The organism is Anaerohalosphaeraceae bacterium, assembly GCA_037479115.1.
In the GTDB taxonomy this organism is placed as follows: domain Bacteria; phylum Planctomycetota; class Phycisphaerae; order Sedimentisphaerales; family Anaerohalosphaeraceae; genus JAHDQI01.
Window position 1 is genome coordinate 1 of sequence record JBBFLK010000025.1, and the last position, 42940, is coordinate 42940.

The window sequence follows — 42940 nt, forward strand, 5'->3', positions numbered from 1 at the left end:
GCATCGCGCAAGTCTTGAATTTAGAAAATGCTAAAATTATTTTTTGGAAACGGCAAAGTTTTGAGAAAACTTTCAAGTTATCCAGATATTCACTATATAAACGAACTCCACTTGTCTGTATCTATGCGCTCTTTTCGGGCAGAAAATGTATCTTTATTTGTAAAACAACTCTTAGATCGGAAAAGTACAGACGCTCGGCGTACTTTGTCAACCCTTGACCGCTATCCTATCGTTCTGACAAGAGATCTCTCTGCTGCTAAGTCATGGCTTCGGCAAAAAGCCAGAGGTACCGAGCGATATGGAATGGTGGTTTCTTCCCAAGCAGAGCGTCTAAAACCCTATGCCATCGATGTTAAATCCCCCATGAATCCTATCCATTGGTTTCTGAATGACAAGGACGATGTCCGGTCTTCATACTATCTCGAAGACGTGGCTACTGAGTTTGATATCCAAGGATTAGAGCTTGATTGGACATGCGTAGCGTGGGATGCTGATTTTCGGTATTCCAATGATGGTTGGCAACATTGGGCTTTCAGTGGTAAACGTTGGAATCAAATAGTAAAACCTGAACGACGATTATACCAGCAAAACACGTACCGTGTTTTGCTAACTCGAGCGAGGCAAGGAATGGTTCTTTTTGTTCCAATGGGTTGTAAAAACGACCCGACGCGAAACCCACAGTTTTATGAAAATACTTATCGGTTCCTAAAAGAAGAAATTGGGATTCCTGAGATTTAGAAATTATGCGGCTAAGCTGTCAGAAACTCTTCCTTCTTTGTTTAATCGGATATTTCTTGAATAGTTTTTTGCTCTATTTTCCGATAGCTTTAAGAAAAACTCCCTTATTCGTAAAAGTGCACAGTTTTTTGATTCTACTATGCAATAAAAACACGCTTATGGAAAAAGGACTATCCGTTTATGAGAATCATCTATACCAATCGACAAGTTAATATTTTCCATCATTGGCATATACTCATTCCCCTCTTCGTCTCTTGATAGCCATATCTGATAATCGTCAAAAGACTTCTTTTCAAGTTCAGATAGAACTTTTTTAAAATAACCGACAGTCATAATTGACAAATTATCATATCTTTTCTTCATAATCATTTTCCTGAGTTTCCTTTTGCTTTTCAATGTTACTGATGACGTATTGGTAATAATTTTTATTAGCAATTGCTTCTTGAGGATCTGAACATTCTTCTATGCAATCTGCTGATTGACAATAACCAGTTTCGATATACTCAATAGTAGCCTCCCAAATGTGCAGACGTTCATAGAGACATTCAAGAATGTGCTCCACATCATCCCGCTTTAAATATAATTTGACAAAACACCGCATTTGTATCCCTTATGACATCTAATCCTGGCAATCTGACCTGAGAAATCAACGGACTATGAGTCACGGTGTGAAAATAAGAAGAAAGGAAAGAAATCTTTAACAGGGCTTAGAGGGATTTCCGCCTTCCTCCTTCACTCAAAACTTCGGAGGACAGGTCGCGGGAATAAGGGTGGATTTTGCCGGACTAATTATTTCAGCAGGGGAGGCATTTGGGTTTGAGGTCGGCGGCGGCGCTGCGATGGGCCAGGACGGCGGCGCGGAGTCCTGCGGCAACGGCGGCGAGGGTTTCCAGCTGCTCGTTCGGAATGGGATTGTCGGCGGCTCGCCAGAGCAGAACAAACCCGACGGCACATCCGAGCACCCCCAGCGGCACAGCCGACAGCGAAACCTGTTTGAGCACGCCGGGCGGGGCCTGCATCCCCAGCGACAGGAGCCGTTTGGCCGAACAGATGCGTCCGGCCAAGGCGACGGCCGTTGCGGTCTCAACGGGAAACCACTGCTGCAGCTCATCGCGTCCGACGGCGAAAGCCCCCTGCGGAGCGGCGGCAATGTGGATATCGAAGCCCCCCTTTTCAAGCAGAAACACGGCCACCCCCGCATCGGGAATGCGCGACCGGATGGACTGGGCGGCCTTGTCGAGCAGGGTCTCGAGCGTGCCGCAGCCGAGAAGCGTTTCGTAAAAACCAGCCGCAAAGGTCAGCCGGGCAAGTTTCTGGGCGAATTGGCCGTGGGCGGCCACCATATCCTGACAGAGGATTTCTATCTGCTGATTGAGTCGGCGCTGGCGGGAGCGAAGGGCTCGAATGACGGCCAGCGCACGCTGATTTCGACGTTGTGCCAAGCGAGTTCTCCTGCAAAACCTTCCACAATTTACCTATACCGTCATCGGCGATTCATCGGGCCGGCTTAAGCGGGAAAAACAGGAATACAAGAAGACAAGAATACAGGAATACAAGGGAGACAGGTAGTCAGGGGGCAGCAAATCAAACAGAAACGGCGGATTCCGATTGGAGATTTCGAGCTTGTGAAGGTACATTTAATAGAAAGGATTTTCCGATATTCAGATATTTCAGGGCGAGAATGTCTATGAAAGATGTGAAAAAGCGGATTGAAGAGCTTCGGGAGGAGATACGCCGGCACGACTACTTATATTATGTATTGAATCAACCGGAGATATCCGACCGTGAATATGACAAATTGTTTGCTGAATTGAAGAAACTGGAAAGCGAACATCCGGAATTGATTGTGCCGACCTCGCCGACCCAGCGGGTGTCGGAACAGCCGGTGGAGGGCTTCGAGCCGGTGCAGCATGCAATCCCGATGCTTAGTATCGACAATACATACAGCGAAGAGGAGCTGCGGGAGTTTGACCGGCGGGTAGCCAAGGGGCTGGAGGGAGCAGAGTATTCCTATACGGTGGAGCTGAAGATTGACGGGCTGGCTATCAGTTTGCGGTATGAAGAGGGGATACTCCGGCAGGCGGCCACACGCGGGGACGGACGGACGGGGGACGATGTGACGGCCAACGTGCGGACGATTCGGGCGATTCCGCTGGAGCTGAAGAATAAGGAGGCGGCGCCGGAGGTGCTGGAGGTGCGGGGGGAGGTGTATATGTCCAAAAAGGCGTTTGCGGAGCTCAACGAAGAGCGGATGGAGGCGGGCGAGCCGACCTTTGCCAACCCGCGGAATGCGGCGGCCGGCTCGCTGAAACTGCTGGATGCGCGGATTACGGCGACGCGAAAACTGGCGTTTTTTGCCTATTCGCTGGGACAGGTGAGCCGACCGCTGGCCAAGACGCATTATGAAGCAATGCAGAAGCTGCGGGATTTCGGCATTCCGGTTAATGAGCATATTCGGCACTGCCGGACGATTGAGGAGGTAATAGAGGTCTGTCAGGGCTGGGCGGGAAGGAAAGAGCGCCTGGCGTATCCGATTGACGGGATGGTGATTAAGGTCAACCGGTACGACCAGCAGGAGATTTTGGGCTACACGGGGCGGGCGCCGCGCTGGTGCATTTCGTATAAGTTTGCGCCGGAGCAGGCGGAGACAGTGGTGGAATCGATCGATGTGCAGGTCGGCAAAAGCGGGATTCTGACGCCGGTGGCGAATCTTCGGCCGGTGCCGCTGGCGGGCACGACGGTCAAGCGAGCCAGCTTACACAATTTTGAGCAGCTGGCCAAACTGGATGTACGGTGCGGCGATACGGTGGTGATTGAAAAGGCCGGCGAGATTATTCCGCAGGTCGTGGCGGTCAAACACCAGCAGCGAAATCTCTTCGAGAGCCGGCCGTTTGAGGTGCCCAAAACCTGTCCGGCGTGCAATCAGCCGGTGAAAAAAGACGAAAACGGGGTCTATATCCGGTGTGTCAATCCGCACTGTCCGGCCCAGATACGGGAGCGGCTGGAGCATTTTGCGGGCAAGGGGCAGATGGATATCGAGCATCTGGGGCCGGCACTGATTGACCAGCTGGTCAGCCGGGGGCTGGTGAAGACCTATGCGGATATCTATCGGCTTCGGCTGGACCAGCTGGCGTCGCTGGAGCGGATGGCGGCCAAGAGTGCTTCAAATGTGCTGGCGAGCATCGAGGAAAGCAAGCGTCGTCCCCTGTGGCGGCTGATTGCGGGGCTGGGGATTCGGAATATCGGCACCCAGTCGGCGCAGATTCTGGCCAACGAGTTCGGCTCGCTGGAGGCCCTGATGGAGGCGTCGGTGGAGCGTCTGCAGCAGATTGAACAGATCGGGCCGGTCGTGGCGCAGAGCGTTTATGACTATTTCCACAATCCGGAGAACGTCCGGGTGCTGCGGGAGCTGCTGGCGGCGGGTGTTTGTCCGACGGTTGAACAGGTCAAACAGTCCGATACGCTGGCGGGCAAGACGATTGTGGTGACCGGCACCCTCAAGCACTTTACCCGTCAGCAGATTGAGCAGACCATTCAGGCACACGGGGGCAAGCCGTCCTCTTCGGTGAGCAGGAAGACCTCGTTTGTGGTGGCAGGCGAGAACGCGGGCAGCAAACTGGACAAGGCCCGGCAGCTGGGGGTGGAGGTGATTGACGAGGAGGAGTTTTTGCGGCGGATTGGTCAGCGCCGGCAGCCGTAGAGGCCGCGGGAGCGAATATAGTCCAGCACGGACGCCGGCAGCAGGCCGGTGACATCCTGCCCCTGTGCCAGGCGGCGGCGAATTTCGGTGGCGCTGATGTCCAGGAGGGGGACGGGGACGATGTGGTCCTGGAGCCGGCGGATTTGTTCGGCCGTAAAATAGGGTTTGCAGGGGGTAAAATCGGGTTTTGGATAGCCCGCCCGGTACATTACCGCCAGTGTGCAGAGGGTCATCAGCCGGTCAATCCGGTGCCAGCGGGGCAGGTCTTTGACGGCATCGGCCCCAACCAGCCAAATCAGCGATGCAGAAGGCAGGCGGCGGCGGAATTCCTCCACGGTATCCACGGTAAAACTCGGTGCAGGCCGATGGTATTCGCAATCGCTCACCTGAAACTCTTTCCATCCTTCCAGGGCCAGCCGGAGCATGTTCAGGCGGTCCTGTTCGGAGGCGGCCGGCGGTTCGGACTTATGAGGGGAACGGCGGGCGGGAATGAAAATCACCTGCTCGGCACTCAGATGACGGCGGGCGGCTTCGGCGACCTGCAGATGGCCGCTGTGGACCGGGTCGAATGTCCCGCCGAAGAGTACAATCTTGTTTTGCATTGCCTCAAAACTCACAACAACCTGTGGAAACTTGCCGACAGCTGTATCTTATCGGAAGAAATTTTTTTCAAAAACAAAAAATTTTCCTAAATGAAACAAGCCGTTCTCTGTCAGAACCTATTCGAAAAGAGTCCCGAAGGAAATCGGTGGAAGAGTTTTTTCGAACTCTCTTGTCTACGGGCATGAAAGAGGGGTTTTGACGCATTTTAAGAAATGATTGTTTTTGACGAGAACGGCTGAATGCATACGGTTCATTGAAAGAACCAAGAGCCTTTTGTATGCCTTCGGAAGAGAAATGGACCGTCAAAACGCCGCATCTCTGATGAAAAAAATGAAGGAAGATTGAACTTTTTGTCGATAATTCTGTATAATCACCATCGATGAAATGCTCTTTGTCAAAGCCAAGACAGCAAAGAAAAAAGTACAGATAAACCCGAAAGGAGGTGACTGAAGAATGGCAAAGAAAGCCGCAAAGAAAGCCGCCAAGAAAACAGCCAAGAAGAAAGTCGCCAAGAAGAAAAAATAACACCCACACAACTGTGGCGCACAAAGAGGGTTTTGCAGGAACTGCAAAATCCTCTTTTGTTTTTCGGACAGACCCCCCTAAAATTATTTGGTAGTCCCTAAAGAAAAAGTTTTATAAGTATTTGTTAACAAATGATTTAATAAATGCTTCCGCCTTCGCTGGCATACTGGTGAATCACATCAGCCGCCTCCTGCCGCAGCAGGTCCAGATGAACGTTGATTCCCCTCTTCTCCAGACCCGCACACCAATCTGAAGGTTTGTGTCCTTCATCAAACCCGGCTCTGCGTGCGTCTTCCTCGCGGGCGGCACAGACCACATAAGAGATACCTGACCACGGAATCGCCCCCAGACACATCGCACAGGGCTGGCAGGAGGAATACAATTCATAGCGTCCGCCTGAAGGACAGGAAAGCCGGTGTTTGCCGACAGTCTTCTGGGCCAGAGAAAGGGCCGTAATTTCCGCATGGGCGATACTCAGACCGCAGGAAGCAACCAGATTGACGCCCGCGGAAATCAATCGTCCGCTGTTTTGTTCAAAGACAGCGGCGGCAAACGGTCCGCCGGTGCCGTGTTCGATGTTCATCCGGGACAGGCCGATGACCCATTTCATCTTTGCTTCGGCGGAGGGGAATGATGGCTGGAAGGACTGCAGAAGATCCTGCAGCCACACCGGCAGGCTGACGGAAAAGACTGTTTCCATTTCTCTTATCCTTTCTTACGGCTGGGCCGAAGCGGGCCTGTTTTTGCTTGCTTTTATCCCTTGGGATGATAGGTTTTTCTTTATCTGAAAAGGCTTTGGACGAAATCGCAAGACTTTTTTGAGTTTGGCAGCTGAATCATGACGATACAGGGACAATTCCGAACGGCCACCTGTCAGTTTCCGGTGTGTTCTGATATTGCAGCCAATGCGGAACACATCCGCTCGCTGATGAAGCAAGCCGCCCGGGAAGGGGCGGATGTTGTTCATTTTTCCGAGTGTGCCCTCAGCGGGTATGCGAGCGTGGATTTTGAGACGTTTGAGGGCTTCGACTGGGACCTGCTCCAAAAGGAGACCTTGACGATTGCGGCGCTGGCGTCAGAGCTGCGGATTTGGGTGGTTTTGGGGTCGAGTCATCGGCTTACGGCACCGCATAAACCGCACAATAGTCTTTATTTGATCAGTCCGGAAGGGAAGATTGCCGACCGCTATGACAAACGGTTCTGCACGGAATGGGATTTGAAACACTACACACCCGGCAATCACTTTGTCTATTTTAACATTCACGGGATAAAATGTTCTTTGCTAATTTGTTTTGACCTTCGGTTTCCGGAGCTGTATCGGGCGCTGTACAAAGAAGGGGTCAAGGTGATTTTTCAATCCTTTTATAATGCCCGCCAGCAGGGCCCGAGCATCCATTCCGAAATTATGCGTCAGACGATGCAGGCCAATGCGGCCGACAACGGATTCTGGGTGAGCATGTCCAACTCCTGCGGCTGGTACTGTCCGTATCCGTCCTGCTTTATCCAGCCCGATGGGCGAATTCTTGCTCAATGCCCGGAGCATCAGGAGGGGATGATTGTCAACACGGTGGATTTGAGTCAGACATTTTATGACCCGTCCGGGCCATTCCGGGATTTGGCAATTCAGGGGATTTTGACCAATGGTCCGGGAGAGATTGCCGATGAACGGTCTGGCAATCGAACCTGTTTATGAAGGGCTGCGGTGAAGCTGGCGGTATTTGTGGGGAAGCATTCCGGTGATTTCCAGAAATGCCCGCCGCATATTGGAGGTATAGTGAAAACCCGAGCGAAGGGCGACGGTTTCAATCGGCAGGTTGGTTTCGAGCAGGAGGGTCCGGGCCAGTTCGAAATGCGCTCGAATGATTTCTTCGTGGATAGACCGTCCCAGGGCCCGCTGGAATTTCATCTGGAGCGTGCGTTTGCTGATGCAGAGCTGCTCGGCGATTTCGTCAACCTGCATCGGGTGGGAGGCATGGCTTCGGATGTACCGCAGGGCCTTGATGAGTTCTTCATCCTCCAGGGCATAGATATCGGTGGAGCCGCGTTCCCGGACCCCGGCGGGCTGGATGCGAATCCACTGCCCTCGCATCTGTTCCTTGCCGCTGATAATGTCGTCCATCAGCCGAGCGGCCTCATAGCCGGCTGTTTTAAAATTGAAGGCGATGCTCGACAGCGGAGGGGTGCACAGATTGCAAATGGCCTGGTCATCATCCACCCCCAGCAGAGCGATTTCCTCTGGAATCCGCAGGCCCGCTTCGGCGGCGACAGTGCTCAGATGACAGGCCAGCACATCATTGCTCACCAGAACGGCAATGGGTTTAGGCAGACGCCTGAGCCAGTCTATCAGAGGCTGCTGTCCTTTCTGGAGGATGGTGTCAATCCACAGTTTCGCCGGCGGTACCGATTCCGTCCGTATTGGACGCGGGCTGCTTTGAAAGGTATGGAGCCGGCCGCCGTCCTGTTCGACATACCGCCGGAATGATTCCATTCTTTCGGTGGACCATCGGGCCTCGCTGATGCCGAAAAAGGCGAATTGACTGAATTTTTTGCTCTGGAAATATTCGTAGGCCGTCCGGGCGATCTGGTCGGGGTCTGCACTGATATAAGGAATCGAGAGCAAGTTTTGAAGGGTCGAAAATGCGATAATCGGCATCTTGATTTTCAGGATTTGCTGGGCCATCATCGAAGTTTGGATGTTGGCAAAGGCCCCCTTGCAGCCGCGTTCTTTCAGGAATTCGAGTGATTCCAGAGAAGAGTCCGCCCAAATGATTAAATCCCAATCGCCCTTGTCGCGGATATAATCGGTAATTCCCGACATAATGCCTTGAGTGTTGTGGGTGATGTGGCTGTAGGCAAAGGCGATTTTATTTTTTGGCTTCATTTTTGACGGCTGCGGCAAAAGAGTTTTGCGCAAAATAAATCCACAACAGACAAAAATACATCCGTGATTCCAAAAAGTCAATTAGAAATCAGACAAATGGCGACCAAGTGTATCTTAAAAACGGCTGCGGGCGTTTTCTCTCTTATCTTTATAAAATACAAGTCCTTGCGCAAAATCGTCTTTTTTTAAGCGCGAGATTGCCTTGTTCATCGGCTTTTGACAATCGAAAATAGCTGGTGTCGTAGATTTCTTTGATTGTAACCGATACCTTGCAGGAAAAGGGGATGCTATGATGAAAAAAGCTTTTACCCTGATTGAGCTGCTGGTTGTCATTGCGATTATTGCGCTGCTTTTGTCAATCCTGCTGCCGGGGCTGAAAACGGCTAAGGACATCTCCAAGCGGATGATTTGTGCCTCGCGCCTTCGTCAGGTGGGGATTGCGATGCGTTCTTACTCGCAGACCTACCCCTTCCTTCCGGATGCGGTGGACCGAAACGGCCGGCAGGAATCGGGGCACGGCTATGCGGTGTATCGAGGAGACAAGCCAGAGTGGATTCTGGACAACGGCAAGCCGATCCCGATTCGCTGGGCGAAACTGTATGAAAGCGGTTTTATGGAAGAACCGAAGATTTTTTACTGTCCGGGCAACCGCCTGGAACTGTATCAATATGAATCCTATTGCAACCCGGCTCCGTGGGGGACGCTTCCGCAGGAATTTAACGCCCGCAACGGCAGCAACCAATGGGTCCGCATCGGCTTTACCTATTTTCCCATCGCCCGCAATCCGGTGATGTCCACGACCATTTATGCGCCGGCGGAGTTTCCCAAGAAGTTTACAGACCTGCATCCGTCTCTGCCGTATGCGACGGATGTCTTGTGGGGTCGAAGGAATCTTAGTCATCAGCGTCTTCAGAATTCCGGTTCGGAGTTTAAGGCCTCCAACAATTATTCCGTCAATGCGCTCTATGCCGATGCTCATGTGAGCAACTGCAAGAATCCGGAGGTCTTCAAGCATGAGGTCTGGGACCGATTCGACAGCAGCCAGGTTAATTATAATGAATATTACTACATTATTTTTCGTCTGATTGGAGGCCTGTAGGTTTTCCCTGATTTTGGAGCTTTAGGAAGCGATAGGCATCACAGCGAGAAGGTCCGCGTATGATTCCGGTTGCCGTCATAGGTACAGAGGGGTATGCTTACAAACAGCTGGAGCGGATTTTCTTTTTAAATACCTGCTTTGAGGTGGTGGGGGTCTGCAGTGAGCCGAACCGGCGCGAGCAGGGCTACCGGATGTGCGTCGAGCGGGGGATAGAGATTTTCGATGATGTCCGGAGTCTGCTGGAGGCGGTCCGGCCGCGGGCAAAGGCGGTTTTTATTTTTACCGGAATTGACAGCCATTATCAGTATGCCCGGCAGTGTCTGGAGCAGGGGTTTGAGGTCTTTTTGGAAAAGCCGCCGGTTCCGACCATTCAGCAGATGGATGATTTGATTGCTTTGGAGGAACAGACCGGGCGTCGTGTGGCGGTGCTGTTTCAATATTTATACAGCGGAATCGTTCAGACGCTCAAGCGACGGATTGTCTCGGGTGAATTTGGACAGGTGCGGCGGGTTCGTTCCCTGGCGGCCTGGCAGCGGCCGGATGCCTATTTTCGGCGGAATCACTGGTGCGGCACGGTGCGGACCTCCTGCGGAGAATGGGTGCTGGACGGAACGCTGAACAATCCACAGGCCCATGTTTTGAGCAATTCGCTGTATCTGGCGGGTTCGCAGGCGGACCAGATGGCATATCCGCTGGTGGTGGAAGCCGAGCTGTACCGCGTGCATGAGATTGAGTCCGAGGACACCAGCAGCATGCGGATTGTGTGCGAAAACGGCTGCGTGCTGATTCATAATACCACGCTCTGTTCGGCCTCGGAAGTTCGCAGCGAAACGGTGGTAGAGTGTGAGCGGGCAACGATTACGTACCGCAATTTCAATCAGGCCCAGATTGTGTTTAAGGACGGCCGCCAGGCGGAGTTTCTGGAAGAGTCGGAAGACCCGCGGATGGAGATGCTTAAGGATGTGGCGTTCTGCTTTGAGACGGGCCGTCCTTATAAGGTGCCGCTGTCGCTGTGCCGTCCGTTTACGCTGTGTGTGAACGGGGCGTTTGATTCGAGCGGGGAGCCGGCGGATATCGACCCGGCTCACGTGGTCAAAAGCCGTCATAACGGGCTGCCGATTACGCTGATTAAGGATATTGTGCCGATTATGCAGCGGGCCCATTCGAGCTGCCAGCTGCTGTCCGAAATTCAGGTGCCCTGGGCCCGGCGGGGGCGTCCGATTGTGATGAAGGAATATTCAAGTTTTCCCGGTCAGCGGGTGTCGTGGGAAAGCTGACCCCGCCGGCCGCATCTGTCTGTACCTTGAATTTCTTCTCGGGCGGAGGGAGGGGGTGTTTTGTCTTTGCAGAGATTGGAAGAGTTTGAAGGATAGTTCGAAACCGGTTCTGCGGGCTGGCGGGGCAGGTTGGATTGCGGTAAACTGGGGTGCATCCGCTGCCTCCCGAGTCCGATTTGTGCCGGTTTGAAGGCGATGAAACAATGAGTTTTTATTCCAGTCAGCGTCTGTTCAGCGGGGCAGCGGTCCTCGGGGTTGTGTGTCTGCTGTGTGTCGGGATATGTGCAGCCGACGTCGGGGCAGCCCTGCACGAAGGTATTGTCTTTGGGCAGGCGGGGGGACAGCCGCTGCTTCTGGATGTCTGTGTGCCGCCGGGCCAGGGACCTTTTGGGATTGTTCTGTATGTGCACGGCGGGGGCTGGAGCAGCGGCGACAAAACTCAGGACCGAGATGAACTGCTGGAGGTCTTTACGAAGGCGGGGTGGGTGTGGGTGTCGGTGGAGTATCGGCTGGCGCCTGCACATCGGTGGCCGGCGTGTCTGGAGGATGTACAGACGGCTATTCGGTGGGTGAAACAGCATGCGGCGGACTACAAGGGCGACCCCAGCCGGATTGTGCTGGCCGGATACTCCGCCGGCGGGCATCTGGCCTGTTCGGCGGCCATTTGGGCAAAGGAAGACACGAGGGTGCAGGGGGTCATCGGCCTGGCGCCGCCGGTGGATATGGTGGCCGACAACCAGCGCCGCGGCGGCCTGAGCACCTCGATGCAGAACCTGCTGGGGCTGGGGCCGGAACTGAACGAAGCATCCGCAGCGGTTTTGAAAAAGATTTCTCCGATTTGGGATGTTCAGGCGGGACTGCCGCCGTTTCTGCTGGTTCACGGCACCCGCGACCAGAGTGTCCCCTATCAGCAGTCGCTGGATTTGAAGGCGGCGCTGGAGCGCTGCGGCGTGCCGTGTGAGCTGATCACCATAGAAGGCGCCGGGCATCGGCTGACGGAATGGGAGCGGTTTGAGCCGCACTGGAAGGGAAAAATAGCCGATTGGCTCCGGAGGACCTTTGGTCCTTCTTCCTCCGGTTCCGTCCGGCGGATTGTCGTCAGTGCGGATGGAAAAGGAGATTATGCCTCCGTTCAGGCGGCGATTGATTCGATTCCGTCGAACAATGCGGAGCCGGTTGAGATTCTGATTCGGCCGGGCGTGTATCGGGAACGGATTGTCATCCCGGAAGGCAAGCGGCTGATTCGAATGAAGGGGGAGGATGCCCGCACAACGATTCTGACCTATCATTTGTATGCGGCGATGCGGGATGACAGCGGCAAAGAAATCGGCACGTTTGCGACGCCTTCGGTGACGATTCGGGCGGACGATTTTACCGCGGAGGACCTGACTTTTGAGAATACGGCCGGACCGGTGGGGCAGGCGGTTGCGCTGGCGGTCTTCGGCGACCGATGCATCTTTCGGCGGTGTCGGTTTCTGGGCTGGCAGGATACGCTGCTGGACCATCGCGGGCGGCATTATTATGAGGACTGCTACATTGCGGGGCATTGCGATTTTATCTTCGGCAGCGGCACGGCGTTTTTTGAACGATGTCATATCCATTGTTTGGAGGCCAGCTATATCACGGCCGCCTCGACGCCGCCGGAGCAGAAATGGGGCTATGTCTTCTCGAACTGCCGCATTACGGGGGACCCGGCGGGGCGGGCCAAGACCTATCTGGGACGCCCGTGGCGGGATTATGCGAGTGTGGTCTTTCTGAATACGGAGATGGCGGATGTTATCCGTCCGGAGGGCTGGCACAACTGGAATCAGCCGGCACGGGAGAAGACGGCCCGATATGCAGAGTATAACAGCCGCGGCCCCGGGGCCAATCCGACGGTGCGGGTCCCGTGGTCCCGACAGCTGACAAAGGAAGAGGCCCAACAAATTACAGTGCCTTCGGTTCTGGGCGGTCAGGACGGATGGAATCCAAAGGCGGCGGGTGTGCTGGTTGTTTCCGGTGGAGATTCTCAGGGGCTGCGGCTGTGGTACACGCGGGCGGCTCAGGAATGGACGGAGGCCCTGCCGATTGGGAACGGGCGTCTGGGGGCAATGGTTTTCGGCGGGGCGGCTCAGGAGCGGCTTCAGTTCAATGAGGATACCCTTTGGAATGGGGAACCTCATTTCTATCATCACGAGGGGGCGGTTCAATATCTGCCGCAAATCCGGCAGCTGCTGGCGGAAGGCAAACAGAAAGAAGCCGAAGAGCTGGCGGCCCGGGAGTTCATGAGTGTGCCGCTGCGGCAGAAATCGTATCAGCCGTTTGGAGATTTGTTCCTTCGTTTTGAGGGACATCAGGAGGTTTCCGATTACCAGCGGCAGCTGGATTTGGAGTCCGGCGTTGTTCGGATACAGTATCGGCTCGGGGATGTGAAATTTGAACAAACCTATTTTGCCAGTTTTCCGGACCAGGTGATTGTCGGAAAGATTTCATCCGATCGGCCCTGGCAGGTTTCGTTTACGGCCTCTCTTCAAAGCCCGCATGAAGAGATTGCCGTCCGGCGAATCGATGACAGTCAGGTCGAGATGACCGGCCGGGTGAAAGACGGACAGCTGCGGTTTGCGGCACGGCTTCGCATCTGGACCGAAGCCGGAACGGTCAGGGTTCAGGAGGACGGGACAATTGCGGTGGAGCGGGCGGATGCGGCTTTTTTTGTGCTGACCGGCTTTACGAGTTTCAGGAACTTTCAGGATATCAGCGGCGACCCTTCGGCCAAGTGTGCCCAGACCCTGGAGAAAGTTGCCGGCAGAACGTATGCAGAACTTTTGACGACCCATCGAGCGGATTATCGGAATCTTTTCGGTCGGGTTCGTCTGGATTTGGGGCAGACGGCAGCGTCGGAACGGCCGACGGATGAGCGGCTCAAAGACCCGTCTGCCGACCCGGCCCTGGCAGCGCTGTATTTTCAGTACGGGCGGTATCTTCTGATTTCCAGCTCTCGTCCCTCAAGCCAGCCGGCCAATCTGCAGGGTCTGTGGAATGACCGGCTGAACCCGCCGTGGGGCAGCAAGTATACGGTGAATATCAACACGGAGATGAATTACTGGCCGGCCGAAGTCTGTAATCTGTCCGAGTGTCATCAGCCGCTGTTTGATTTGATTGCGGATTGTGCGGTCAGCGGGCGCAAAACCGCTCAGGCCCATTACGGGGCCCGCGGATGGGTGCTGCACCACAACACGGATTTGTGGCGGGGAACGGCGCCTATCAATGCCGCCGACCACGGAATCTGGGTGACGGGCGGGGCGTGGCTGTGTCATCATTTGTGGGAACATTATTTGTTTACCCAGGATGAGCGGTTTCTGGAGAAGCGGGCCTATCCGCTGATGAAAGAGGCCTGTCTGTTTTTTGTCGATTTTCTGACGGAGGACCCGAAAACGGGCTGGCTGATCAGCACGCCGTCCAATTCTCCGGAACACGGAGGGCTTGTGGCCGGCCCGACGATGGACCATCAGATTATCCGCTCGCTGTTTGAAGCGACGATTCAGGCGGCCCGAATCTTAAAGAAAGATGAGGAGTTTGCTGCTCAATTAACGCAATTGAAAGGCAAAATTGCTCCCAATCAGATTGGCCAATACGGTCAGCTTCAGGAGTGGCTGGAGGATAAAGACAAGCCCGAGGATACCCACCGGCATTGTTCGCATTTGTGGGGTGTTTACCCCGGCCGGGATATTACCCCGCAGCAGCCCGAACTGTTTCAGGCAGCGCGGGTATCTCTTCAGGGACGGGGAGACGGGGGGACCGGCTGGGCGAAGGCCTGGAAGATGAATCTGTGGGCGCGGTTTGGAGACGGCCGGCGGGCGCATCGGCTTTTGCTTGATTCCCTGAAAGCCAATACCTATGCGAACCTGTTCAGTGCGCATCCGCCGTTTCAGATTGACGGCAACTTCGGCGGCACAGCGGCGATTGCCGAGATGCTGCTTCAGAGCCATCTGGACCGAATTGACCTGCTGCCGGCCCTGCCGAGCGCCTGGCCGAGCGGTTCCGTTTCGGGCCTGCGGGCACGCGGCGGCTATGAGGTTGATATCGAATGGGAAAATGGCCGGCTCAAACAGGCTCGGATTCGCCCCTCCAGGGCGGGGGTTTGCCGAGTCAGGACGTCGGTGCCTGTGGAAATTGTCTCGGGCTTTCAGCGGGTTGAATTTCGCAAGCCCCGGGAGGAGATTGCGGAATTTGAGGTGCAGCCGGCACGCATTTATACCCTGACTGCCGGCGGGGATTAAACCAGAAAATCGAAAAAATGTTTCTTATCGAAAGGATTTATGCGATGAAGCGGAATCTGCGTTGGACCTGGGAACGGTTTCTTTTCACGATTTTGGCGGTCTGCTGGGTTTGCGGCTGTCCGGCCCGGGCCCTGACAGAGGAGGAGGGCTGGCAAAGTGTGCCGGAAATTCTGGCCCGCATTCAGCCGCCGACCTTTCCCGAACGGGATTTTCTGATTACGGATTACGGGGCGGTCGGCGACGGAAAAACGGTTTGTACGGAGGCCTTCCGCAAGGCGATAGCGGCCTGTCATCAGGCCGGAGGCGGCCGCGTTGTTGTGCCGCAGGGGACCTTTCTGACCGGGCCGATTCATCTCAAAAGCGGGGTTAATCTGCATCTGAAAGAAGGGGCGGTTGTCCGGTTCTCCAACAATCCGGCGGATTACCTTCCGGTGGTGTTTACCCGGTTTGAGGGTACGGAGTGTATGAATTATTCGCCCCTGATTTATGCCTTCGAGCAGGAAAATATAGCGATTACCGGCAGCGGGGTTCTGGACGGCAGCGCCGATGAAAAGAACTGGTGGCCTTGGAAGACGACGCAGAAGGCGGATGTGCAGAAACTGGTCAAACAGGGAGAACAGGGAGTTCCCGTGGCCGAGCGGGTGTACGGCGAGGGGCATTATCTGCGTCCGAATATGATTCAGCCGTATCGCTGCAAAAATATTCTGATTGAAGGGGTCACGATTCGCAACAGTCCGATGTGGCATATTCATCCGGTGCTCAGTCAGAATATCACCGTGCGGAATGTGAAGGTCATCGGGCACGGTCCGAACAACGATGGCTGCAATCCGGAATCCTGCCGGGATGTGCTGATTGAGGGCTGTTATTTTGACACCGGCGACGACTGCATTGCGATTAAATCCGGCCGCAACAATGACGGCCGCCGTGTGAATGTGCCGTCGGAAAACATCATTGTCCGCAACTGCACCATGAAAGACGGACACGGCGGAGTGGTGCTGGGCAGCGAGATTTCCGGCAGCGTTCGGAACGTCTTTGTCGAGGAATGTCTGATGGACAGCCCCAATCTGGACCGCGGCCTTCGCTTCAAAACCAATTCCGTGCGCGGCGGGGTGATTGAGCGGATTTTCATGCGGAATGTGGAGATCAGACAGGTTCGGGAGGCGGCGCTGAAGATTGACTTTTATTATGAAGAGGGAGACAGCGGGCCGTTCAAGCCGATTGTCCGCGATATTTTTATGACCAACGTGGTCTGCCGCAAGAGCAAGTACCCCTGGCACATCCGCGGCTATCCGCACAGTCCGATTCAAAATGTGGTGCTCAGGGGCTGTGTGTTTGAGAACATGGAAAAAGAGGGTGTGGCGGAGGCGGTCGAGTCGTTTCTGGTTCTGCCCAAGGACAATCCGACGGCCTCGGTGCTGCGGTGGTCGGAACGGATGATTCGCTCGGAGATGGAGCGGAATCCGCAGTCCTGGATGATTGATTTTTCGCCCAAACCGCGGTGGAAGTACCCGAACGGGCTGATGATGAAGGCCATCTGGACGGCGGGGATTCTCTATGACAAGCCGGAGTATCTGGAGTACGTCAAGAGTTATTACGATACGCTGATTACCGAGGACGGGCAGATTCTGACTTATGATGCGGCCACCTACAATATCGACAACATCAACCCCGGCAAAACGCTGATTGATTTGTATTTGAAATATCCGCAGGCCAAATACCGCAAGGCGATTGAGGCTCTGCGGGAGCAGATGCGAACGCACCCCCGGACTTCGGAGGGCGGCTTCTGGCATAAGAAGATATACCCGCACCAGATGTGGCTGGACGGGCTGTATATGGGGGCGGCGTTTCTGGCTCAGTATGCGGCGGCCTTTGAGGAAAAGCCGCTGTTTGATGATGTGGCGCTGCAGTTTATTCTGATGGAAAAGCACTCGCGGGATGCGGCGACGGGGCTTCTGTATCACGGCTGGGATGAATCCCGCACGCAGAAGTGGGCGGACCCGGCGACCGGCCGGTCGCCGCATTTCTGGGGCCGGGCGATGGGCTGGTACGCCATGGCCCTGATTGATACCCTGGACTACTTCCCGCCGGACCATCCGCAGCAGAAGGAACTGGTCGGCATCCTGAACCGGCTGATGGAAGCGCTGATTAAGGTTCAGGACCCCAAGACCGGAGTCTGGTATCAGATTGTTAATCTGCCGAATGAAAAGGGCAATTATCTGGAGTCGTCCTGCTCGGCGATGTTTGTCTATACGATGCTCAAGGGAATTCGCAGGGGATATTTGCCTTCGAGCATGACGGCGGCCGCCGAAAAGGGGTATGCCGGCATTCTGAAAGAGTTTGTGGAGATTGATGCCAACGGACAGGTTCATTACACCAAGGGCTGTTCGGTGGCGGGGCTGGGGGGCAATCCGTATCGGGACGGCTCGTTTGCGTATTACATCAGCGAACCGATTCGAAACAATGACCCCAAGGCCGTCGGGCCGTTTATTCTGGCTTCCCTCGAGATGGAAATAAAAGCAGGTCTGATTGCTCCCAAATAAACAGAACGGGTTTTCTATGGACATGTTCGGATTCCCGGACGGTTTGCGGTTCCGCCGAATCGCACTGGTTCTGGTTTTGCTGGCGGCCGGCGCCGCCCGGAAAACATCCGGGGCGGCGTACAATCCGCCCGAACGGATTCTGACCGAACGTCCGACGATGGAGGGCCGCACAGCCCGGCCGCTTCGATACCATCCGGAGGGCCGCGATTTTGTGATGGAAAACGGCCTGGAGTTTTTCAATCGTCCTTTGTACGGCGGCAATACGGCTTTTCGGGCGGATGCGGGGGACAAGCCGGAGATTTCGCTGTATCTGCCCGGCCATGGGGGAAATGTCCGATTTGGAATCCGCACAAAAGACGGCACTCGCTGTCTGAATGAGGCCCGGCGAATTGTCAGCCGATACCGGGCCGGTTCCATGGTCTATGAAATCGAAGACCCGCTGCTGCCAAACGGTTCTCTGGTTTTGACCGTGCTGGCCCTTTATGAAAAGGAAGGGATTTTGGTCAAGGCGGAATTGCAGGCGGAAGCGGAACCCTGCGAATGGCTGGCGGCTGCCGGCGGAGCAAGCGGTAGGCGCGGGCGACGCGGCGGGGATATCGGCTGTGAAACGGAGCCGGTGTCGGAATTTTTCCGGTTTCGTCCGGAGTTCTGCAAAGGGAATACTTTTTCGATTCAGGAGAACATGTTTGTTCTGGATAGCCGGCTCGGTAGGCTGGCTGGGTTTTTCCCGTCTGGAGCCAAAGTTCAGACGGCGGACGGCCGGCGATGGGACAAGCTGGAGGAATTAGCGGCCTCCGAAGGCGGGGCCTCTGAGACGCCTGTAGTTTTTGCGGCGGTTCCCCTTCAGAAGGATAAACCTGCCTATTTCCTGTTCTATCGACTTGGGTCCGATGAGCAGGCGGAGTTTGACGGAAATTTTGAATCGCTCTTTGAGCGAACCGAGCAGCACCGAAGGCGGATTGCCGGTCAGGTGCTGGCGGATACGCCGGATTCCTTTCTGAATGCGGCGGTAGCGGCCCTTTGCGCGGCCGCGGACGGCATTTGGGATGAGCCGCAGGGCACGGTGATGCACGGTGCGGCGGCCTGGCGGACGGCTCTGGCGGGCTGGCGGGGGGCCTATGCCAACGATGCCCTCGGCTGGCACGACCGGGCCAGGCGGTATCTGCGATACTGGGCCCAGAGGCAGAATCTTCAGGAGGCAGCGGCGGAACCCGGACCTGACCCGGCCTCCCATTTGTCCCGCAGTCATCCGGCCAAACAGAGCCGCGGCGACATCGGCGGCCGGCACTACGATATGAATCTGGTTTATGTGGACGCCCTGTTTCGGCATCTGATGTGGACGGGGGATTGGGCGCTGGCGGAGGAACTCTGGCCGGTGCTCGAGCGGCATTTTGAGTGGGAGCGTCGGCTGTTTCGCCGACCGTTCGGGCCGGAGCGTCTTCCGCTCTATGAGGCCTATGCGGCCATCTGGGCCAGCGATGATTTGCAGTACAGCGGCGGAGGGGTCACGCACGCCTCCGCTTACAACTATTATCACAATCAGCTGGCGGCGCAGCTGGCCCGACGGCTGGGCAAGTCTCCCCGACCTTATGAACGGGAGGCCGAACAGATTCTCAAGGCCATGCGGAAGTATTTGTGGCTGCCGGAGGACGGCTGGTATGCCGAATGGAAGGACTGGCTGGGCCTTCAGCAGACGCACCCGAGCGCGGCGCTGTGGACGTTTTACCATACGATAGACTGCGGGGCGGCGGACCCAATGCAGGCCTGGCAGATGAGCCGTTTTGTAGATACGCAAATTGCGCATATTCCCATCCACGGCCCCCAGATTCCCGAAGGCCTCTACTATACGCTGCCCACGACAAACTGGATGCCTTATACCTGGTCCACCAACAATGTGGTGATGGCGGAAACGGCGCATACCGCCCTGGCCTACTGGCAGCTCGGAAGGCCGGAGAAGGCCTTTTCCCTGCTGAAGGGGTGCATCCTCGACAGTATGTATATGGGGCTCTGTCCCGGCAATCTGGGAATGACAACCTATTTTGATATGGCCCGGGGGGAAGCGCAGAGGGATTTCGGCGATGCCGTGGGGATTGTCAGCCGGGCGGTTATCGAGGGTCTGTTCGGCATTCGTCCGGATGCGCTCCAGGGACGGCTGGTTATTTGTCCGGGGTTTCCGGCAGAGTGGGAATGGGCCCGGCTGCGGCATCCGGATATCGTATTTGCCTATCAGCGAAAGGATTTAGTCGAGACCTTCAGCATCCGTCCGCTGTTTTCCCGTCCGCTCAATCTGATTCTGCGAATACCAGCCCGAGGCACAGATGTGGAACGGGTCTCCGTAAACGGCCGCTCGGCCTTCTGGAGGGTTCTGGATGGGTCTGTGGGGACGGCGAGAATAGAAATTACTCCGCGTTTGGCGGATGCGTATGAGGTGCAGGTTGTTTGGAAGGGACCGGCACCGGCGCGGGCACAGACGGCTCCCGTTGCTGCGCAGGGGGAGGAATGGACGGCGAAAATTGACTCGGCGAGATTTCAAAAGGTTTTCGACCCGCAGGGGGCCCTGGACAAAATCCGGGTTCGGGGAGCATTTCTGGAGGGTCGAACGGCCGGAAAAGAAGGCCATCGGACGGTTTTTGCGGAAGTGCAGCACGGCCGTATGAAGTGGCTGGAACCGCTTGCTTTTGAAGTGCGGCCGCCTGTGGAGATTATTCCTTCCGTCAGTCAGGAGCCCAAGAGCATTCGGTTTCGAATTCGGAACAATACGGGCTATGTTTTCAGTGAGGCAGCGGTAACAGTGGGCACCTGGCACAGGGAGCAGCCGCTTTGGGTGCCGGCTTACGGGCTGTCGGAGGAGATTGTCCTGTCCGGTGAGGAAGTGCCGCTGATGCCGGGGTCAAATCGGGTTTGCGGGAAGTTTTCCGAGGGCCGTCGGGCCGAAGGCCTGGTGGTCAATTGGAAAATACCGCTTCGGCCGAAGGAGCGGATGGAGCCGGTGGTGTTGAAGGCGTTTTTCAATGACCGGCTCAGCCGCATTTTCCAGAATGAGTATCTCCGTCCGCGTTCCCCGTTCTGTTCGCTGTCGATTCCCAAACAGGGCATCGGCAGCTGGTGTGATTTTGCCAAAACCTTTGAGGTGGACGACAGCGGTCTGCGGCGCTGCGTGCAGGAGCAGGGCGGATTCTATCGACTGCCCCAGGGCATCGTGTTTGAATGGCCCGCCGACCCGCAGGACAAGAATATCATTTTTGTTTCCCGATGGGAGAATTACCCGAATGAAATCACGATTCCTTTATCCGGACAGGCAAAACATCTGTATCTGGTGATGGCTGGTTCCACGAACTCGATGCAGAGCCGCATCGACAACGGGGAGGTGCTTGTGACCTACGCAGACGGCAGGCAGGAACGGCTGGCCCTGCACAATCCGACAACCTGGTGGCCGATTGACCAGGATTATTTTCTGGATGACTACGGTTTTCGCAGACCCGAGCCGATTCCGCCTCGTGTGTATCTCCGAAGCGGACAAACGGCCGTTTATGATGCGGCGGAATTCAAAGGCAAAGGCGGGACGGTTCCCGGCGGAGCCGCGACGGTTTTGGATATCCCGCTGGAGCCGGCCAAACCCCTTCAATCTTTGACTGTGCGGGCTTTGGCGAATGAGGTGATTATCGGGTTGATGGCCGCGGTGCTGGTATACTGAACTCGGAAAGGAGTACATATGTTTAAAAGACAGGATGGTTTGAATCTTCTGGTTCTTTTGAGTCTGATTTTGGGTTCGAGCGTCTCTGCGGCCTGGCCGCCGGGGCTGCCGGTCTCTGAAATGCCGTTTTCCATGACGCCGCCGACAGAGCCGCAGATTCCGGACAGGCGGTTTGTGATTACGGATTATGGCGCGGTCGGAGACGGACAGACGATGAACACAGAGGCCTTTGCCCGTACGATAGAGGCCTGTGCCAAAGCCGGCGGCGGACGAGTTGTGGTTCCGGCGGGGCTGTGGCTGACGGGGCCGATTCGTCTGGTCAGCCGGATGGACCTGCATCTGGAGAAGGGAGCGGTAATCCTCTTCAGCCCGAATATGGAGGATTATCCGCTGATGGAGCGGTTTTTTGAAGGCCGCCAGGAAGTCCGTCGGATGTCGCCTTTGACGGGGGACAACCTCGAACACATTGCCATTACCGGCTCGGGAATTCTGGACGGTTCGGGACAGGCCTGGCGTCCGGTCAAAAAAGAGAAGATGACGGAACGGCAGTGGCGGAATCTTCTGGCCTCCGGCGGGGCGGTGGAGCCGTCAGGGACAATCTGGTGGCCCTCTGAAAAGGCCATGAAAGGCCCTCAAACCGTTGCGGAACTGAAGAAACGGAATGCTCCGGTAGAGGACTATGCGGCGGCGGGAGAGTTTCTCCGTCCGGTACTGGTGTCGCTGGTGAATTGTCGGACCGTGCTCCTGGATGGGCCGACGTTTCAGAATTCGCCGGCCTGGAATATTCATCCGCTGCTTTGTGAAAATATGATTATCCGCAATATCCAGGTCCGCAATCCCTGGTGGAGCCAGAACGGAGACGGCCTGGATTTGGAATCCTGCCGCAATGTTCTGGTTTATAACTGTACGTTTGATGTCGGGGATGATGCGATTTGTATGAAGTCCGGCCGCGATGAATACGGACGGCGCCGCGGGAAACCCACGGAAAACGTGGTGATTTCCGACTGTATCGTCTATCACGGACACGGCGGGTTCGTCATCGGCAGCGAGATGTCCGGCGGCGTGCGGAATATTTGGGTGCGCAATTGCAGTTTTCTGGGGACGGACGTGGGGCTTCGTTTCAAGAGCACCCGCGGTCGCGGCGGAATTGTAGAAAATATCTATATTCAGGATATTTTTATGTCCAATATCGCCACGGATGCGATTCAGTTTAATCTGTTCTATTCCGGAACAGCCCCTTCTCCGGAACAAAGTCTGGACCTGCCTGCGGCACCGGTGACGGAGGAGACCCCTCAGTTCAGAAAGATTTCAATGCAGAATATCGTTTGCCGCGGCGCTCGGCGGGCCGTCTATATGCAGGGACTTCCGGAGATGCCGGTCCAGGATATCCGGATGAAGCATGTGGTGATTTCTGCCCGGATGGGCGGGATTTTTTTGGATACAGAACGGCTGCATTTGTCGGACGTATCCATTCGTCCGGAACAAGGGGCTGATTTGGGGTTTTATAACAGCCGGCAGATTGTTCTTGAGCGGCCGACTTTTTCCGGTACAAAAGACGGTTTTCTAATCCTGGCCGGCTCGAAAACGAAGGATATCCGAATCCTCGGGGCCGAGCGTGCGGTATTTTCGGAGCAAATTCGGTATCAGTCCGGCTGTGATGCAAAGGTTCTTTCATGGGAATAAACCGGTCCGAAAACGGCGGGAACCGAAAGGATGAGCAGATGAAGTATCGGACAACGGTATGGGTGATGCTGATGATGGGGACGGCCCTTTCGCAGGCGGCGGAGTGGCCGACACTGCGTTTGAGCCGCTATTTAAACAGAGAGGCCGCCTGGTACAGCAGTCCGGAGGCCTTGACGCTGGCGGACAATATCCTCACCTGGCAGGATGATTACGGCGGCTGGCCGAAAAATGTCAATACGGCTTCCAAACCGTATGACGGGAACCGCAAGGACCTCCATGGCACCTTTGACAACGGAGCAACCATTGGAGAACTGCGGTTTCTGGCCCGCGTGTATAAGGCCTCCGGGCAGGAGCGGTATCTGCAGGCCTTTCAGAAGGGCTTTGAGATGATTCTCAAGGCCCAGTACCCCACGGGCGGCTGGCCGCAGCAGTATCCCCCGCCGGCCAAAACCTATCATCGCCACATCACCTTTAACGACAATGCGATGGTCCGGATTTTGGTCTTTCTGAAAGATGTCAGCCAATCGGAAGACTATTCGTTTCTGAAGGAGGAACAGCGACAGGCGGCTCGGTCGGCCTTTGAGCGCGGGATCGGCTGCATTCTCAAGTGCCAAATCCGGGTCAACGGGGAACTGACCGGCTGGTGTGCTCAGCACGATGAAAAGGATTTAAGCCCGCGGGCGGCCCGAAGTTATGAACTGGTTTCGCTCAGCGGAGGCGAAAGTGCAGAGATTCTGCGTCTGCTGATGCGGCAGGAGGACCCCTCGCCGGTTATGGTCCGGGCCATTGTCAGCGGGGTACGCTGGTTTGAGCGGTCAAAGATTGAGGGGCTTCGGCTCAAGTGGATTAACGGCAGGCGCATGGCGGTGCCGGACCCGGAGGCCCCCGCTTTGTGGGCTCGGTTTTATGAGATTGACACAAATCGGCCGTTTTTCTGCGACCGCGACGGGGTTCGAAAATACGATTACAATGAACTGGACCCTGAACGCGCCGAGGGATACGCCTGGCTTGGAGACTGGGGCAAAGACGTTTTTCGCGAATTTGAAAAATGGAAGGAAAAATGGAAAGACCGGCTGGCAGCCGTCGAGAGGATTCGGATTGTCCTGACAGGGGATTCCACGGTTTGTGAGTTCCAGCCGACGGATTGGAGACGCGGATGGGGGCAGTATCTGGGCGAATACTTTTCGGATAAGGTAGAGATTGCCAACCATGCACGGAGCGGGCGAAGCACCAAAACCTTTTTGAATGAAGGGCTTTGGGAAAAGGCCCTGGAAGAGAAACCCCTGTTTATCCTGATGCAGTTTGGGCATAACGACAATCATGCCCCGGAAAAGCCCGAATCGACAGCGGCGGATAAGGAATACACGGATAATCTGCGGTATTTTGTGGAGCGGGCCAGGGCAATTGGGGCGACGCCGATTCTGATTACACCGATGCACCGCCGCAAGTTTACCCCGGACGGCAGGATGAATGACACGCTCAAGCCGTATGCGGATGCAATGAAGAAGGTGGCGGAGGAAAAGAAAGCGGCCCTGGTGGATTTGCATACGGCCAGCGGACAGCTGTTTGAACGGCTTGGAGAGACGGAAGCCGCCAAGATGTCCGATGACCCGCAGGACCGAACGCACTTCAACGAACAGGGGGCCCGAAAAATGGCGGAGCTGATTATGCAGCAGCTGCCTCAAGCGGAGCCGTCAATAAAGCCCTATTTGAAACAAAAAAACGAACAGTAAATCAAGGAAACTGTTGCTTTTTTCTCTGAAAAAAACCATAATGACTTTGGTTAGGGGGAAGAAATCAGTTGGGGTTGGTAATCAGGGAAAGGGTTAAACTATGGGCCCCAAACGAAAAGCCGCACCTGCCTTTACACTCATTGAACTGCTTGTTGTCATTGCCATTATCGGTCTGCTGCTTTCCGTTCTGATTCCGGCTCTCAAGCGTGCCACGGCCTATGCCCGAAAAATCAGCTGTCAGTCCAATTATAAGCAGCTCGGGGTGGCGATGGGCATTTATGAGCACCAGACCGGCTATAATTTCCGAAAGGTGAAAACCGCCCGGGGGTTGTCCGCAGCGGAACTTTCCAAGACCTGGTTTTGGGAAAACGGGACTTCGGATTATGCTCACGAATGGCAGCCGTTTGCCGTCCGGTTCATTATGAATGCCGGTGTTTTGCCGGACCGTCAGGTCTTTTTCTGTCCCGGTTATACAAATTTAGATTATAAAAAGAATTATCCGAGAGACGCCTCCTCGCTGGTCCCACAAGAGACCGTGGAGTTGGAGCGGCGGTGGCTGGCCGCAACGGGTCCGATGCCGATGTTCTGGAGTACGCATATCTGGATATGGAAGAAAGAAATTCGGGAGGATGTCCGCTCTGTCAACAACCTCTCTTCCGGGGCCATGATGGTAGATATGACCAACGGGGCCTGGGAGTTTGCGAAAGCCAGAGACCCTGACCGGCTCGGCCGGGTGATGAACACCGTCGGGATTCGCCGCCTATATCAGCACGCCAATGTTTTGTTGGAAGACATGAGTGTGAAAAATCCAACGGATGATGATGCCAAGCTCGTTCAGTGGCTCTGGAACTCGGACAGATGGGCAGGGACGGGCTATTGAAAACTTTTGCATTAAAAGACCTATTTTCTCTGGTTTTTGTTTTTTTTGATTTTTTGCGCGAAATTCACTTTTTTTTGTCACAAGATTGCCTTGTCCGGAATATCCCCTAAAGGGAGAATAGCAAAATAGGAAAAAAGGGAACTTCTGGATAAGGACTCTGGATTATGAAGAAAAGACCCGCCTTTACATTAATTGAGTTATTGGTTGTAATTGCCATTATTGGGCTTCTTTTATCTATTGTCATCCCCAGTTTAAAGAAAGCCACTGAATATGCCCGCAAGATTGTCTGCCGGTCCAACATGCGGCAGATTGGTTTGGTCTTCAGCAATTACGAGTCTGAAACTCGCTATAACTTCCGAAATTTCAAGAGTTATAACTCGATTCCCGCCTCCGAGCGGACGAAGCACTGGTTTTGGGTAGGCGGGACGGCAGATTTGGCCCATGAGTTGCGACCCAGGGCGATTGGATTTGTGATGAAGGCCGGTCTGCTTCCGGACAGCAAAATCCTGTTTTGCCCGGGGGTAAAGAACGTATCGAGTGATACCAATTATTTGTTAAGCGATGTGACAGCCGGAAACCCCATTCCCCGGAACACCGATGATATTTATCGGGAACTCGGAGACTCACTGGACGATTCCCGCAGGCCGCTGTTCTGGAGTACGTATGCCTGGATCTGGAAAAAAGAGATTCGCAGCGGAGATACCTCAGTCATGCAGGTAAACAACGGCTCCAGCGGCGCGATGATGGTGGATATGACCAACGGTCTGTGGAAGTATGCGGAGCAAACCGACCCGACCCGTCTGGGAGTTTTGATGCGGAGTCGAAATGTTCAGCGGGCCTTTTCGCACGGCAATGTGCTGATGCAGGATTATAGTGTGGCCAATCCGAGCGACCGGGATGAGCAGCTCAATCGGTGGCTGTGGGGGGCGCCGTATTGGGCGGGCAACCCGAGTTTCGATTACAAGTAAACGGTTTTGCAGCAGCCAAACTGGGGGACAATAAGTTGGAAAACAAGAGAAGTTCCGATCTTTTGTTCTTTTAATCCCCTTTATATCCTTCAACTTTTAGGAGGTCTTTTATGATGAAAAGCAAATGGGTATTGGTTTTGACGACATGTCTGGGCTTGTGGGTTTTGGCCCAGGCGGCATCCGCCGAAGTAACAGACCCGAATATCATCACGAGCGTGGTGCGGTACAATTGTATTGAGGGTACCAGCTGCGACACCGACCCTGTTGTGGTCAAGGCCGGGCTGGTGAACGGAGCCCTGACTCACGTGGACCGTTCGTTTGTTTTCCGGGATGCCAATGATTTAGCCGGGATTGATTTTGTACGGACGGCGGTGGATGACAAAGCGAACGCGTCTCTGCAGATGGATGTGACGGTCAGCAAGGCAGGCACCCTCTTTCTGCTGATTGACAACCGCGTCGGCGACGGCAACGGGGCGAACCCTCCAACCATTGGGTCGGTGATGAACTGGGTCCTGACGAACGGCTTTGTGCAGACCGGCTATACGGTCGGCGTGTTCAACCCGTCGGATTCCTCGACGGTTTATATGACCGCATATGCCAAGGAAATTGCCGGACCGGGCACGATTTCACTGTATGAGCAGAACGACGGCGCCACCCGGATTACCTATCTGATTGCTGCGATTCCGGCGGGCTGGAACCTGCCGCCGTCGGTAATGGGGGTGCCTTCGACGGCCAGTGTGTTCCCGGGGGATGCCCTGGTGATTACCCCTACGATTGTCGATTACGGGCAGAATACCAACACAACGGTTCTGTGGGAAAAGGTCTCCGGCGGCGATGTGGTGTTCTCTCCGAATCCCACGTCTGCAAATGTGTCGGTTACGTTCCCGAGCGGACTGGGCGATTATGTTCTTCGGCTGACTGTAACGGACGGCGAAGGCAAGCAGACTGTCAAGACCGTACAGGTTGCCGTGACCATTCCGACCTTTGCGCTGCAGGCGGCCGACCACTGCATGGTCTGCAATGATGCTCAGATTGGACCGAACAGCACACGCCGCACGACGATTTCGGATATCCGCAACTATCAGGATGCCTCAACGACACGCCGGCGAATTGCCTACTACCGTTATAATATCGGTTCTCTGAAAGAGCCGGGCAAGGGGTTTGCCAACTGCTATCTGACATTGAATGTGGACAAAGGCACCTCGGGAAAACGTTGTTATGTGTATGCTCTCCGGGAAGAAGTAGATGATATTACACTCAACGGCGGTACATGGAACACCATGCCCGGTGTGGTCAACACCCCGCCGCCTCCGGTGGGCACCGAGATTACCCTCTCCACCCTGGACTGGGCGGATATTACGCCGCTGGTGTATTCCTTCCTGCGTCCGGCGACACTGGCCACCTGGGTTTCGTTCCCGCCTTCAGCGGCGCTGGACGAAGTGCTCAACTCGGATACGGACGGAAGCATCGTGCTGATGTTTGTCAGCCATGACCCCCAGAACGCCGATTTTGAAATTTGCTCTCCCAGTCACAGCCGCACGGAACCGGTCACAGGGCTCAAAGGCATTATTCTCCGCGGCGAGATTCGTCCACTGACCTGGGCGACCAAGCCGCAGCCGATGAACAACACCAGCCAGAGTACGCGGCTGGCTCAGCTGAGCTGGACCAACCCGGCTCCCAGCCAGGAAGGCGCCGTCATCACCTGCGATGTGTTCTTTGGCGCCACCGAGCCGAATCTGCTGGCTCCGGACTATGGGCTGACCACGCTGGCGACCGGCATCAGCGGCAATTCCGTAGCGATTCCTTCGGGGATGCTTCAGGTCAACACGACCTATTACTGGGTGGTGGATGTCCATGACAGCATTGCCGGAACGACGCGAGGGTATGTCTGGACGTTCAATACGAATAATATGATTCCTCTGGTGGAGTTGGAGAAGCCGTCCCAGTATATTTGGCTGGGCAACGCAGGCGATCCGGCCACGGCAACGGCGGTCATCAACGCCACGGTGACGGATGACGGTTTCCCGCAGCCGTACACGCTTCTTTGGGAGCAGCTGAGCGGACCGGTGACGGTGCCGATTGTTCCCAATAATGTCGAAGACATTACACTGGTTCTGCCGCAGACGGGAACGTATGTGTTCAGACTGTCGGCGGACGACGGCAGTGTTGTCGGCTCGGCCATCACGCAGATTTATGTCGGCACCTCCCCGTGCAATGCGGCTCAGGCCAAGCCGACCTATGTGCGGATTCCGGCGGATATCAACAACGACTGCTTTGTGGATATGGCCGACCTGGCGGAGTTTGTCTCCCGCTGGCTGGAATGCAACGTGAGTATGGAGGCACCCTGCCGATAAACGTGTGAACGAAGCAGGGAGTATTCTGTGAGCAGATGGGCGGCCGGAAAGAAAAGTCAGTCTTTCCGGCCGCTTTTTTCTATGAAGGATTGTATTTGAAGAGAAGGGATTGTCTTATGAATCGATGGGGGATTGTCTGGATAGGTCTTTTGATTTTCGCAGGGATAATGTCGGGTGCACCCTCCAATCCGCAGCCGGCGGTCGGGGAGTCGGTTGACCCGGATATGCTGCTTCTGCAGTGGACGCCGGATGCGGACGCGGTGCGCAGTGAGATTTATTTGGGGACCAGTGCGGCGGCGGTTGCAGCGGCGCAAAAGCCGTCCGGCGACGTGGACGGCAGCGGTACTGTGGATATTCTGGACCTGGTTTATGTGGCCGCCCAGTGGCTGGATAACCCGTCCTCACCCTGCCCGGACCTGGATTACAGCGGATGGGTGGATTTGGCGGATGCGGCGGAAATCAGCCGGCGATGGATGAGTGAGCCGGAGGTACTGTATTTGGGAGCCGCCGCCGGAAATTCGTTTGAGCCCGGTCAGCTGATTCCGAATAAGACCTATTACTGGCGGGTGGATACCGTCCGATGCGGCGGAATTGAGAAAGGACCGGTCTGGAGTTTTAAGACCAAACGTCCGGCCTTTCCCGGGGCGGAAGGATTCGGCAAATGGGCCTCCGGCGGACGGGGCGGCAGCGTTTATCACGTAACCAATCTGAACGACAGCGGACCGGGGTCTTTCCGCGATGCCGTCAGTGCTCCCAATCGAACGGTTGTATTTGATGTCGGCGGCGTCATTCGAATCATAGACCGCATTGTCGTCAGCAAAGACATTACGATTGCCGGCCAGACCGCGCCGGGCGAAGGGGTTGTCATCTACGGCAACGGCTTGTCTTATACGGATGCCAACCGCACCATTACCCGGCATATGCGATACCGAATGGGCAAGGTCGGCACCAGCGGCAAGGACGCGGTGACCATCGCCGACGGGACGAATATGATTTTTGACCATTGTTCGATTTCCTGGGGGCGGGATGAGACCTTTTCCATCAGCGGCGGCACGGGCGAGGACCCGGGCTTTGTGACCATTCAGAACTGCATCATTGCTCAGGGGCTTCAGAACCACTCCTGCGGCGGGCTGATTCAGAACTTTAACGGCGTCAGTCTGTTTCGGAACCTGTATATTGACAACAATACGAGGAATCCGAAGGTCAAAGGCATCAACGAGTTTATCAATAATGTGGTGTATAACTGGGGGGTGGCCGCTTATATTTTGGGGGATTCGGAGGCCGACTCGTATGCGAATGTGATTCGAAACTATTTTATCAGCGGGCCGAATACCAGCTCGGCGGCCTTTACGAGGGGCAATCTGAATTTTCACATTTATGCCCTGAACAACTGGCACGATTCCAACCGCAACGGGGTGCTCGACGGGGCGATTCTGGAGCAGGCGGCCTACGGGACCGTGGACTGGCAGACGGTTCCGTATAATTATCCGGGCGTCAGGACAATGCTGGGGGCACCGGCGGCCTACAAAGTAGTCGCCTCACGGGCCGGGGCGTTTTTCCCCATTCGCGACCGAATCGACACCCGCCTGATTAAAGAACTGCGGTCCCTGGGAACCAGCGGACAGCTGATTTCGGATGAAAATGCCGCTCCAATGTACGGGGTTGGGATTCTCGACAGCGGCATCTGTCCGACGGATACGGACCAGGATGGAATGCCGGATTACTGGGAACTGTCGATCGCGGGGCTGAACCCGTATGGGGCCGACCACAACGGCGATGCGGACGGAAACGGCTATACGAACCTGGAGGATTATCTGAACTTTCTGGCGGTTCCGCATGCGCACGTGCAGAAAAACCGGCCTCGGGATATCAATCTGCGGCGGTTTACCTCCGGATTTGATACCGGAGCGGTCTATACCGTTTTCGATGCGCAAAACGGTACCGTGCAGCTTTTGTCCGACGGCAGCACGGCCCGGTTTACGCCGAATCCGAACTATATCGGTCCGGCCTGTTTCCGCTATACGGTCAACGACGGACAAGTCTATACGGATACAGTGCTGCTGCTGGTTTCGGAATACGGCGGGCATCCGCTGCCGCCGAAGCATCCGTCCGGTCTGGTGCAGGGCTTGAATTACAAGTACTATACCGGCACCTTTGAGTATCTGCCGGATTTTGCCTTGCTGACGCCCGCCCAGCAGGGAACCATTGCCAATTTTGACATCAGCGGCGCGCCGGCTCCGGATTCTTTTGCCTATGTTTTTGAAGGATTTATTGAGATCCCGGCGGACGGGCTGTACACGTTTTATCTGAATTCGGATGACGGCAGCAAGCTGTATATTGACGGCGGAATTGTGGTCAGCAATGACGGGGTTCACGGAACACAGGAAGCCGAAGGCAGCGCAGCCCTGCTGGCGGGAATGCATGCCATTCGCGTCACGTACTTTGAAAAGGATGGAAACCAGCGTCTGGAAGTGCGCTGGGCCGGGCCGGGCTTCAGCAAACAGCTGATTTCCAACAGCGTTCTGTATCGGGGGCTGCTCGATACGGTTCCGCCGGCGGCTCCGACGGGCGTGTGGGCGGCGGCATCCAATGCCCAGGTTGTGCTTCAGTGGAAAAACAACACGGAAGCCGACCTGGCAGGCTATAATGTTTATCGAACGACGGTCTCCGGCGGCGGCTATGTTCGGCAGAATGACACGCTTCTTCATGCACCGATTTTTCTCGATTCGTCCGTCTCCAACGGCACGCTTTACCATTATGCTGTTACCGCCGTGGATGAGTCGTTTAATGAATCCCAGCGAAGTTATGAAGTGTCCGCCCGTCCGGCGGATTCGAATGACATCTGTCTGCTGATTCAGGAGCTGACGGCCGGCTTCTGTCTGGTGGAGGGGACGGTTGACAATAACAATGCCGGGTTCACCGGATACGGTTTTGCCAACGGGACCAATGCCGTGGGCAAGGGAATCAACTGGAGCGTGTCTGTCGGACAGCCGGGGACTTATCAGATGGTCTGGCGGTTTGCTAACGGCACGACCTCCAATCGGCCGGCCAATCTGATGATTAACGGCGCCGTTGCTGTTTCGGGGATTGCCTTCGGCCCCACCGGCAGCTGGACAACCTGGAGCGAGGTGTCCTGCAGTGTTGTGCTGGGGGCGGGGACACATCTGGTTCGGCTGGACCCGACCACAAGCAACGGGCTGGCCAATATTGATTATCTGATGATAACAGGTCCGGATGTTGTTCCGGCGGCCTGTCAGTAAGCCGTCAGTCGGCAATCAGCCGGATTAATCCCCAGAAGAAGATGAGGATTCCGATGGTCACGGCGGTGCTGGCCAGAAAGCCGAGTGTGTCCGTGCGGGTCCATTTGCAGAACTCCCAGCTGGAGCGGGGGAACAGCTTCAGATGGTCAAAACGGGACGGGTCCGCATAGCTTTTTTGGACTTCTTCGGCGTCCTTCTGCGGGTCCGGATGGACCGGCGTTTTCAGCCGGGCGTAAAACCGGTCAATGGTTGCCTGAAGACCTTTGTCTCGGGTGAACAGACTGATGGGAATCAGAAAGACAAACGGCAGAATGGAAGCGATCAGATAGCGAATCGTCAGGAGGGCCGAAGGGGTCAAAGAAGCCAGGTCGATGCCGAGGAGATGGGCGATAATCAGTTCGGTATGCAGCCGTCCGATGCCTTCGTAAGGGGAGTCGGGGTCATCGGGGTCCATTCGGGCGATGTTGTCGTAAAAGATGCTCACCGGCAGGATTCGAACCGGTTTTCGAATGAGCTGGCCGACTTCCTCCGCCAGGCCCTCCTCAACATCCGTCTGGCAGGCGTGAACCGAACGAACCACGGTCTGTTCACGGGTCTGCTGCGACAGCCAGGGCGAATGACGGACGGATTCAAAACAGGGAAGCAGATGCGGAAGAACGGCCAGAATAATCGAGCAGGCAATCACCTCGACATAGACAGCCGTACGCGTCAGACGCTTCCAGAACAGCAGCAGCAGGACGGGGGCGCCGAAGATGATGTTCAGCGAAGGCAGGGCCTTGACCAGATGGATGATGCTGAACGTGGTTACGGATACATAAATGCTCAAAAGCAGAAAGCCGATAATGGCCAGGCGGGAGACATTAATATAGTGGCGGGGACTTTTGCCGGGAACGAAGGGCTTGTAGAGATGCCGAACGAAAAGGGCGGACAGATAGACGCAGACGGCATCCAGTGTGGACATGTTGGCGCCGAGGATGCCGGCCACCATCAGCCCTCGCAGTCCGGGACCGAGCAGCTGGCGGCTGAGGATTCCCCAGGCCGTATCCGGGTCCGAAACCATATCGGCGCAGAGGGCGTAGGCAAACAGGCCGCAAAGCGCCCAGATAATCGTCAGAATCCGTTTGGTGTAGGCCCCGCCGATATTGGCGATTCGGGCGGTCAGCTCGTCGCGTGCAGAGCCGTTGAGGGCCATATTACCCTGATGGCCTGTGATGCCGATGATGGTGACCACAACCAGGGCGGCAATCGAATTCCAGGCGAATTCATCGCCGCCCGAACCAAACACAAACAGCATATGATCCGGAATTCGCCGGGTAAATTCCCCCCAGCCGCCCAGAGCAACCAGGGCCAGCGGAATCAGAAGGAAGGAAAACAAAAGGATAAGAAACCCCTGCAGGATATCGGTTACGGCCGCCGCCCGAAAGCCCCCCATCGTTACATAGAAGCCGATAAACACCGTGTAAATCAGATAAAACCAGAACGGATGTGTGTAGGAAACAAATGCGCTGATTTGTCCTTTTTTATACAGGGCGTCAAGCCGTTCGTATTCGGCGGCCTCCTGCGGAGTCAGGATGGCGGTTTTCCGGAGCTTGATAAGCTGTCTGTACCGCTCATACAGCTGGATGCTTTCTGCCTCCGCCGGCGTGTATTTTTCCGGGGGTTTGATGGTCATGGCCTGAAACGTCCGCAGCGAGGCCTTGTAGCCGATTCCCATAATCAGGATGCTCAGCCAGATGCCGACGAGCGCGTAAATCGTCGGCAGGATTTTGCTCTGAAAGCGTTCTTCGAACAGTTCGGCCATCGTAACCAGGCGGACGCGCCGGAACCAGCCGGCCATGAACCAATAATACGGACCCGTGAAGATGCCGATGAGCATCAGCCATACGCCGCCCAGCCCTTTCTCAAAGGCGAAACTGGCGGTGCGGATGGCGCTGTTGGCATCGCTGAGTGTGCCCATGTTCAGGAAATACTGCAGGAGTTTGTTGAAGGACCGTCCGGCCAGGAAAAAGTCTTCCTCGGAACGGATTTTTCCGTACACTTTTTGGCCGATGTACGTGATGGCCAGCAGATAGAAGAGAAGAATCAGCAAGTCTATCGGATGAAAACCGAACAGTTCCATCAAATCCTCTTCTCTTGTTTATGAATCGAAAAACGCATTTATCCGGTTATTGTATCCGGAAGACGAAGATGTTTCCACCCAATTTTGACTGGACGAAAGGCAGCAAATATGGCAGAAAAAGGTTTACCGGGATGGAAAAAAGAAAGGAGCGCTGTAGAATTGCGGATGATGAAATCTGTTCTCAAATCCATTCTTGCGGCGGCGGTTTTGATGGCGGGCTTGTCGGGCAGTGTCTGGGGGGCCGGAGACCGACAGACAAAGCCGAGTTCGGCTGCGGGGCCGTTTGTGTCGAACGTCTGGGTTTCTGACCAGGGGGACGGGACCTACAAAAACCCGGTTTTGTATGCGGATTATTCCGACCCGGATGTCATTCGTGTGGGGGAGGATTATTATATGACGGCCTCCAGTTTTACCAGTTTTCCGGGCCTTCCAATCCTGCACTCAAAAGACTTGGTCAACTGGACGCTTATCGGGCATGCAGTTCAGCGGTATCCCGAACCTGCGTTTGACAACCCGCAGCACGGCAAGGGAATCTGGGCGCCGAGCATTCGTTTTCACGAGGGGATGTTTTATATTTTCTGGGGTGACCCGGACTATGGAATTTATCGGGTACGGGCTTCTCGCCCCGAAGGCCCTTGGGAGGAGCCGCTTCTGATTCTGCCGGGCAAGGGGCTGATTGACCCGTGTCCGCTGTGGGATGATGACGGGCGGGCGTGGCTGGTTCATGCCTGGGCGGGGAGCCGCGCGGGGGTCAAGAGTCTGCTGACCGTTCGTTCCATGGATTGGCAGGCCACCCGGGTGAGCGCAGAGGCCCGGCATGTTTTTGACGGCCATGAAAAGCATCCGACCATCGAGGGCCCCAAGTTTTATAAAGTCAACGGCTATTACTATATTTTTGCGCCCGGCGGCGGTGTGACCAGCGGCTGGCAGGTGGTGCTCCGCTCCAAAGATATTTACGGCCCGTATGAGGACCGCATCGTGCTCCATCAGGGTACGACGGCTGTCAATGGTCCGCATCAGGGCGGCTGGGTTGACACTCCGTCCGGGCAGTCCTGGTTTCTGCATTTTCAGGATGCAGGGCCCTATGGCCGGATTGTGCACCTGCAGCCGATGGTCTGGAAAGACGGCTGGCCGGTGATGGGCACGGATGCCGATGGAGACGGAACGGGAGAACCGGTTCTAACCTGGAAAAAGCCGCAGGTCGGCGGTGTGTTTCCTCGGATGACGCCGCCCGACAGTGATGAATTTGACGGCGATACCCTCGGCCTTCAGTGGCAGTGGCAGGCAAACCCCAACCCCGTTTGGTTTGCAAAAATCCGCGGGACGGATTATCTGCGGTTGTTTGCGATTCCGCTGCCTTCCCCGGAGGCGAATTTCTGGCAGGTTCCCAACCTGCTGCTGCAGAAGTTTCCAGCCCCGTCGTTTTCGGCTTCTGCGAAGGTTCGGCTTGTCCCGGAACAGCAGGTCATCCGCGGCGGGCTCGTGGTTTTTGGCGATGATTATTCGGCCCTCGAGCTGGCCGTCAAGGACCGTTCGCTTGTGCTGCGGCTGGTGGTCTGTATGCAGGCCGAACAGGGCGGACGGGAAGGGCTGGCCGCCGAAATCCCCCTTCAGACAGACACGGTGATTCTGCGGGTTCAGGTGACTGCCCCCAACGCCCTCTGTCAGTTCAGCTACAGTCTTGACGGCAAAGAGTTTATCTCGGTCGGGCGGCCGTTTCCGGCCAAAGCGGGACGATGGGTCGGGGCGAAGGTCGGCTTGTACTGTGTTTCGCAGGCCGGCTCACGGGCAGGCGGCTATCTGGATGCCGACTGGTTTCGAATCGAGTAGCCGAAGTCCGGCACAGCAAAGCAGGGAAAGCCCAAAATGGGGAATCCGGCGGCACTACTGGCCGTCCGTCCACTTGCGAATCCCCGGCGGCTGTTTGATGCCGCCCCGTCCATTGGACAAATGAAAGTCGCGGATAATATCCGCCGCTTTCTGCGGGTCATCACAGACGGTAAAGACGTTCAGGTCTTCCGGGTCAATATATTGATGCTTTTTCTGCATAACCTCCGTCAGCCAGTCCACCAGTCCCTTCCAGAACTCGCTGCCCATGCAAACCACCGGGAAATAGGCCTGTTTAAGGGTCTGAATCAGCACAAGGGCCTCAAAATATTCATCCATTGTGCCGAAGCCGCCGGGCATCACGACGAAGCCGTGTGCATATTTGAGGAACATCACTTTCCGGCAGAAGAAATACCGAAAGTGCAGGGAGAGGTTCTGATATTGGTTGGGAATCTGCTCGTGAGGCAGCTCGATGTTCAGCCCGATGCTTTTGACACCGGCCCGGCGTGCGCCTTTATTGGCGGCCTCCATGATTCCGCCGCCGCCGCCGGTAATAACGGAAAATCCTGCTTTTCCGATTAAATAGGCGGTTTCTTCGGCCAGCTGATAGTAGCGTCCATCCCGTTGTTCACGGGCCGAACCAAAAATGGATACAGCCGGACCGATATTGGCCAGTTCTTCGAATCCTTCCACGAACTCGGCCATAATCCGAAAGATTCGCCACGGTTCTTCTGCAGGCAGTTTGCTGTATTCTGTCATCCATAATCTCCGGAAACAAAAAACTCCATATCTATATCGGCCAGTCAAGCCTGAAAATCAAGTCTTTGTTTTTACAATCCATTTGGAAGGATGTTTGGGAAATAATGAATGATAAAAGGAGGTCTACAATGTCCTGTATCGGCCAATACAAACAAAAAAACGCTCTTCCCCCGGAATAGAGCGTTCTTTTGTTTTCCCCTTGCAAGCTGTTTTGTTCGGCTTGCAAACACCCACCCAACCGCGATTACAGGTTCGGTACCGGGCCGGTGGTCTGGGCCTCAAAAAACTGCACCGGCAACAGTACCTTCAGGGGCGGACTTTTCGGATAGCGGATGCGATTCAGCAGCCGACGCAGCGATTCGGCCCCCAACCGAAGCGCTGGGACGGATATGCTGGTTAATCGCGGGCAGCCGAGCGTGTTGTCTTCACTGTTGTCAAAACCCGCTATCGAAACATCCCCCGGAACACGAAGCCCCCGATCAAACAGTCCTCGGCAAAGCAAATAACCCACCCAGTCATTGGCACAAACCCACGCACGAACTCCCTTTTTCACACGTTCGAGCACTCGGTCCAATTGTCCGTTCAGGTCCAGCTCCTTGTCCTCGAGTGTCCCGGGGCCCAGTTGACAGACGTTCTCGGGGACAAAGGGCAGGCCCAGACGGCACAGGGAGTTGACGTACATTGCAAAACGATTTCTGGCAAAGACCACCTGACCGCAGTTGCCGAAAAAGCCGATTTGCGTATGGCCGAGCAGAATCAGATGGTCCATCAGCATCGAAATCCCCTGGTTTTCATCCACGCTGATGACGTCTATCGGCAGGGGGGAATAATCGTACAGAATCGAGACACACGGAAAAGTCTCCGACAGCGTTCGAACCACATCCATCGGCCAGTGATTGGCCAAAATCAGCCCCTGAATCTGTCCGTCCCGCATGGCCGGCGGCTGATTTTCCGGATAGAGAATCTGTCGGCTGTCTTCCTCTTCAATGTAGTGCACAATCAGGGAGACATTCATTTTGGCACACTTTTCGCTCATTCCGGCAAAATAATGCGTGTGCTGCCATTCGTGGTGTTTTCGCAGGATGAGCACCCCAACCATGCAGGGTTTGGTTTCTTCTTCGATGGCCTGCCGGATATGGGTGCCTGTATCGTAGCCCAGCTTAGTGGCCATATTCAGGACGCGCTGGCGGGTCTCTTCGTTGATGTCGGAGTAGTCACCGCGAAGGGCTTTCGAAACGGTCGCTACAGAAATGTTTAATTTCTCCGCGATATCTTTCTGATTGACCCGTTTCTGTGTCATAATAGGCAATCTAACGAAAATTAACGAAAAAGTCAAGTCTTTTTCGAAATTTTTCGAAAGAAATCAGAAAATTATTTGTTTTGTAATTATTTATTGAAAAAGGGTTTAGGAAGATTTAGACCGCTTCGGCGAAAGATTTAATTAATTCTTCGGTTTCTTCCCAGCTGATGCAGCTGTCCGTGAGCGAAACGCCGAATTTCAGGCCGCCGGGCGCCCCGATGCTCTGCTTGCCTTCTTTGAGGAAGCTTTCGAGCATAATGCCTGCGATGCTCTTGTTGCCTGTGCGAATCTGGTCGGCAATATCAAACAGGGCTTCCCGCTGGCGTTTGTGGTTTTTGTGCGAGTTGGCATGACTGCAGTCGATAATGATACCGTTGGGAATCTGGGCTTTTCTGAGCAGCACCTCTGCAAAGGCGACATATTCGCTCGTGTAATTCGGCCCGCTCGAGCCGCCCCGCATCACGAGGTGTCCGTATTTGTTCCCGCGGGTCTCCGCAATAATCACCTGCCCATTTCGGTCGATTCCGAGGAATGAATGGGCACTCATCGCCGCACGAATCGCATCCAGCGCGATTTCCAGATTGCCGTCTGTGGCGTTCTTAAACCCGATCGGCATTGACAGACCGCTGGCCATCTGGCGGTGAATCTGCGATTCGGATGTGCGGGCGCCGATGGCCGCCCAGGTAATGAACTCGGCCAAGTATTGCGGTACAATCGGGTCCAGAAATTCCGTCGCCGCAGGCAGTCCCATCGAGGTGATTTCCGACAAAATCAATCGCGATTGGCGAATGCCGTTTTCAATATCATATGAGCCGTCCAGGTGCGGGTCGTACAGCATTCCTTTCCAGCCGAGCGTGGTGCGCGGTTTTTCAAAATAGGTTCGCATAATCAGCAGCAGTTTGTCGGCTACCTCATCCTGAAGCCGGCGCAGCCGGCGGGCATACTCCAGAGAGGCCTCCACATCGTGCAGACTGCACGGCCCCGTAATGACAATCCGCCGACGGTCCCGTCCGGTCAAAATCGCCTCGACAGCCCTGCGGGACACCGCCACCACATGCGCCTGGGATTCCGTCTGAGGGATTTCCTCTTTGAGCTGACCGGGTGTAATCAGCGGCTTAAAACAGCGTATATTAAGATTATCTGTATGTTCCATAGGTCCTATCGTTTCTTCAGAAGGAAACAATTATAGCACAAATCCGTCCAAAGAGCAAGAGCCCGGCTCCGGCGGCTTTTCATCAGCATTTTTCTGGATAAACCGGAAAAACCGACTATAATAGACCGGTGAAAGCAGGAATTGTCTCAGGAAGGACGTGTGTATGGTCTCTCGAAAGAGTGAGAAAAAGAAGGTTTCCCAAATCTGCATTGTCACTGTCACCGGCAAAGACAAAGTCGGCATCATCGCCCGGATTGCCAATACGATGGCCAAAGCCAATATCAATATCATCGATGTCAGCCAGCGGATTATGGAAGACTACTTTGTAATGACGATGGCCATCGACATCACGGAGGCGACCATTGAACTGGAAAAACTCCAGGCCCAGCTGAACAAAATTGCCCGCCAGATGGACCTGACCATCACCCTCCAGCACGAAAACATCTTCAAAATGATGCATCGCGTCTGACCCCGCCCGACGTCGGCCCTCCTGTGAACTCTTTGGACCGATTTGCCGATAGGCACCCAAGCAGAACGAGCAGGAACGGGGTGTCGGATGGGCACAGTGTATCTGCAGGAACAGGGGGCCAAAGTCTCCAGACAGGGGCGTCGGCTGCTGGTTTCCAAAGAGGACCAGCCGCTGCTGTCGATTCCGGTCCACCGCCTTCAGCGGCTGGTGATTATCGGACGAATCCAGCTGACGGCTTCGGCGCTGGCATTGCTGCTGGACCGGGGTGTTTCTGTGGTTTTGCTGACCGCTCGGGGCCAGGTCCGGGGGACGCTGCTTCCGCCGGACAGTCCCCGTACCGAGCTGCGGCGCCGTCAGTATGCCCTGGCCGGAGAGCCGGCTGAGACCCTGCTGTTCTGTCAGGAGCTTGTCCGGGCCAAGGCCGCTTCCGCGGCCAATGTTATCAGACGCTATGCGTACAACCATCGCCATTCTGAGCTGACGAAAGCGTCGGAGGAGATTCTCCAGACAGCCGCCCGGGTGGACGAACAGCCCACTGTCGATGCGGTGCGGGGCATCGAAGGCCTGCTCGGCAGAATGTATTTTCAGGCCCTTGTTGAAATTTTTCATTCGCTCGAGATGGATTTTGGAGGTCGGGTCCGCCGCCCGCCGGCTGACCCGGTCAATGCCTGCCTGTCTTATGTGTATATGCTCCTGACTGCGCTGGCGCATAACGCCCTGCAGGCGACTCACCTGGACCCTTACTGCGGAATCATGCATGCTTCGATTCGGAATGCTCCGGCGCTGACGTTTGATTTTGTCGAGCAGTTCCGACAACCGATAGCGGACCGGTTTGTGATGCTTCTGTTTAACAAAAAAATCCTGCAGAAAGCGGACTTTCAGGTCGGCAGGGGGCAGCCGGCACCGGTTCTTTTGTCCGATGCGGCCCGAAAACGGCTGATTGCCGAATGGGAAACGTATCTGCATACCCCGCAGCGGCTGATGGAAAAACGCGAACCGCTCAGTCCGTTTTCGCTGATTTTCGAGCAGGCCGAAGAGCTGGAAAAGTCGATTCGGTCCGGGCGAATGTATCGCTTTTATCGGCTGTGTCTGTAGAGAATCTCGAGAATGTTTGTCGTGATTGCCTATGACTGTACGGATGATAAAAGGCGGCTGAGGGTCGCCAAGACGCTGCTTGACTACGGCGACCGGGTTCAATACAGTGTCTTTGAAGCGGACCTGGACGGACCGCTTTTGAAAGAAATGATGCAGCGGCTGGCTCAGATTATCAATCCGCAGGAGGATTCCGTGCGGATATACCATATATGCCGCAACTGCCTTGAAAAAACACAATTTCAGGGACAAGGGCACTTGACACAGCAAGAGACATTCTTTATAATCTGAGAAAATCGATTACAGAAAACTTGTAAGTTTCGGTCTTTCAAAAGTTTATAGAGATTTTGGCCTTTGGGAGGGCACAAAAAAATTGCCGAAAAAGGCCCTCAAAGAGGGGGTTACAGTTTTTGCCTTTGCAACCCCTTGAAAACAAAAGACTTGCAAAGGCCGGTCTTGCATTTTTTCCCTGATGAATAAGGGATTGAAACCTGATCGGTTTCGACATCATGGCAGCCGTACACATTGATCTTGCATTTTTTCCCTGATGAATAAGGGATTGAAACGGCGTCGAGAGAATCCGAATCTTGTAACCGCGCGTGATGGACTTGCATTTTTTCCCTGATGAATAAGGGATTGAAACTCTACACCGCCGTCCGCGAAGGGCTGAAGATCGATATCGACTTGCATTTTTTCCCTGATGAATAAGGGATTGAAACTTGCAAAGTTTCTTTCGCTATGCGGATTTGGTGTTTTAACGCTTGCATTTTTTCCCTGATGAATAAGGGATTGAAACCGCCGCCTGCGGATAAGGACTGGCGGAGGCCAGCCCCGGCCTTGCATTTTTTCCCTGATGAATAAGGGATTGAAACCCGAGCCAGAATCTCTTCGGGCGGAGTCGCTGGACTATCTTGCATTTTTTCCCTGATGAATAAGGGATTGAAACCTCAAACCGCCCACAAACATCACATAAAATCCCATACTCTTGCATTTTTTCCCTGATGAATAAGGGATTGAAACCCCTCCATTTCAGGCAAGCCTGGACAGGCTGGTCTTCAATCTTGCATTTTTTCCCTGATGAATAAGGGATTGAAACACAAACTTTTCTCTAATGTCCGTTGCCCACTTGATTTGTTTTTCTTGCATTTTTTCCCTGATGAATAAGGGATTGAAACATCAAGTTGTTCTGTCTTTAAACGCACAGCGCCTCGATGACCCTTGCATTTTTTCCCTGATGAATAAGGGATTGAAACCGTAATTTCCATTCCCGTCCACCATATGCTGTCCATAACTTGCATTTTTTCCCTGATGAATAAGGGATTGAAACAGTTCTATTTCTTGGAGCATTGGACACGTCTGTTAAAAACTTGCATTTTTTCCCTGATGAATAAGGGATTGAAACTTTTTCAGGGGGAAGTAGATGTTTTGGACAAAGGCCAGAGACTTGCATTTTTTCCCTGATGAATAAGGGATTGAAACCGTAATTTCCATTCCCGTCCACCATATGCTGTCCATAACTTGCATTTTTTCCCTGATGAATAAGGGATTGAAACTTTTTCAGGGGGAAGTAGATGTTTTGGACAAAGGCCAGAGACTTGCATTTTTTCCCTGATGAATAAGGGATTGAAACCGTAATTTCCATTCCCGTCCACCATATGCTGTCCATAACTTGCATTTTTTCCCTGATGAATAAGGGATTGAAACTTTTTTGCCGCTGTGCTCCCGTTCTTTGCGGATATAGGACTTGCATTTTTTCCCTGATGAATAAGGGATTGAAACTTCAGAACTGTTCCAAATGCCGTTTCAGCCATATGATATCTTGCATTTTTTCCCTGATGAATAAGGGATTGAAACAAGTTTGTTTTAAAAAAGAAGTGTTCCTGCGGCTGTTCCTCTCTTGCATTTTTTCCCTGATGAATAAGGGATTGAAACCCCACTGGCTGTGGGGGGGACGTTTGGGAATGGCACATCAACTTGCATTTTTTCCCTGATGAATAAGGGATTGAAACCAGGCAGCGGCCAGTCTC

The 42940-nt window shown here is 54.8% G+C and carries 28 protein-coding genes and 1 CRISPR repeat array; of the genes, 18 read left to right on the top strand and 10 right to left on the bottom strand.

Annotated elements, in window-relative coordinates:
* Nucleotides 1-27 precede the first annotated feature (27 nt).
* Nucleotides 28-738: a DNA/RNA helicase domain-containing protein gene (locus WHS88_10750; protein MEJ5260654.1), complete on the top strand. Its 711-nt coding sequence runs from the start codon at nt 28-30 to the stop codon at nt 736-738.
* A 156-nt stretch (nt 739-894) separates the two neighbouring features.
* Here WHS88_10750 and WHS88_10755 read toward each other — a convergent pair whose 3' ends face one another.
* From WHS88_10755 to WHS88_10765, 3 genes are all read right to left on the bottom strand, one after another.
* The gene (locus WHS88_10755) at nt 895-1101 is read right to left on the bottom strand and encodes a hypothetical protein (protein MEJ5260655.1); all 207 of its coding nucleotides are present in this window, start codon (nt 1099-1101) and stop codon (nt 895-897) included.
* Nucleotides 1085-1339, bottom strand: a complete 255-nt coding sequence (locus WHS88_10760; protein ID MEJ5260656.1) for a hypothetical protein — start codon at nt 1337-1339, stop codon at nt 1085-1087. The genes WHS88_10755 and WHS88_10760 overlap by 17 nt, the downstream gene beginning before the upstream one ends.
* A 193-nt stretch (nt 1340-1532) precedes the next feature.
* Nucleotides 1533-2180, bottom strand: a complete 648-nt coding sequence (locus tag WHS88_10765; protein MEJ5260657.1) for a hypothetical protein — start codon at nt 2178-2180, stop codon at nt 1533-1535.
* A gap of 245 nt (nt 2181-2425) precedes the next feature.
* Here WHS88_10765 and ligA point away from each other — a divergent pair, with 245 nt between their 5' ends.
* Nucleotides 2426-4438, top strand: coding sequence for an NAD-dependent DNA ligase LigA (gene ligA / locus WHS88_10770; GenBank protein ID MEJ5260658.1), 2013 nt, complete (start codon nt 2426-2428; stop codon nt 4436-4438).
* Here ligA and nadD read toward each other — a convergent pair.
* Together nadD and WHS88_10780 are read right to left on the bottom strand one after the other, a co-directional pair.
* The gene (gene nadD, locus WHS88_10775; GenBank protein ID MEJ5260659.1) at nt 4420-5040 is read right to left on the bottom strand and encodes a nicotinate (nicotinamide) nucleotide adenylyltransferase; all 621 of its coding nucleotides are present in this window, start codon (nt 5038-5040) and stop codon (nt 4420-4422) included. The genes ligA and nadD overlap by 19 nt on opposite strands.
* Nucleotides 5041-5702: 662 nt before the next feature.
* The gene (locus WHS88_10780) at nt 5703-6266 is read right to left on the bottom strand and encodes a nucleoside deaminase (GenBank protein ID MEJ5260660.1); all 564 of its coding nucleotides are present in this window, start codon (nt 6264-6266) and stop codon (nt 5703-5705) included.
* Nucleotides 6267-6404: 138 nt separating this feature from the next.
* Between WHS88_10780 and WHS88_10785 the strand changes: the two genes are divergently transcribed.
* A complete protein-coding gene (locus WHS88_10785) occupies nt 6405-7259 on the top strand; it encodes a carbon-nitrogen hydrolase family protein (protein ID MEJ5260661.1) in 855 nt (284 codons plus the stop codon).
* Here the strand turns inward: WHS88_10785 and WHS88_10790 are convergent.
* The gene (locus WHS88_10790) at nt 7254-8447 is read right to left on the bottom strand and encodes a substrate-binding domain-containing protein (GenBank protein MEJ5260662.1); all 1194 of its coding nucleotides are present in this window, start codon (nt 8445-8447) and stop codon (nt 7254-7256) included. The two genes, WHS88_10785 and WHS88_10790, sit on opposite strands and share 6 nt — an antisense overlap.
* A gap of 289 nt (nt 8448-8736) precedes the next feature.
* Here WHS88_10790 and WHS88_10795 point away from each other — a divergent pair, with 289 nt between their 5' ends.
* The 11 genes from WHS88_10795 (at nt 8737) to WHS88_10845 (ending at nt 32194) form a co-directional block, all read left to right on the top strand.
* A complete protein-coding gene (locus WHS88_10795; GenBank protein MEJ5260663.1) occupies nt 8737-9546 on the top strand; it encodes a prepilin-type N-terminal cleavage/methylation domain-containing protein in 810 nt (269 codons plus the stop codon).
* A gap of 59 nt (nt 9547-9605) precedes the next feature.
* Nucleotides 9606-10823 (top strand): Gfo/Idh/MocA family oxidoreductase, encoded by a 1218-nt coding sequence (locus WHS88_10800; protein MEJ5260664.1) that lies wholly within the window; start codon nt 9606-9608, stop codon nt 10821-10823.
* Between the two features lie 203 nt (nt 10824-11026).
* Nucleotides 11027-15082: a pectinesterase family protein gene (locus WHS88_10805; protein MEJ5260665.1), complete on the top strand. Its 4056-nt coding sequence runs from the start codon at nt 11027-11029 to the stop codon at nt 15080-15082.
* 44 nt (nt 15083-15126) lie between these two features.
* Nucleotides 15127-17622: a glycoside hydrolase family 88 protein gene (locus WHS88_10810; protein MEJ5260666.1), complete on the top strand. Its 2496-nt coding sequence runs from the start codon at nt 15127-15129 to the stop codon at nt 17620-17622.
* Nucleotides 17623-17638: 16 nt separating this feature from the next.
* Complete coding sequence (locus tag WHS88_10815; GenBank protein ID MEJ5260667.1) at nt 17639-21316, top strand: DUF4450 domain-containing protein; 3678 nt, start codon at nt 17639-17641, stop codon at nt 21314-21316.
* Between the two features lie 18 nt (nt 21317-21334).
* Nucleotides 21335-22999, top strand: coding sequence for a glycoside hydrolase family 28 protein (locus tag WHS88_10820; GenBank protein MEJ5260668.1), 1665 nt, complete (start codon nt 21335-21337; stop codon nt 22997-22999).
* A gap of 38 nt (nt 23000-23037) precedes the next feature.
* A complete protein-coding gene (gene pelA / locus WHS88_10825) occupies nt 23038-24732 on the top strand; it encodes a pectate lyase (GenBank protein ID MEJ5260669.1) in 1695 nt (564 codons plus the stop codon).
* Between the two features lie 100 nt (nt 24733-24832).
* Complete coding sequence (locus tag WHS88_10830; protein ID MEJ5260670.1) at nt 24833-25612, top strand: type II secretion system protein; 780 nt, start codon at nt 24833-24835, stop codon at nt 25610-25612.
* A 164-nt stretch (nt 25613-25776) separates the two neighbouring features.
* Nucleotides 25777-26580, top strand: coding sequence for a type II secretion system protein (locus WHS88_10835; protein ID MEJ5260671.1), 804 nt, complete (start codon nt 25777-25779; stop codon nt 26578-26580).
* Between the two features lie 110 nt (nt 26581-26690).
* Nucleotides 26691-28934, top strand: coding sequence for a hypothetical protein (locus WHS88_10840; GenBank protein MEJ5260672.1), 2244 nt, complete (start codon nt 26691-26693; stop codon nt 28932-28934).
* Nucleotides 28935-29050: 116 nt separating this feature from the next.
* A complete protein-coding gene (locus WHS88_10845) occupies nt 29051-32194 on the top strand; it encodes a PA14 domain-containing protein (protein ID MEJ5260673.1) in 3144 nt (1047 codons plus the stop codon).
* A gap of 4 nt (nt 32195-32198) precedes the next feature.
* On the opposite strand, the gene WHS88_10850 is transcribed toward WHS88_10845, so the two are convergent.
* Nucleotides 32199-34313 carry a sodium:solute symporter family protein gene (locus tag WHS88_10850; protein ID MEJ5260674.1) on the bottom strand — a complete coding sequence of 705 codons (2115 nt, stop codon included), beginning with the start codon at nt 34311-34313 and terminating at the stop codon, nt 32199-32201.
* 165 nt (nt 34314-34478) lie between these two features.
* Here WHS88_10850 and WHS88_10855 point away from each other — a divergent pair, with 165 nt between their 5' ends.
* A complete protein-coding gene (locus WHS88_10855) occupies nt 34479-36143 on the top strand; it encodes a glycoside hydrolase 43 family protein (protein ID MEJ5260675.1) in 1665 nt (554 codons plus the stop codon).
* Between the two features lie 54 nt (nt 36144-36197).
* Here WHS88_10855 and WHS88_10860 read toward each other — a convergent pair whose 3' ends face one another.
* From WHS88_10860 to WHS88_10870, 3 genes are all read right to left on the bottom strand, one after another.
* The gene (locus tag WHS88_10860) at nt 36198-36899 is read right to left on the bottom strand and encodes a TIGR00730 family Rossman fold protein (protein ID MEJ5260676.1); all 702 of its coding nucleotides are present in this window, start codon (nt 36897-36899) and stop codon (nt 36198-36200) included.
* Nucleotides 36900-37143: 244 nt separating this feature from the next.
* Nucleotides 37144-38199, bottom strand: a complete 1056-nt coding sequence (locus WHS88_10865; GenBank protein MEJ5260677.1) for a LacI family DNA-binding transcriptional regulator — start codon at nt 38197-38199, stop codon at nt 37144-37146.
* Between the two features lie 115 nt (nt 38200-38314).
* Nucleotides 38315-39352, bottom strand: coding sequence for a 3-deoxy-7-phosphoheptulonate synthase (locus WHS88_10870; GenBank protein MEJ5260678.1), 1038 nt, complete (start codon nt 39350-39352; stop codon nt 38315-38317).
* A 163-nt stretch (nt 39353-39515) separates the two neighbouring features.
* Here WHS88_10870 and WHS88_10875 point away from each other — a divergent pair, with 163 nt between their 5' ends.
* The 3 genes from WHS88_10875 to cas2 all read left to right on the top strand — a co-directional run bounded on the left by WHS88_10875 (nt 39516) and on the right by cas2 (nt 41204).
* A complete protein-coding gene (locus WHS88_10875) occupies nt 39516-39821 on the top strand; it encodes an ACT domain-containing protein (protein ID MEJ5260679.1) in 306 nt (101 codons plus the stop codon).
* 87 nt (nt 39822-39908) lie between these two features.
* On the top strand, nt 39909-40916 hold the full coding sequence (gene cas1 / locus WHS88_10880; protein ID MEJ5260680.1) for a CRISPR-associated endonuclease Cas1: 1008 nt from the start codon (nt 39909-39911) through the stop codon (nt 40914-40916).
* A 12-nt stretch (nt 40917-40928) separates the two neighbouring features.
* Complete coding sequence (gene cas2 / locus WHS88_10885; GenBank protein ID MEJ5260681.1) at nt 40929-41204, top strand: CRISPR-associated endonuclease Cas2; 276 nt, start codon at nt 40929-40931, stop codon at nt 41202-41204.
* Nucleotides 41205-41368: 164 nt separating this feature from the next.
* A CRISPR array of direct repeats spans nt 41369-42922; the repeat unit is 36 nt; unit sequence CTTGCATTTTTTCCCTGATGAATAAGGGATTGAAAC.
* The last annotated feature ends 18 nt before the right edge of the window (nt 42923-42940 follow it).

Excerpts from the sequence above, each read along its gene's own strand:
- WHS88_10750 (MEJ5260654.1), top strand. The coding sequence starts at position 28 with ATGCTAAAATTATTTTTTGGAAACGGCAAAGTTTTGAGAAAACTTTCA.
- WHS88_10755 (MEJ5260655.1), bottom strand. The coding sequence starts at position 1,101 with ATGAAGAAAAGATATGATAATTTGTCAATTATGACTGTCGGTTATTTT.
- WHS88_10760 (MEJ5260656.1), bottom strand. The coding sequence starts at position 1,339 with ATGCGGTGTTTTGTCAAATTATATTTAAAGCGGGATGATGTGGAGCAC.
- ligA (MEJ5260658.1), top strand. The coding sequence starts at position 2,426 with ATGAAAGATGTGAAAAAGCGGATTGAAGAGCTTCGGGAGGAGATACGC.
- nadD (MEJ5260659.1), bottom strand. The coding sequence starts at position 5,040 with ATGCAAAACAAGATTGTACTCTTCGGCGGGACATTCGACCCGGTCCAC.
- WHS88_10780 (MEJ5260660.1), bottom strand. The coding sequence starts at position 6,266 with ATGGAAACAGTCTTTTCCGTCAGCCTGCCGGTGTGGCTGCAGGATCTT.
- WHS88_10785 (MEJ5260661.1), top strand. The coding sequence starts at position 6,405 with ATGACGATACAGGGACAATTCCGAACGGCCACCTGTCAGTTTCCGGTG.
- WHS88_10790 (MEJ5260662.1), bottom strand. The coding sequence starts at position 8,447 with ATGAAGCCAAAAAATAAAATCGCCTTTGCCTACAGCCACATCACCCAC.
- WHS88_10795 (MEJ5260663.1), top strand. The coding sequence starts at position 8,737 with ATGATGAAAAAAGCTTTTACCCTGATTGAGCTGCTGGTTGTCATTGCG.
- WHS88_10800 (MEJ5260664.1), top strand. The coding sequence starts at position 9,606 with ATGATTCCGGTTGCCGTCATAGGTACAGAGGGGTATGCTTACAAACAG.
- WHS88_10805 (MEJ5260665.1), top strand. The coding sequence starts at position 11,027 with ATGAGTTTTTATTCCAGTCAGCGTCTGTTCAGCGGGGCAGCGGTCCTC.
- WHS88_10810 (MEJ5260666.1), top strand. The coding sequence starts at position 15,127 with ATGAAGCGGAATCTGCGTTGGACCTGGGAACGGTTTCTTTTCACGATT.
- WHS88_10815 (MEJ5260667.1), top strand. The coding sequence starts at position 17,639 with ATGGACATGTTCGGATTCCCGGACGGTTTGCGGTTCCGCCGAATCGCA.
- WHS88_10820 (MEJ5260668.1), top strand. The coding sequence starts at position 21,335 with ATGTTTAAAAGACAGGATGGTTTGAATCTTCTGGTTCTTTTGAGTCTG.
- pelA (MEJ5260669.1), top strand. The coding sequence starts at position 23,038 with ATGAAGTATCGGACAACGGTATGGGTGATGCTGATGATGGGGACGGCC.
- WHS88_10830 (MEJ5260670.1), top strand. The coding sequence starts at position 24,833 with ATGGGCCCCAAACGAAAAGCCGCACCTGCCTTTACACTCATTGAACTG.
- WHS88_10835 (MEJ5260671.1), top strand. The coding sequence starts at position 25,777 with ATGAAGAAAAGACCCGCCTTTACATTAATTGAGTTATTGGTTGTAATT.
- WHS88_10840 (MEJ5260672.1), top strand. The coding sequence starts at position 26,691 with ATGATGAAAAGCAAATGGGTATTGGTTTTGACGACATGTCTGGGCTTG.
- WHS88_10845 (MEJ5260673.1), top strand. The coding sequence starts at position 29,051 with ATGAATCGATGGGGGATTGTCTGGATAGGTCTTTTGATTTTCGCAGGG.
- WHS88_10850 (MEJ5260674.1), bottom strand. The coding sequence starts at position 34,313 with ATGGAACTGTTCGGTTTTCATCCGATAGACTTGCTGATTCTTCTCTTC.
- WHS88_10855 (MEJ5260675.1), top strand. The coding sequence starts at position 34,479 with ATGATGAAATCTGTTCTCAAATCCATTCTTGCGGCGGCGGTTTTGATG.
- WHS88_10860 (MEJ5260676.1), bottom strand. The coding sequence starts at position 36,899 with ATGACAGAATACAGCAAACTGCCTGCAGAAGAACCGTGGCGAATCTTT.
- WHS88_10865 (MEJ5260677.1), bottom strand. The coding sequence starts at position 38,199 with ATGACACAGAAACGGGTCAATCAGAAAGATATCGCGGAGAAATTAAAC.
- WHS88_10870 (MEJ5260678.1), bottom strand. The coding sequence starts at position 39,352 with ATGGAACATACAGATAATCTTAATATACGCTGTTTTAAGCCGCTGATT.
- WHS88_10875 (MEJ5260679.1), top strand. The coding sequence starts at position 39,516 with ATGGTCTCTCGAAAGAGTGAGAAAAAGAAGGTTTCCCAAATCTGCATT.
- cas1 (MEJ5260680.1), top strand. The coding sequence starts at position 39,909 with ATGGGCACAGTGTATCTGCAGGAACAGGGGGCCAAAGTCTCCAGACAG.
- cas2 (MEJ5260681.1), top strand. The coding sequence starts at position 40,929 with ATGTTTGTCGTGATTGCCTATGACTGTACGGATGATAAAAGGCGGCTG.